The sequence below is a fragment of the Salinibacter altiplanensis genome (assembly GCF_002894645.1).
Taxonomy (GTDB): Bacteria; Bacteroidota; Rhodothermia; order Rhodothermales; family Salinibacteraceae; genus Salinibacter; species Salinibacter altiplanensis.
In genome coordinates, this window is record NZ_NCQY01000009.1 from 186,104 (window position 1) to 242,382 (window position 56,279).

51 protein-coding genes, 1 tRNA gene and 2 pseudogenes (2 of these 54 running past the window's edge) are annotated in these 56,279 nt (G+C 65.2%); 18 read left to right on the plus strand and 36 right to left on the minus strand.

Annotated elements, in window-relative coordinates; translation table 11 throughout:
• From B7R93_RS04075 to B7R93_RS04095, 3 genes are all read right to left on the minus strand, one after another.
• On the minus strand, window positions 1–305 hold the 5' portion of the coding sequence (locus tag B7R93_RS04075) for a hypothetical protein (RefSeq protein WP_103019552.1). Its footprint begins 691 nt before the window's first position; 305 of the gene's 996 nt are visible here — the first part of the coding sequence; its start codon is at window positions 303–305; its stop codon lies off the left edge, out of view.
• 1,128 nt (window positions 306–1,433) lie between these two features.
• A complete protein-coding gene (locus tag B7R93_RS04090) occupies window positions 1,434–1,796 on the minus strand; it encodes a DsrE family protein (protein WP_103019555.1) in 363 nt (120 codons plus the stop codon).
• A gap of 156 nt (window positions 1,797–1,952) precedes the next feature.
• Window positions 1,953–4,319: an ATP-dependent helicase gene (locus tag B7R93_RS04095; protein WP_103019556.1), complete on the minus strand. Its 2,367-nt coding sequence runs from the start codon at window positions 4,317–4,319 to the stop codon at window positions 1,953–1,955.
• A gap of 222 nt (window positions 4,320–4,541) precedes the next feature.
• Here B7R93_RS04095 and B7R93_RS04100 point away from each other — a divergent pair, with 222 nt between their 5' ends.
• Entirely contained in the window at window positions 4,542–6,560 is a 2,019-nt protein-coding gene (locus tag B7R93_RS04100; protein WP_103019557.1) for a M1 family metallopeptidase, read from the plus strand.
• A 208-nt stretch (window positions 6,561–6,768) separates the two neighbouring features.
• On the plus strand, window positions 6,769–8,079 hold the full coding sequence (locus B7R93_RS04105) for a NupC/NupG family nucleoside CNT transporter (RefSeq protein ID WP_103019558.1): 1,311 nt from the start codon (window positions 6,769–6,771) through the stop codon (window positions 8,077–8,079).
• A gap of 123 nt (window positions 8,080–8,202) precedes the next feature.
• On the opposite strand, the gene B7R93_RS04110 is transcribed toward B7R93_RS04105, so the two are convergent.
• From B7R93_RS04110 to B7R93_RS04130, 5 genes are all read right to left on the minus strand, one after another.
• Window positions 8,203–8,949, minus strand: a complete 747-nt coding sequence (locus B7R93_RS04110; protein WP_232797997.1) for an energy transducer TonB — start codon at window positions 8,947–8,949, stop codon at window positions 8,203–8,205.
• A 116-nt stretch (window positions 8,950–9,065) separates the two neighbouring features.
• On the minus strand, window positions 9,066–9,908 hold the full coding sequence (locus tag B7R93_RS04115) for a L,D-transpeptidase family protein (RefSeq protein ID WP_103019559.1): 843 nt from the start codon (window positions 9,906–9,908) through the stop codon (window positions 9,066–9,068).
• Between the two features lie 280 nt (window positions 9,909–10,188).
• Entirely contained in the window at window positions 10,189–10,923 is a 735-nt protein-coding gene (locus tag B7R93_RS04120; protein ID WP_198598577.1) for an HAD family hydrolase, read from the minus strand.
• 138 nt (window positions 10,924–11,061) lie between these two features.
• Window positions 11,062–11,895, minus strand: a complete 834-nt coding sequence (locus B7R93_RS04125) for an enoyl-ACP reductase FabI (RefSeq protein ID WP_103019561.1) — start codon at window positions 11,893–11,895, stop codon at window positions 11,062–11,064.
• A 133-nt stretch (window positions 11,896–12,028) separates the two neighbouring features.
• Window positions 12,029–12,862, minus strand: a complete 834-nt coding sequence (locus B7R93_RS04130) for an inositol monophosphatase family protein (protein WP_103019562.1) — start codon at window positions 12,860–12,862, stop codon at window positions 12,029–12,031.
• 295 nt (window positions 12,863–13,157) lie between these two features.
• On the opposite strand from B7R93_RS04130, the gene B7R93_RS04135 reads away from it, so the two are divergent.
• From B7R93_RS04135 to B7R93_RS04145, 3 genes are all read left to right on the plus strand, one after another.
• Complete coding sequence (locus B7R93_RS04135; protein WP_232797998.1) at window positions 13,158–13,841, plus strand: hypothetical protein; 684 nt, start codon at window positions 13,158–13,160, stop codon at window positions 13,839–13,841.
• Window positions 13,842–13,903: 62 nt separating this feature from the next.
• Window positions 13,904–14,701: a biotin--[acetyl-CoA-carboxylase] ligase gene (locus B7R93_RS04140; protein WP_103019564.1), complete on the plus strand. Its 798-nt coding sequence runs from the start codon at window positions 13,904–13,906 to the stop codon at window positions 14,699–14,701.
• A 52-nt stretch (window positions 14,702–14,753) separates the two neighbouring features.
• Window positions 14,754–15,527: a type III pantothenate kinase gene (locus tag B7R93_RS04145; protein WP_103019565.1), complete on the plus strand. Its 774-nt coding sequence runs from the start codon at window positions 14,754–14,756 to the stop codon at window positions 15,525–15,527.
• Window positions 15,528–15,557: 30 nt separating this feature from the next.
• Here B7R93_RS04145 and udk read toward each other — a convergent pair whose 3' ends face one another.
• The 3 genes from udk to B7R93_RS04160 all read right to left on the minus strand — a co-directional run bounded on the left by udk (window position 15,558) and on the right by B7R93_RS04160 (window position 17,481).
• Complete coding sequence (gene udk / locus B7R93_RS04150; RefSeq protein WP_232797999.1) at window positions 15,558–16,202, minus strand: uridine kinase; 645 nt, start codon at window positions 16,200–16,202, stop codon at window positions 15,558–15,560.
• Between the two features lie 84 nt (window positions 16,203–16,286).
• Window positions 16,287–17,111, minus strand: a complete 825-nt coding sequence (locus tag B7R93_RS04155; RefSeq protein ID WP_103019567.1) for a YaaA family protein — start codon at window positions 17,109–17,111, stop codon at window positions 16,287–16,289.
• A 64-nt stretch (window positions 17,112–17,175) separates the two neighbouring features.
• Window positions 17,176–17,481, minus strand: coding sequence for a YtxH domain-containing protein (locus tag B7R93_RS04160; RefSeq protein ID WP_232798000.1), 306 nt, complete (start codon window positions 17,479–17,481; stop codon window positions 17,176–17,178).
• A 507-nt stretch (window positions 17,482–17,988) separates the two neighbouring features.
• On the opposite strand from B7R93_RS04160, the gene B7R93_RS04165 reads away from it, so the two are divergent.
• From B7R93_RS04165 to B7R93_RS04185, 5 genes are all read left to right on the plus strand, one after another.
• Window positions 17,989–18,804: an alpha/beta fold hydrolase gene (locus tag B7R93_RS04165; RefSeq protein ID WP_103019569.1), complete on the plus strand. Its 816-nt coding sequence runs from the start codon at window positions 17,989–17,991 to the stop codon at window positions 18,802–18,804.
• A 566-nt stretch (window positions 18,805–19,370) separates the two neighbouring features.
• Window positions 19,371–19,874: a single-stranded DNA-binding protein gene (locus tag B7R93_RS04170; protein WP_103019570.1), complete on the plus strand. Its 504-nt coding sequence runs from the start codon at window positions 19,371–19,373 to the stop codon at window positions 19,872–19,874.
• Between the two features lie 319 nt (window positions 19,875–20,193).
• Complete coding sequence (locus tag B7R93_RS04175) at window positions 20,194–21,729, plus strand: acyl-CoA dehydrogenase family protein (RefSeq protein ID WP_103019571.1); 1,536 nt, start codon at window positions 20,194–20,196, stop codon at window positions 21,727–21,729.
• 173 nt (window positions 21,730–21,902) lie between these two features.
• On the plus strand, window positions 21,903–22,610 hold the full coding sequence (gene purQ / locus B7R93_RS04180) for a phosphoribosylformylglycinamidine synthase subunit PurQ (RefSeq protein ID WP_103019572.1): 708 nt from the start codon (window positions 21,903–21,905) through the stop codon (window positions 22,608–22,610).
• Window positions 22,611–22,707: 97 nt separating this feature from the next.
• The gene (locus B7R93_RS04185; protein ID WP_103019573.1) at window positions 22,708–23,340 is read left to right on the plus strand and encodes a rhomboid family intramembrane serine protease; all 633 of its coding nucleotides are present in this window, start codon (window positions 22,708–22,710) and stop codon (window positions 23,338–23,340) included.
• 3 nt (window positions 23,341–23,343) lie between these two features.
• Here the strand turns inward: B7R93_RS04185 and B7R93_RS04190 are convergent, their stop codons facing one another.
• The 6 genes from B7R93_RS04190 to B7R93_RS04215 form a co-directional block, all read right to left on the minus strand.
• Window positions 23,344–24,042, minus strand: a complete 699-nt coding sequence (locus B7R93_RS04190) for an HAD family hydrolase (protein WP_103019574.1) — start codon at window positions 24,040–24,042, stop codon at window positions 23,344–23,346.
• Between the two features lie 55 nt (window positions 24,043–24,097).
• Entirely contained in the window at window positions 24,098–25,267 is a 1,170-nt protein-coding gene (locus tag B7R93_RS04195; protein ID WP_103019575.1) for a hypothetical protein, read from the minus strand.
• A 113-nt stretch (window positions 25,268–25,380) separates the two neighbouring features.
• The gene (locus B7R93_RS04200) at window positions 25,381–26,709 is read right to left on the minus strand and encodes an aminotransferase class I/II-fold pyridoxal phosphate-dependent enzyme (RefSeq protein ID WP_103019576.1); all 1,329 of its coding nucleotides are present in this window, start codon (window positions 26,707–26,709) and stop codon (window positions 25,381–25,383) included.
• Window positions 26,710–27,036: 327 nt separating this feature from the next.
• Window positions 27,037–27,708 (minus strand): DUF5683 domain-containing protein, encoded by a 672-nt coding sequence (locus B7R93_RS04205; protein ID WP_232798001.1) that lies wholly within the window; start codon window positions 27,706–27,708, stop codon window positions 27,037–27,039.
• Between the two features lie 142 nt (window positions 27,709–27,850).
• On the minus strand, window positions 27,851–28,831 hold the full coding sequence (locus tag B7R93_RS04210; RefSeq protein WP_103019577.1) for a ParB/RepB/Spo0J family partition protein: 981 nt from the start codon (window positions 28,829–28,831) through the stop codon (window positions 27,851–27,853).
• 66 nt (window positions 28,832–28,897) lie between these two features.
• Window positions 28,898–29,818, minus strand: a complete 921-nt coding sequence (locus B7R93_RS04215) for a ParA family protein (protein ID WP_103019578.1) — start codon at window positions 29,816–29,818, stop codon at window positions 28,898–28,900.
• Window positions 29,819–30,123: 305 nt separating this feature from the next.
• On the opposite strand from B7R93_RS04215, the gene B7R93_RS04220 reads away from it, so the two are divergent.
• From B7R93_RS04220 to rpiA, 3 genes are all read left to right on the plus strand, one after another.
• Window positions 30,124–32,262, plus strand: a complete 2,139-nt coding sequence (locus B7R93_RS04220) for an ATP-dependent helicase (protein ID WP_103019579.1) — start codon at window positions 30,124–30,126, stop codon at window positions 32,260–32,262.
• 268 nt (window positions 32,263–32,530) lie between these two features.
• Window positions 32,531–32,977, plus strand: coding sequence for a GNAT family N-acetyltransferase (locus B7R93_RS04225; RefSeq protein WP_103019580.1), 447 nt, complete (start codon window positions 32,531–32,533; stop codon window positions 32,975–32,977).
• A gap of 100 nt (window positions 32,978–33,077) precedes the next feature.
• Window positions 33,078–33,773, plus strand: coding sequence for a ribose-5-phosphate isomerase RpiA (gene rpiA, locus B7R93_RS04230; protein ID WP_103019581.1), 696 nt, complete (start codon window positions 33,078–33,080; stop codon window positions 33,771–33,773).
• Between the two features lie 114 nt (window positions 33,774–33,887).
• On the opposite strand, the gene B7R93_RS04235 is transcribed toward rpiA, so the two are convergent.
• From B7R93_RS04235 to B7R93_RS04255, 5 genes are all read right to left on the minus strand, one after another.
• A complete protein-coding gene (locus tag B7R93_RS04235) occupies window positions 33,888–34,547 on the minus strand; it encodes an energy transducer TonB (RefSeq protein ID WP_103019582.1) in 660 nt (219 codons plus the stop codon).
• Between the two features lie 188 nt (window positions 34,548–34,735).
• A complete protein-coding gene (locus B7R93_RS04240) occupies window positions 34,736–35,149 on the minus strand; it encodes a VanZ family protein (protein WP_103019583.1) in 414 nt (137 codons plus the stop codon).
• Between the two features lie 51 nt (window positions 35,150–35,200).
• A complete protein-coding gene (locus B7R93_RS04245; protein ID WP_103019584.1) occupies window positions 35,201–36,829 on the minus strand; it encodes an NAD(P)H-hydrate dehydratase in 1,629 nt (542 codons plus the stop codon).
• Window positions 36,830–36,876: 47 nt separating this feature from the next.
• Window positions 36,877–38,763: an Ig-like domain-containing domain gene (locus B7R93_RS04250; protein ID WP_232798002.1), complete on the minus strand. Its 1,887-nt coding sequence runs from the start codon at window positions 38,761–38,763 to the stop codon at window positions 36,877–36,879.
• A gap of 176 nt (window positions 38,764–38,939) precedes the next feature.
• Complete coding sequence (locus tag B7R93_RS04255; RefSeq protein ID WP_103019585.1) at window positions 38,940–40,244, minus strand: Glu/Leu/Phe/Val family dehydrogenase; 1,305 nt, start codon at window positions 40,242–40,244, stop codon at window positions 38,940–38,942.
• A 225-nt stretch (window positions 40,245–40,469) separates the two neighbouring features.
• Here B7R93_RS04255 and B7R93_RS04260 point away from each other — a divergent pair, with 225 nt between their 5' ends.
• Both B7R93_RS04260 and B7R93_RS15690 read left to right on the plus strand, forming a co-directional pair.
• Window positions 40,470–41,258: a TrmH family RNA methyltransferase gene (locus B7R93_RS04260; RefSeq protein WP_103019586.1), complete on the plus strand. Its 789-nt coding sequence runs from the start codon at window positions 40,470–40,472 to the stop codon at window positions 41,256–41,258.
• A gap of 305 nt (window positions 41,259–41,563) precedes the next feature.
• Entirely contained in the window at window positions 41,564–41,818 is a 255-nt protein-coding gene (locus B7R93_RS15690; protein WP_232798003.1) for a hypothetical protein, read from the plus strand.
• A 349-nt stretch (window positions 41,819–42,167) separates the two neighbouring features.
• On the opposite strand, the gene B7R93_RS04270 is transcribed toward B7R93_RS15690, so the two are convergent.
• The 13 genes and pseudogenes from B7R93_RS04270 to aroQ all read right to left on the minus strand — a co-directional run bounded on the left by B7R93_RS04270 (window position 42,168) and on the right by aroQ (window position 52,550).
• Entirely contained in the window at window positions 42,168–42,728 is a 561-nt protein-coding gene (locus B7R93_RS04270) for a DUF3177 family protein (protein WP_103019588.1), read from the minus strand.
• Window positions 42,729–43,115: 387 nt separating this feature from the next.
• Window positions 43,116–43,500, minus strand: a pseudogene (locus B7R93_RS04275) (DEAD/DEAH box helicase family protein); the annotation flags it as partial.
• A gap of 48 nt (window positions 43,501–43,548) precedes the next feature.
• Window positions 43,549–43,626 (minus strand): annotated as a pseudogene (locus B7R93_RS16300) (hypothetical protein); the annotation flags it as partial.
• Window positions 43,627–43,822: 196 nt separating this feature from the next.
• Window positions 43,823–44,515 carry a transposase gene (locus B7R93_RS04280; RefSeq protein WP_103019589.1) on the minus strand — a complete coding sequence of 231 codons (693 nt, stop codon included), beginning with the start codon at window positions 44,513–44,515 and terminating at the stop codon, window positions 43,823–43,825.
• Window positions 44,516–45,270: 755 nt separating this feature from the next.
• Window positions 45,271–45,344, minus strand: a tRNA-Val gene (locus B7R93_RS04285).
• Between the two features lie 79 nt (window positions 45,345–45,423).
• The gene (locus B7R93_RS04290) at window positions 45,424–46,065 is read right to left on the minus strand and encodes an anti-sigma factor family protein (RefSeq protein ID WP_232798004.1); all 642 of its coding nucleotides are present in this window, start codon (window positions 46,063–46,065) and stop codon (window positions 45,424–45,426) included.
• Between the two features lie 269 nt (window positions 46,066–46,334).
• On the minus strand, window positions 46,335–47,378 hold the full coding sequence (holA, locus tag B7R93_RS04295) for a DNA polymerase III subunit delta (protein WP_103019590.1): 1,044 nt from the start codon (window positions 47,376–47,378) through the stop codon (window positions 46,335–46,337).
• Window positions 47,379–47,459: 81 nt separating this feature from the next.
• Complete coding sequence (locus B7R93_RS04300; protein ID WP_103019591.1) at window positions 47,460–48,011, minus strand: DinB family protein; 552 nt, start codon at window positions 48,009–48,011, stop codon at window positions 47,460–47,462.
• Window positions 48,012–48,129: 118 nt separating this feature from the next.
• Complete coding sequence (locus B7R93_RS04305; RefSeq protein WP_103019592.1) at window positions 48,130–48,849, minus strand: NuoI/complex I 23 kDa subunit family protein; 720 nt, start codon at window positions 48,847–48,849, stop codon at window positions 48,130–48,132.
• 151 nt (window positions 48,850–49,000) lie between these two features.
• Window positions 49,001–49,567: a YqgE/AlgH family protein gene (locus B7R93_RS04310; RefSeq protein WP_103019593.1), complete on the minus strand. Its 567-nt coding sequence runs from the start codon at window positions 49,565–49,567 to the stop codon at window positions 49,001–49,003.
• Between the two features lie 138 nt (window positions 49,568–49,705).
• Complete coding sequence (murJ, locus tag B7R93_RS04315) at window positions 49,706–51,412, minus strand: murein biosynthesis integral membrane protein MurJ (RefSeq protein WP_103019594.1); 1,707 nt, start codon at window positions 51,410–51,412, stop codon at window positions 49,706–49,708.
• Between the two features lie 74 nt (window positions 51,413–51,486).
• On the minus strand, window positions 51,487–51,963 hold the full coding sequence (locus B7R93_RS04320; protein ID WP_103019595.1) for a metal-dependent hydrolase: 477 nt from the start codon (window positions 51,961–51,963) through the stop codon (window positions 51,487–51,489).
• A gap of 164 nt (window positions 51,964–52,127) precedes the next feature.
• Window positions 52,128–52,550: a type II 3-dehydroquinate dehydratase gene (gene aroQ, locus B7R93_RS04325; protein WP_103019858.1), complete on the minus strand. Its 423-nt coding sequence runs from the start codon at window positions 52,548–52,550 to the stop codon at window positions 52,128–52,130.
• Window positions 52,551–53,056: 506 nt separating this feature from the next.
• Here aroQ and B7R93_RS04330 point away from each other — a divergent pair.
• From B7R93_RS04330 to B7R93_RS04340, 3 genes are all read left to right on the plus strand, one after another.
• On the plus strand, window positions 53,057–53,692 hold the full coding sequence (locus B7R93_RS04330) for a porin family protein (protein WP_157942190.1): 636 nt from the start codon (window positions 53,057–53,059) through the stop codon (window positions 53,690–53,692).
• A 91-nt stretch (window positions 53,693–53,783) separates the two neighbouring features.
• The gene (locus tag B7R93_RS04335; RefSeq protein ID WP_157942191.1) at window positions 53,784–54,863 is read left to right on the plus strand and encodes a TolB family protein; all 1,080 of its coding nucleotides are present in this window, start codon (window positions 53,784–53,786) and stop codon (window positions 54,861–54,863) included.
• Between the two features lie 61 nt (window positions 54,864–54,924).
• The gene (locus B7R93_RS04340; protein ID WP_157942192.1) at window positions 54,925–55,638 is read left to right on the plus strand and encodes a T9SS type A sorting domain-containing protein; all 714 of its coding nucleotides are present in this window, start codon (window positions 54,925–54,927) and stop codon (window positions 55,636–55,638) included.
• A gap of 68 nt (window positions 55,639–55,706) precedes the next feature.
• On the opposite strand, the gene B7R93_RS04345 is transcribed toward B7R93_RS04340, so the two are convergent.
• Window positions 55,707–56,279: the 3' portion of an MBL fold metallo-hydrolase gene (locus B7R93_RS04345; protein ID WP_103019599.1), read on the minus strand. The gene runs 273 nt beyond the window's last position; 573 of the gene's 846 nt are visible here — the last part of the coding sequence; the start codon falls outside the window, past its right edge; its stop codon occupies window positions 55,707–55,709.

A 56,279-nucleotide genomic window follows, 5' to 3' on the forward strand; every position in this document is an offset into this window, starting at 1 on the left:
GGGGCCGTCGTCCACGTTTCGTAGACCGGCATCGACCAGTCTGCCCCGCGCCCGACGAAGAGCTTGTACTCGTAGGCGACGCGTCCGTCGTCGTGCTCGGTCCGGTTGAAATCCAGCGCAAGCATGCGGGGCGTGCCCGACGCGTCGCGCGTCCCAAAGACGAGGTAGTGGGACACGTAGGCGGGTTGGGCCGTCGCGGCGTGGTCCGCGGCAGGCCCAGGCGCGGGGGCGAGCCCACCGACTGCAAGGGCGGTGCCGCCGAGAAGCACAAGGAGGAGGCCTGTCCACAGGCTGACGCGGTTCATGTCGGTCTGGGATCTTGGTGGGGAGCCGTTCCAGCGTCGCGGGTGAGGTCTCCCCGCAGCCTTCACGGTGCGGTGTACCTGCAAATGGCTTTTGTTTGTCGCGAGCGTTGCCCGACAGTTACGGCCCGGGATCGTCGTGCATCCGCGATTCTAATTCGCCTCCCGATGGAACGGAGCACAATGGGCCCGACGGAGACCGCGGCCGGGACCTATAGGAAGCACCGGGCGGCGGAGCCGCCTCGTCGATTTGCTCCTCCTCGTTGACGCAGCCCACGCCGATACGGATGCTGCCGTGAGCGCCACCGATCCGGGAAAAGCTCGCCTTGCAAAGCTCGGTTCCAGGAGAGTCTCGAAACCGCGATTCGGCCTGCTGTATTGCGCTCTGAAGAAGAGCTCGCTTGTGTACCGCTATCCCAGAGATGTAATACCCAAGTCTACGCATCATTTCTATTCCCCCCTGTGTGCACGACTCCTGATTCCCCTCTTCCTGGACGACAAGGACCTGCTTTCCGCTCCGACCTTGTACGCCAGTGCGCATCTGGAACAAACGCGAGAGGGGTACTACGAGCGTCTGTCCAGGATCTCCGAAGACGGCGACCGGGATGGATCCGCGATTTTCTCACGGCCGTGAAGGAGCAAGCGGACACCAGTAGCAAGAAGATCAGCAGGATCGTGGATCGCTACGGGACCACAAAGGACCAGGTTGTCGAACTCATCGGCTCGAAATGTACCATCCAGGCAATCGACACCCTCGTCGAAAGGCCGATTGTCACGAGCCCCCGCTTTCGGAAACATTCTGACATTGCGAAGCAGACGGCGTGCCGGATTCTGCGGGAATTAGAGGGCGACGTGACAATCTGTATGCGAGAATCCAGCGGCCGAAAACCTGCGCTCTACGTGTTTGAGCCCCTCATGGACATCGTTGGAACGCACAAGTAAAGCGCAGCTCAGAAGCTCCCCGTCCATCATGTAAACCCAAAGGCAACTTGTTCACTGCGTTCACAGCGCAAACACCCGACGCTGCTTGTCGGCACCGGCCCACCTGTGGACCCCGTTTGGGGGATCTCGCCTCTCTCAACGTGTCGTCAGCCTCCTCCGAGGGGCAGGCGCGGTGCACCGCGCGCCTCGCTAAAACGTCATCGTCGTGTCGTGCGCGGCGGCCTGGCGCGCCAGGTCGTCGGCCCCGCCGAACGTGGCCCAGGGCGCGAGGTCGGCCTCTGTGATGCCGCGCACCTCCGCGCACGGGGCGCAGACCACAAACTCGTCGAGCGCGTCGTGGGCCTGAAGGGCATCGAGCACCGCCTGCACGGGAGGCAGGCCCGGCGCCTTGAGCTCGGACAGGTCGGCCTGGCCGGGGGCGCCGAGGTAGGTGGCCTCCTGCATCGCAAACATTGCCACCGTCTCGTCGCGGGTCATGGCCCCCTTGCCAGCGATAAAGGGAAGGACGGCCTTCGTGGCGTTGTCGGGGCCGATGGTCGTGAGAATATGCATAACGTTGTTTCTTGATTGGATGATATCTGCTTGAGCCGCGGCCAATCCGCAAGAGCCCAGTGTCACATACCGTTCAACGCTGAACGTTCCAACGTTAAACGGGGCGCAGGCAGACACGCGGGAAAAGCGGCTCTTCTCGAACTCATTGCCCGCCGGCTATCCGATGACGCGCAGGTTCGCGTATTTGAGCTTCAGCTTCTTGTTGCCCACGTCGGCGCCGAAGAAGACGACTGCGGCCGCCTTTTCGGCCTCCCCCTCTACGGACTGCACCTTGCCCTGCCCAAACGTTTGGTGCTCCACCCGGGCCCCCGGCACGATCTCGCCGTGCCCCTCGTCGTAGACCACACGCCGCCCACCGCCCCCGTCGGTCGACTCGATGCGACGGAGGCCCTCCGAGGATGAACCCTTTCCCCCGTCGCCGCTGAGGTCTTGGCGGTAGTAGTGCGGGTCCATCTCGTCGTACTCCTGGCCGCTGCTGACCCCACTTTCCGCGGAGAAGCGGTCCGTCTGCTGCTCCAGCTCGCCGCCCGCCTCCGTGCGCACGACGTCGGAGTCGACCTCCTCCAGGAAGCGGCTCCGCGTGTTGGAGGTCTGCTCGCCGTAGCGGTAGCGGCTGCGTGCCCAGCTGAGGTAGAGCCGCGCCTCCGCCCGCGTCACGCCAACGTAGAAGAGGCGCCGCTCCTCCTCCAGCTCGGCCTTCTCTTGGGTGGCCTGCTCCAGCGGAAAGAGGCCCTCCTCCAGCCCCGCGACGAAGACGACCGGATACTCGGTCCCCTTCGCAGCGTGGAGCGTCATGAGAGTCACCTTGTCGTCCTCGTCCCCCGCCTCGTCCTGGTCCGTCATGAGGGCCACCTCCTGCAGGAACGTGCTGATGGTGGCGTCCTCGGCGGACTCCACGTACTCGGCCAGCGCGCTGATCAGCTCCTGCACATTTTCCCAGCGCTGCAGGTTTTCGCGGGTGTGCTCCTTGCGCAGCTCGCTGAGGAGGCCCGCGTCCTGAATCAGGTCCCGTGCGAGCTCGTCGGGCGGCACGCTGCCGGTGCCCGCCTTCGAGGCGTAGCGGGCGATCAGGCGCCGAAACGTGCCCACGGCCCGCTCGGCGCGGGTGCCCAGCGTCTCGATCTCCTCCACCCGCTCCACCGCCTGCCACAGCGAGAGGCCCTGCTGCTGGGCGTAGCGCTGAAGGCGCTCCTGGGTCTTGTCCCCAATGCCCCGCGTGGGATAGTTGATGATGCGCTGCAGGCTGGCCGTGTCGTTCGGGTTCACCAGCAGCTTCAGGTAGGCGAGCACGTCCTTGATCTCCTTCCGCTCGTAGAAGGAGGTGCCCCCGATCACGCGGTACGGCACGTTCTCTGCGCGGAGCGCCTCCTCGATGGCACGGCTCTGCGCGTTGGTGCGGTAGAGGACCGCAAAGTCGCCGTACTCCATCCCCTCCCGCAGCTGAAGATCGCGGACCCGGCGCTCAATCTTCTGCGCCTCGTCCTTCTCGCTGAGCGCCTCCATGAGCGCCACGTACTCTCCCTCCGCGTTGTCCGTCCACAGGCTCTTCTCAATCTGGTCGTCATTCTCCTCGATGATCGAATCGGCCAGGCGGATGATGTTCTCGGTGGAGCGGTAGTTGCGCTCCAGCCGGATCGTCGTGGCGTCCGGGTAGTCGTTGTCGAAGTTGAGAATGTTGGTAATGTCGGCCCCGCGGAAGGCATAGATGCTCTGCGCGTCGTCCCCCACCACGCAGAGGTTGTTGTGCCGGTCGGCGAGCCTGCGGGCGAGGACGTACTGCGCCTGGTTCGTGTCCTGGTACTCGTCGATGTGGACGTACTGCCAGCGCGTCTGGTATTTTTCCAAAACCTCCTCGTGCTGCTCGAACAGCTCGATCGGCTTGAGGAGCAGGTCGTCAAAATCGAGCGCATTGGCCTGCTTGAGGGCCCGCTCGTAGGCCGGGTAGACCTCCGCGACCATCTCCTGCTGGTCCCCCCGCGCCACGTCCGCGTACTCCTGCGGGCCAATCATCTCGTTTTTGGCACTGGAGATCATGCGCTGGACCGACCGCGGCTTCACCACGTCGGTGTCGAGGGAGCGCCCCTTCATCTGCTGTCGGATGAGGCGCTTCGAGTCGGACGTGTCGTAGATCGAGAAGTCTTTCGAGTAGCCGATCTTGTCCCCTTCCCGCCGCAGCAGGCGGGCAAAGGCGGAGTGGAAGGTGCTCACCCACATCCCCTTTGCGTCGTCGCCCACGAGGGCCTCCACCCGCTCCTGCATCTCGCCCGCCGCCTTGTTGGTAAACGTGAGCGCCAGGATGTCGCGGGGCTGCGCCCGGCCGGTGGCCAGCAGGTACGCGATGCGATGGGTCAGCGCACGCGTCTTGCCGGAGCCCGGCCCGGCAATAATCATGACGGGCCCCTCGGTGGTCGTCACGGCCTCGCGCTGCTTCTCGTTGAGGCCGTCGAGGATGCGCTCCTCGGCCTCGGGATCGGGGTCGACCTGGGTCTGGGGCGTGGAGCGACGGATCGGAATGCGACGCATGCGGCGAAGCGGGGGTTGGTGCAGGGCATTGACGCGAGGCAACTGCAGTGACGCGGTTCTGTACGCTCCAGGCGCGGTCGCGTTCGCCCCTTGCCTTCCGGCCAGGGGCCGATCAGCGCTTCCGCCCTAATTGGGCTTTAACGTACTCGCCCTTCAAATTTGCCCGCGAGGGGACTATGTTGTGTCTGATTTGTCCTTCCGCCATCCCCTCCTTCCCCCGCCATGCCTCTTCGCTTCCGCCTCCTCGCCGGCGTTCTGGTCGCGGCGCTCGCTCCTATGCTCGGCGGCTCGGCCCTTGCCCAGCAGAGTCCCGAGGACGTTCCGCCCCACAACCTCACGTCGTTCGCGCCGGTCGACTTCCCCACCCCGAATCGGTACCGGGACGCCGACGGAAGTCCCGGACGTGCCTACTGGCAGAACGAGGCCGACTACCGGATCGACGTCGCGCTCGACACGGCCACCAACCGGGTCACCGGCACCGAGACGATCACCTACACGAACAATGCCCCGGAGGCCCTGGAGCGGCTCTGGGTACAGCTGGAGCAGAACTACTTCAAGACGGGCAGCCGCGGCAACGCCGCCGTGTCCGCCGACGCCCGCTTCGGGGGCTTCTTTGAGGAGGCCGGATACGACCTCTCCAACCTTCGCATCCAACGGGATGGGGAGACGGCGACCCCGGACACGCTCGTCGACGGCACCCGGATGCGCGTATCGCTCGACGCACCGCTCGCGTCCGGCGACAGCCTGCAGCTCTCGTTCGACTTCGAGTACACGCTGCCGAAGGACGGCGCCGACCGCCACGGCTGGATGGACATGGAGGACGGCACGGTCTACCAGTTCGCCCAGTGGTACCCCCGGATGTACGTCTACGACGATGTCCACGGCTGGAACCCGCTTCCCTACCTAGGGCAGGGCGAGTACTACCTGGAGTACGGCACCTTCAACGTCAACATCACAGTGCCGCGCGACATGATCGTGGGTGGCACCGGACGTCTCCAGAACCCCGATGAGGTCTTGACCGACACGCAGCGGGATCGCCTGGCCGACGCCCGGGAGAGCCGTGAGTCGGTCATGATTATCGACAGCACCGAGGTGGGACGCCCCGACACTCGTCCCGACGGGGAGGGCCCCCTCACCTGGCGGTACGAGGCCGATCGGGTGCGCGACTTTGCGTGGGCGGCCTCCCAGGCCTTCATCTGGGACGCCGCGCGGGCCGACGCGGGGGACCGCACGGTGCTGGCCCAGTCGCTGTACCCGAAGGAGGGCCTCGGCACCGACCAGGAGCCCGGCTGGGAGCGGTCGACCGCGTACACGCAGCACTCCATCGAGTTCTACTCCGACTTCGTGACGCCGTATCCCTACCCCAACGCGATCAACGTGGCCGGGCGGGCGCAGGGCATGGAGTACCCGCAGATCGTGTTCTGCGACGTCAACTCGCGGGGGCGCTCTCTCTTCCAGGTCACCGACCACGAGTTCGGCCACACCTGGTTTCCGATGGTCGTCGGGTCCGACGAGCGCCGCTGGGTCTGGATGGACGAGGGCCTGAACACGTTCATAAACCAGTACTCGGCACTCGACTTCTACGGCCAGGGCCGGGTGCCTCCGGCAAAGGTCATGGGCGGCCTCTCAAACTACGTGACGAAGCAGATGGACTCGCCCTTCGGGGACCAGCCCATCATGACGTACGCCGATCGCATTCGGGACGACGCCCTCGGGTTTCTCGCCTACCTGAAGCCGGGCTACGGCCTCATGGTGCTGCGCGAGCACGTGCTGGGGCCCGAGCGTTTCGACTCGGCCTTCAAGGAATACGTCGACCGGTGGGCCTACAAGCACCCGAAGCCCGCCGACTTTTTCCGCACCATGGAGGACGTAAGCGGGGAGGACCTGGACTGGTTCTGGCGCAGCTGGTTCTACGAGACAGACGCGCTGGACCCGGCGGTCGACTCGGTGGCGACCGGCGACACCACGATGGTAACGATCTCGCAGAACAAGGAGCTGATGCTGCCGGTGACCGTGCAGCTCACCCACGCGGACGGCTCGACCGAGCAGCGCCGCGTCCCCGCCGAGGCCTTCTACACCCAGGACACCAACACGCTCCGCGTAACGGATGGCCCGCTGCGGAAGGTGACCATCGACCCCAACCAGATTCTACCGGACATGAACCGGGGCAACAACACCTGGACGCCGTCGGACGCCGTGGAGTCCTCTTCCACGGGATCCTCCTCTAGCTCGGACCGCTAGAAGGGGACGAGCCCCGCTTTGCTGCTTCTCCTCGAGGGCACCGGGCCTCCGCCGGGTGCCCTCGTCGTGTTTGCAGGGGGGCGAGACGCGCGACAGGCACTCGCGGTGCGGCCAACTTGTGTTCGCGTCCCTGGTGGTTATTTTACGCTCGGCTCGGGGGGAAGGGCTCCACTGCACTATCCTCTCGTCTACCCCCTTGCGCGTCTCCATGTCGCTTCCCGTCGCCCTGCTCCGTGGCCTCATCGGCGTGGCTGTCTTCATCGGCATTGCCGTGCTGTTCTCCACCAACCGCAAGGCCATCAACTGGCGGCTCGTGGGCATGGGGATCGGGCTGCAGCTCCTCTTCGCGCTCCTCGTCCTGAAGACCGGGCCGGGCGAGATGCTGTTCGACACCCTCGCCACGTTTTTTGACACGCTGCTGTCGTTTACGTACGAGGGGTCGGAGTTCATCTTCGGCGACCTGGGCAATCCGGACGAGGGCAACAACTTTGCCTTCCAGGTGCTGCCGACGATCGTCTTTTTCGCCTCGCTGATGGGGGTGCTCTACCACCTGCGCATCGTGCAGCCACTCGTGAACGGAATGGGGTGGGTGATGCAGAAGACGCTGCGCATCTCGGGGGCCGAGTCGCTGGCCGCCGCGGCGAACGTGTTCATCGGGCAGACGGAGGCCCCCCTGGCCGTGAAGCCGTACGTGGAAGACATGACGCGCAGCGAGATCATGACGCTCATGACGGGGGGCATGGCGACGATCGCCGGCGGGGTCCTGGCCGCCTACATCGGGTTTTTGGGCGGGGACTCGCCCGAGTCGCGACAGCTCTTCGCGAAGCATCTCCTGTCGGCCTCGGTGATGAGCGCCCCCGCAGCCATCGTGATGGCGAAAATTCTGGTGCCGGAGACCGAAACGCCCGACACCCAAGGGGGCGCTGAAGTTCAGGACACCGAGGGGGCGGACAACGTCATCGAGGCCGCCGCCAACGGCGCCTCCGACGGGCTGCACCTCGCCCTGAACGTGGGGGCCATGCTGCTGGCGTTTTTGGCCCTCATCGGCACCATCAACGCCGGCTTTGAGTGGGTGGGCGCGCCGGTGGTCTACGGCGTCGAGCTCTACGACGTGAACCAGCTCGTGGCCCAGACGTCCGGCGGCCGCTTTGAGGCGCTCTCGCTGGAGGCGATCTTCGGATTCCTCTTCGCCCCGCTGGCCTGGGCGATGGGCGTGGGGGCGGCCGACATTCTGCAGTTCGGCACGCTGCTCGGCGAGAAGGTGGCCGTGAACGAGTTCGTGGCCTACGCCTCGCTGCGCGACCTCCAGGGGGCAATCAGCGAACGGTCCATGATCATCGGCACGTACGCCCTGTGTGGATTCGCCAACTTCTCATCCATCGCGATCCAGATTGGCGGCATTGGCGGCATCGCGCCGTCGCGCAAGAGCGAGATCGCGGCGCTCGGCCTGCGGGCTGTGCTCGGGGGTGCCCTTGCGTCCTGGCTCACGGCCACGGTTGCCGGCGTCCTCGTGGCCTAGCGGCCCCTCACGGTGGCTGCCCCGGCCGCCTCACCGCTCATTCCCAAACACGTTCGGCCCCTCCGCACGGGGCAGAGGGGCCGAAGGGAACGACGCCGGACGGACCGCCCGGTCCGGTAGAGGCTACCGCGTCTGAAAGGGAATGTTGAACTGGACCCAGCTCTCGGTCGGGCTCCAGCTGCCGTCCTTCAGGACGTAGGCGGGCTGCCACGTGGCCTGAGTGGCGGCCTTCAGGGCAATTCGGTTGAGCGTCGGGTGCGGCCCGGAGAGCACCTCGACCGCGTTGGCCCGGGCGACGGCCTCTTCCCCTTCTCCTTCGGGGGCGAGGTGCGCCTGGAGCTTCACGACGCCGGAGTACTCCTCCGACCGCAGACTGTCGGGCCAGACGATGTTGTCGGGCGACTGCTCCCGCTGCGGCTCACGGAAATACTCGGTAATCGCCTCGTAGGCCATCTTCTGGTTCTTGTTCAGCAGGTCCGACTTCAGCTCGCCGTTGCTCTGCAGCACATCCCCGCTCAGATCCACCTCTTCCAACTGCGGGGCAGCATACTCGCCGAAGAGCGAGTCAACGACCATCGGATTGTTGCGGTAGAGCGGCAGGAGGCTGCGCTTGATTGCGGCCTGGAATTGCTCCGGGGTGACATCGCCGTTCGCCGCCAGTTGCACCTCTGCGGTCCCGACGCCCATTCCAGAGAGACTATCAAGGTTGGTGAACACCGCCGAGGTGTCGGCCCCCTCTTCCCACCAGTGCAAGTCCGAGGTCTGCCAATCGTCCGGCGGCGCCGTGGGGCTGTTGCCCCCGCCACACCCAACAACAAAGAGGAAGAAGATTCCTATGAACGCTGTCCCAACATTACGAGTTGAAAACATGACACAATCCTGTAATCCGTGAGATGGGTGAAATTGTGATACGATGGTAGGAGCCCGGCCCGGAGGCGTTCCTAACTCGGGCCCATGCCCACGGCGGCCGCACCGGCGGGGCATCATCATTCGATGAGGACCGGCGTCCCGACACGGACCTGCTCCCAGATCACGTCCATGGCTGTGTTGCGGATGGCCACGCACCCCTGTGTCCAGGCGGTCGCGTCGCCGGTGCCATCGCCGTGAATCTCGATCCAGCCGCCCAGGTCCGTGCCCATGGGCGGCATCCGGTGCTCTTCCTGGGCCTGTTGGATCGCCTCGTACTGGGCACGGGAGATGAGCCCGGCGTCCAGCCCTCGGCGCGCGTCTTCCACCTTCGGGTAGTTCAGCACGAGGGCCCGATGAAACTCGCTCTGCGGGTTTTTATGAACCACGTAGAACGCGCCCTCTGGCGTGCGCCAGTGGTCGGGGCGGTCCTCGGCTCCGTTCCGCTTCTTGTCGGCGAAGGAGTTGTAGGCCATGTCCGCCTCAAAGGCGTGGGCAAGCTCCGTCCCGCGGTACACGTAGACGCGCCGTTTCGCCTTTGAGACACGCACCCAGACGTTCGAGAGGGCCGTGTCGGCGACGTACCCGGTCGTTCCCCCCTCGGTGTGCACCCGGCACCAGTCCGCCTCACACGCCAGGCGCCGGACGGGTGTGCGCATCGGCAGCTGGGTCACGGGGGCGTTCAAGCCCGAGTGGTTGTGAAGGGTCGCCGCTTCCTCGGCCACGTAAAACAGCGGCGTCGTCCGAAACACCCCGCCTCGGCGGTCAAGCCTTTCCGGCGCCGCTTCCGCCGTGGTCGGGGCGCCCACGCGGGTCGTGTCGGTCGGGGCGCTGGGCTGGGCGACCGCCGCACACAGACCGCTCATCAGTCCCCCGAGAAAAAGCACCCACCCTGTGGTGCGCATGGCACGTCGGTTACCCATGTGGGAGAAATTTCGTGAACTGTTTCCGCCGATCGTCCCGAGGGCGGTCGACCGCCTTTGTATGTGGGCGTACAGGACGCGGGAACGAGGGGACACAGGGACGCGCTCTGCGGGATACGTTCTCCACGGCTCTCCATCTCCGCGTCCCCCTGCTACATCGAGGACATCGGAAATTTTCCCGGGGAGCCGGCTCCGTTTGGATACTTTCTCGCACGTCGGTAATGACCTTGTGGCGTAAGTGTCTACTCCCGTCCGGTGCCGGGCTCAGCACTGTGGGAGCTCACGCTGCGTTCTGGGCTCGGCAGTATCGGTAGGCCTCCAGGGTGCCGTCAAGAACCGTCCCGTCCGTCACGTGGTCCACCCGAGCCCGCACCGCCGGGTCGGCATTGGCCGGGGCAAACGACGTGCCGACCGCGTCGAGGGCCTCCAGGTCGGTCTCGGCGTCGCCGATGTACGCCATCTCGTCAAGCGCCAGATCGAGGCGGTTGGCCAGCCATTCCACCCCATCCCGCTTCGTGATGCCGGGCGGGACGACGTCTACCGAGATGTCAGTCGCAAAGACGTGGAGCCCAGGGGTCTCCTCGGCCACGAACTGCTCGGTGCGGGGCCGGAGGGCCCGAATCTCTTCTGCCTCCGGCGAGACGACACCCGTCTGTGTGCGCTTGGCGTGATCGAGGGAAATCTGAGTGCCCGGCACGCACTCGGTCATGAACCAGTCCTCCACGACGCGGAGCTTGGCCTCCACCGCATCGGTCAGGTGCGGGCTCCAGGCGGTCTGGGCCGCCACCGGATCGAACTGCCCGCCGCCGGCCTCGAACAGCACCGGGGTCGTAAGATTGAGTGCCTGCGTCATGGCCTCCACGTACGGGTAGGACCGCCCCGAACAGAGGGTGAGGGCCGGGGCCGTGTCCGCCTCCTGCGGCAGCCGCCGGAGCGCGTTGAGCCCCGCCAAGTCGTACGCCTCATAGGGCGCGGCTAGGCAGCCATCGATGTCGGCAATAAACAGTTTGGTCACGGCGTTGACCTGATGGTGCGGCGGGCAAAGCGAAACGGGACGCGTGCAGAGTGGGCCGTAGAGGGGCAATCACGATGCACGCATCCCGTAGCACGGCTCCTTGACCGGAGGTCTCTGGTACCGGGCCGGCGCTGGCCCCTACGACTCCTCCTCCTCCGCGAAGGAGTCCTCCATCGCCTCCACAATTTCATCGGAGATGCCCATGCTGGCAAAGCCACCGTCGTGGTAGAGGGTCTGCATGGTGACCATGCGCGTGAGGTCACTGAGGAGCGTTACCGCGTAGTCGGCGCAGCTGTCGGCGCTGGCGTTGCCGAGGGGCGCAACGCGCTCGGCGAACTCGTACATTGCGTCGAAGCCTTCGATCCCGGAGCCGGCGGTCGTCTTGGTCGGACTCTGAGAGATGGCGTTGATGCGGATGTCGCGCTCGCCCAGCCGGTAGCCGAAGGAGCGCACGATGCTTTCCAGCAGCGCCTTGGCGTCGCCCATCTCCGAGTACTTCGAGAAGATGCGCTCGGCCCCGATGTAGCTCATCGCCAGGATCGACCCGCCGTCGTTGATCGCCTCGGTGTCGAGGGCATGGTTGACGATGCGGTGCAGGCTCACGGCCGAGACGTCGAGCGTCTGCTCGTACCAGTTGTAGTTGAGGTCCTCGTAGGGCACGTCCTTGCGCACGTTGACGCCCATCCCAATGGAGTGGACGATGAAGTCGATCGAGCCGTATTCGTCTTTTACCTCCTCAAAGAGCTCGGCAAGCTCCTCGTCGTCGGTGGCGTCGGCCCAGATGATGGGGCTGTCCGTCTCGTCCGCCAGCTCATCGAGCGAGCCGAGGCGGCGGGCCACCGGGGCATTGGAGAGGACAAAGTCTGCCCCTTCGCGGTGACAGGCCTGAGCGAGTGACCAGGCGATGCTGTCCTCATTGAGGGCTCCAAAGATGACGCCCGTCTTTCCGTCGAGCAGGTCGTAACCGTCCATGGCGTATTGAGTTCAGTTTGAGAAGCAGTATCGAGGAGGATCGTTCTTCTGTGGTTCGTGATGCGTGACGCACGATGCGTGACGTGTGCGATTGAATCCGAGGAGGCCGTGGGCACGTTTCGCGCCCCACGCGTCACAGCCGCACGTCGTCCATCGGGGCCAGGCGACTCAGCAGGTCGGCATGCACCGGCCCATTGGTGGCACACACCTGTTGGTCGAACACGGGCGTGAGCCCACCGTCGTCGTGGTAGTTCGTGACTCGTCCGCCGCCTTCACGCACGAGCAGGGCGCCCGCCGCCACGTCCCAGGGGTTGAGTCCCGTCTCGAAAAAGCCGTCAAACCGGCCGCACGCCGTCCAGGCCAGGTCGATGGCCGCGGCCCCGTGCCGGCGCACCCCCTGGGCACTGCGCAGGATGCCGGCCAGGACCTCCAGGTACCGATCCGTGTGCTCGAAGCGGCGATACGGAAATCCCGTCGCCAGGAAGGCCGCGTCGAACGACTCCGTCGCGCTCACGCCCACGGCCTCCCCGTCGACCTGAAGCCCGTGCCCGGCCACCGCAGTGAAAAGCTCATCGCGCGGCACGTCGAGCACCACACCGACCACAATCTCGTCCTCGTCCTGCAGTGCAATGCTGACGGCGTAGGGCGGCACCTGGTGCATGAAGTTCGTCGTGCCGTCGATCGGGTCCACGATCCAGCGCCGCCCCGATGCGACCGACGCGCTCTCCGGGGCCGCCTCTCCCTCTTCGGCGAGAATGACATCCCGGGGAAACGTCTCGCGAAGGAACTCCGTGATGACTGCTTGGGCCCGCTCGTCGGCGTCGGTCACGAAGTCGTTGCGGCCTTTGTCGCGCACGTCGCTGGGCGTGCCGGCCTCCTCCCGAATGACGGCGGCCGCCCGCCAGGCCGCCCGCACGGCCGTGTCGAGAAGCAGATCGTACGGCGAATCGTGTGTGGGAGTGTCCATCTGTGGACGGTCGATTGCGAGCGTCGGTGGCCGAACGCCCCGAAGACTTTACGAAGCCCGCTGCGCGAGCCGAAACTTTTGGCCAGGTTTGCGCTAGCGGTACCGGAATGCGTCCCAACATATAAACCGACGATGAGTGATGCAGCCCGCCCCTTCCGAACGCGCCCGTTTTTTACATATCATTGTGGGCGGGTGGCTCCTGCTGCTTGGGGGCCCTCTGGGCTGCACCCAACCTCTTGAGCACGAAGGAGAGTATGCTTCGTTCGGTCCCCTCGATACGATTGAGGCCACAGATGTGCCTCGGGACTCGGTGCTCGCCGTTCTCACACGGCTCAACCGGACGGCGTTCGACTCGGCCTTCGCCCGCCTCGACGCGTACGCCGTCACCCGACACGTGCGCACCGAACAACTGGACACGACCGGGACGATCACCGCCCGCCGCACACGGACCCTCCGGTATCCGCCCGGCCCAGACCCCGGGACGGTCCAGCGAGCCGACTCGGCGGGCCAGTTTCGGGCCGGCGGACTGCTGGCAGGCCTCTCCCCTACGCCGTCCCGCCGCACCCGCCCCAACAACCTGGCGGAACAGGCCCTCTCCGATCAGCCCGCCTATCTCGCCCCCCGAACCCAGGAGGCCTACCGGTATGCCCTCCGCCGCGACTCGCTGCTGGACGGCACGCCGACCCACGTGGTGGAGGCGAAGGCACGCTCGGGCGAGCGGGGCGCCGACCGGAGCATCCGGTACGCCCGCCTCACGATTGATCGCGCGTCCCACGAATTGGTCGGCCTTAGCACCACCCGGGCCAGCCAGATCCTGCTGTTCCGCGAACAGAGCCAGATCACGCTGCGTCTCCGGCGGGCGCCCGACGAGGCCTGGGTTCCACACCTGGCCCGCACCCGGGCCGTCGTAGATGTCCCCCTGCGCGCCCCGCGACAGTTCCGCACGACCTCAGCGTACTCCGGGTACGTTCCCCGCTAACAGGGAGCGCTCGCGCACTGCCCCGCACGGGCTCCGCCCCACGCACCAATCCTTCTGGTCCCATGGCCCTCTCTCTCGTCAAGAACGCGCAGGATCGGCTCTCCACCGACCACTTTGGGCGGCCGATGCGCGGGGTTGAAGAGGTCGGTTCGACGAACGAGCGGGCGGCCCAGTGGGCCGCGAAGGGCGCACCGGAGGGCGCCACGGTGCTCACCGAATACCAGACGACTGGGCGGGGCCGACATGGGCGCGAGTGGACGGCCGAGAAGGGCCGAAACTTGCTCTTTTCGGTCGTGCTGCGTCCCGGGCTGTCCCCCGATCGGTTCGGGCTCCTCACCGTGGCCGCGGGCGTGGCCGTCGCCGAGGCGGTGGAAACGGTCGTGTCGCCCCACTCGGCCCTCCTCAAGTGGCCCAACGACGTCCTCCTAGAGGACCGCAAGACCTGTGGCATCCTGCTGGAGTCCTCTCTTGCCCCGCCCGATGCGGACGCCGTGGTCGTGCTGGGGGTCGGCCTCAACGTGAACCAGTCCGACTTTCCTGCCTCCCTCGCCGACACGGCCACGTCGCTCCGCCTCGCGGCCGGCCGCCCTGTGCCGCGCCCTCCGCTCTTGGCCCAACTTCTCCAGTCCCTCGAACGCCGGTACGAGGCCGTGCGCACCGGCGACGCCGCGTCCGTTCGCGCCGCGTTCCGCACACGCCTCGCCTCCCTCGGGGCCACTCGGACCCTCCAGGCCCCCGGCACCGACGAGGCCCTTACGGGCACGGTGCAGGGCATCACGGAGACCGGGGCGCTGCGGCTCCGCACGGCGGACGGCACGGTGACCGAGGTGCACGCCGGGGACGTGACAAGTCAGAATTGAGGACCGATCCGTGTGTCCCGAATGCGTCCCCGAGACAGCCGCTTCCCCCAGCATGCTTCTCACGATCGACGTCGGAAACAGCGCCGTGAAGGCGGGGCTCTTTTCGGACGAGGGCCTCGACCGCGTTTTCTCCGTCGACGCTCCGGACGAGGCCTCCGACACGGCTGCCCACTGGCGGGCCCTCCTCGCCTCCCTCCTCCCCGATGAGCCCGTTGGGCACATCGGACTCGTGTCGGTCGTCCCCCCCCACACCGACGCCGTGGCCCGCGCCCTTCAGGCCCTCATGGACGACGCCCCCACGACAATCATTGGGCCCGAGGGGCCGCTTCCGTTCGTCCTCGACTACGAGACCCCCGACACGCTGGGCACCGACCGGCTGGCCGCAGCCGCCGCTGCGTGGGAGCAGTACGGACGCGGTCCGTCCCGCAGTGTCATCGTGGTGGACGCCGGAACCGCGGTCAACTACGAGGTGATACACCGGAGCGGCACCTACCAGGGCGGCGCGATCGGGCCAGGGGCGGCCCTCATGCGAAACGCCCTTCAAGCCGGCACCGCGCAGTTGCCGGAGGTCTCACTGCGGCTCCCGGAGACCCCGCTGGGGACCTCCACCCAGACGGCCCTGCAGAGCGGCATCCTGTGGGGCCTCGTCGACAGCATGCAGGGCATGACAACCCGCCTCGCCGACCGGCTCCCGGACACGCCCCGGTTCGTCCTTACGGGCGGTTGGAGCGACCGTCTCACCCACCACCTCGGCGTTGAGGCCGTGCACGCCCCCCATCTCGTGCTGCGAGGCGCACGGCTACTGACAGAGATGCGCCGGGCGTAGCCCACCGCGTCATGCCCCCGCCCGACGAGGCTACGCCTGCAGCGTCCCCTGCTCCACGAGCCGGAGCAACTCTTGGATTCGCGACATGACCATCTGGATGGCGACCTCGTTGTGCCCCCCCCGCGGGATGATGATGTCGGCCTCTCGCTTTGAAGGCTCGACAAACTCGAGGTGCATCGGGCGCACGGTCCGCTCGTACTGGCGCAAAATGCCTTCGATGGACCGGTCCCGCTCCTGCATGTCCCGCCGGATGCGGCGCATGAGCCGAATGTCATCGGCCGCGTCGACATAAATTTTGATGTCCATCCGCTCCTCCAGGGCCGGCTCAGCCAGCACGAGGATGCCCTCGATGATGATGACGGGGCGGGGCTCCACCGTCTCGGTCTCTTCGCGACGCGTGTGCGTGGTGAAGTCGTACACGGGCTTCTCGATCGTCTCCCCCTCGACGAGGCGGTCGAGATGATCGCGCATGAGCGATGTTTCCAGCGCGTCGGGGTGGTCGAAGTTGAAGTGCGCCCGCTTCTCCGGAGAGAGGTGGGCAAGGTCCTGGTAGTAGGCGTCGTGGTCGAGAATCGCAATCGGGTCGGACCCAAACTCCTCGATAATGTGGTTCAGGACCGTCGTCTTTCCCGACCCGGACCCCCCGGCGATACCAATAACAACCGGAGGCGTCATGGGCATCGGGACACGAGGGATGGACATGCGCGAACAATTGGCGAGACAGAGCAGGATCTCGGTGGGACCCGCGGGCAGTGCGGGCTACTCTTGTACCATGACGATCCTCCAGGTTTTCGTATCCTCGTCGTAGGAGGAGGCCTCCTCATCGAACGTGAGCTCGTCGGACTCTTCCTCCGACCATTCCCGAAGGTCCTCCATTTCCTCGGCCGTCTCCTGCACAACGAAGTTCACGAACTGGCCGCGCTGCACCTCCAGATCTTCTCCGGTAATGGGAACGCGCTCCCCATCTTCGACGCGCTCGAACTGCACCTCCACGCGGGCCGTGTACCGATGCTCGTCGGTCCACGCCTTCCGGTGCACCTCCGGGAGCAGGTCCCACACCCACCGGTCCTCAAGGCTGTCGTTCAGCATGGGGCTGATGATGGGCCGCCAGTAGTCGGCCACCGATCCGATGTCCGGCAGGGAGGCCTCCATGCCCAGCTGGTAGTTCGGAATCAGGTCGTCGGGACGCAGAAGCCCGAACAGGCCGGACAGGATGACCCCGTTTTCGAGAAGGCGACGCTGGGCCCCGGTCGGAAGGTTCGCAAAGTCCATGGCAGCGTACATCACGCCCGGGCTGAACCGGTCGAGTGCCGACATGAGTGGGGCATCGTAAATTTCTTCGTTCACGCGGGTGGCCTCTTGGAGCTCGTAGCCCTCCACCCCGAACACCTCCCCGAGTGCCTCATCGTCTTTGTCGTCGACCACCGTCTGCAGGGTGTCGATCAATTGGCGCCGGTCGGGGTTTAGGGCGTCGAAGTAGTTGAATGTCCCCGACGTGCGATAGTCGAACATGTCCGGGGCAAACGGATTCCCACCGGGCTGCTTTTGGTCGGCGGGGGAGAGCAGGACGGTCAAATCTGGCATGTAGGGGTCGGTCGGTCAGTCGGTGGCGACGGAAAGGGAGCGGGGCTTCGACGCGAGACGGCATTCAGTCCATGTCGTCGGCCTGTGACGCCTGGCGGAGCTCTTCCATCAGCGCGTCAATGTCGTCGCGGATGTGGTCGGCTCGGGTTTCTGCGTCCTCCACGACAGCGTCGCTGTTGCGACGCCCCTCGCTCTCTCCCCCGGATCGGAGGAGTCGACGGAACAGCATTCCCGTCTGGACCGACAACCGTTCGAGCTGGTACGCGACACGGCGGCGCGCATCGGGGCCGCGCTGCGGGGCGAACAACATTCCCAGGGCAAACCCGACGGCTCCCCCAGCCAGTGCACTGCACACCCCAATTCGAGTCATGCGTTTCCGTGACGTCTCTTTCATGAACAATCGGTGTGCTGGACGAGAAATGGTGTAGGGGAGGTTGTTCGGATGGTACCGCACAGCGAGGATTCAGTTTCTGTCAGGCAGGGCCCGATCGGGGCTGTGTAGCTGCCGTGGATCCGCTGGCCCAAACGCGCCTCTTCCCCAAATCTTCGTCGCGCTCACTGTTTCGACCCGGGGGCAGACCGGGGAGCGGAACGAACCCCTTTGGGTTCAGGACTTTGAATGTTACTGGCCTCGTGCGTTTCTTGCAACACGTGATTGGGAATCTACACGGCCTTTGCCTGCGCGCGTCTGCCGATCTTGCCGTTCCCCACCGACCGGGCTGGGCCCTCCCCGTCCGCCTCTGTGATGGGTTTCCGCAGGTCGTACGCGTCGCCCCTCGCTGGGGCTGAAGCATCGTTCCGGGCGTTCTGCCGCCGGGAACGATGCTCGACGCGGCCCCGAACTGCCCCGTCCTCATTGACGACGAGTCTACGACGTATGCACGAAACCCCCTTCCCCATCTACGAAACGGGTTCTTTTCGGTACAACGCGGAGGGCCCCTCCGACTCTCCCCTCCCGCCAGTCGTTCTCCTTCACGGCATGCTAGGGGATCTGAGCAACTGGGTCGACACCGTGGAGGCCCTCTCGGACAACGGCCACCGGGTGTTCGCCCCCGTCCTTCCGGTGTACGACTTTCCCCTGTCGGAAACGGGCGTGCCGCGCCTCACGACACACGTCCAGGACTTCGTGGACACCCTCGATCTCGACAGTGTCATCCTCGTGGGCAACTCTCTCGGGGGACACGTCGCGCTCCTCTACGCGCTGAAGCACGTGGAGAAGGTCCACGCCATGGTGCTCTCCGGATCCTCCGGCATCTACGAGACCACGATGGGCTCATCGTTCTTCCGGCGTCAGGACCGCGAATTTATCAAGGAGCGCACGGAGATGACGTTCTACGACCCGGCCCACGCGACCGAGGACCTGGTCGACGAAATGCTCGAAATCGTAAACGACCGGCCGCGGGCCCTTCGGCTGCTCAAAATCGCCCGCTCGGCCGATGAGGAAACCGTCACGGAGCAGCTCCCGCAGCTCGACATGCCGTCTCTGTTGGTGTGGGGCCACGACGACATCGTTACCCCGCCCGAAGTGGGCGAGGAGTTTCGGAACCGGATGCCAGATGCCCGCCTTGAGTTCATCGACGAGTGTGGGCACGCCCCAATGATTGAGCACCCGGACACGTTCAACACGCTCACCCTTGGGTTCTTGGGAGAGCTTGCCGAGGAGACTCAGGTCACGTCCCCGTCCGGGCAGTAACAGCCCGCGTCCCCTGTCCAATCGGACGGACAGTTGTGTCAAGGAGCGTACGCTGCCGCCCTGCGCATGCGGCGCTCACCCGCAGGATGGCCAGCCAGTCCCTGTCTGGCACACACATTGCGCGTCATCTGTCATGCAACGTCGGTCGCGTGCGCGGTCACGTTGTGCCTGGGACCTCACAGTCCCCAGGAGGCCTCCATCCTTGCCGGGCAGATGCGTCTTTGGGTGAGCGCATCTGCCCGGCTTTTTTGGTGCGAGAATTTTGTTTCGGGAATGCGCGGGGGACTGCCCAGGCCCTCCCTTCGCGTTTCCTCTCGCCCCCCTGCCTCAACCTGCCAAACCTCCTGCCCAAACCGTTTGGATCCTTTGGCTCAGAAGTTATGCTCCGGGCTGCTCGTGTGTCTACGGAACGAACTGAGGCCCGCGCTCTTTCTTTGCCGCTCGCCTGCGTCACAACGGCACTCCGGGACACTTGTCGCGGCTCGTCGTATAGGGGCCACAGAACAGCACCGCAAGGCAGGCTTGGGCGCTCATCGATCTTCGAACAACACGGCTAGGTGGTCATCATGGCACGCGGAGTCAACAAAGCTACTCTCATTGGCAACCTCGGGGACGACCCCGAACTTCGGTACACCGGCAGCGGGACGGCGGTCTGCAACATGTCGCTTGCGACGAACGAAACCTACACCGACAGCGACGGCAATGAGGTACAGAACACCGAGTGGCACGACGTAGTGGCGTGGGGACGGCTTGGAGAAATCTGCAACGAGTACCTCAGCAAGGGGTCGCAGGTCTACTTCGAAGGGAAGCTCCAGACCCGCTCCTGGGAAGACCGCGACAACAACACGCGCTACTCGACAGAGGTGAAGGCCCAGGAAATGATGTTCCTCGACAGCAACCGACAAGGCGGGGCGGACATGGACGGCTTTGACCAGACCCGAGAGGACGAGGCGCTGGACCAGACTCGTCAGGAACAACCCGCCAGCCCCTCCGGTCCACAGCCGGATCAACAGGCGTCTTCGGGAGAGGACGACGACACGTTCGAGCCGGACGACGATCTCCCGTTCTGAACCATTCGCCTCTGTCTGTACAGCTCCATCTGATCTCCCCGAGAGGAGGGAGGCCGGAAGCACCTCGGCCTTCCTCCTTTTCGCATTTCTACCGGGCTCCGTTCTCTTCCTTGGGGTGCCGTGGCGGCATGCCCGCGGCGCTTCGCTCGCTCTCCTCAGTCTCGTTTTTGACGATTTGTTGCAGCTTCGTTTGCAGATCCCTCCTGCGCAGTCGATCTTTGATGCTGTGTGCTCGTTGTGGTAACGTGGTAATCCACCGATATCATTCCGTTACAGCCCCGACTTGGGCTCACTGTCTCCTTGAGACCCCCAGCACAAAATGAGCATCGCCTCTTACCTGTCCAAAGACCTCGGGACCTCCGTCGAATTTGAGACCTTCCGGGACGCCTTTCAGAAGAAGCTCCACAAGGTTTTCCGGGTACGCGGTGACTTCGACGCAGTCAGCACGCAGCGGGGCCTTCCTCCGTTCATGATGCGGGAGGTCCAGTCGATGACCCCACTCTCGGTCTTCATTCCCGAAGAGTACGGGGGACGGGGCGGCCACGTCCACGAGTGCCAGTCCATTCTCGCGACGGCCTCGTACGAGTCGCTTGCCCTTTCCCTCACACTGGGCATCAACGGCGCCCTGTTTCTTCAGCCCCTCACCAAGTACGGCGCCGAATCCATCAAGCCTCCGATCTTTGAGCGCTTCATCGAGGAGAAGAATTTGGGGGGGCTCATGATCACGGAGCCCGACTACGGGACCGATGCCCTCAGCATGGAGACCTCCTACACGGAGACCGAGGACGGGGACTATCGCCTGCGGGGCACGAAGCACTGGGCCGGCCTCACGGGCTGGGCCGACTTCTGGCTCGTGACCGCCCGGCACCAGGGGGCCGACGGCGACCTGGGGCGCGACATCGACTTCTTCGTTGCCGACATGAATCAGCCCGAGCAGATGATTGAGGTCGAGGAGCTCTACGAGAACCTCGGGCTCTACATGATTCCATACGGGCGCAATCACGTGGACATTCAGGTGCCCGCACAGCATCGTCTGCAGCCCGAGAGCACAGGCATCAAGATGATGCTCGACACCCTGCACCGGAGCCGGATTGAGTTTCCCGGAATGGGCATGGGATTCCTCCAACGCATCCTCGACGAGGCCCTGGGGCACTGCAAGGAGCGCGTCGTGGGCGGCAAGCCACTGCTCGAGTACAACCAGGTGCAGCGCCGTGTTGCAGACATCCAGGCCGCCTACACGGCATGCTCGGCCATGTGCCTCCACACCAGCGAACACGCTCACACCGACAACAACCTTGCCGGCGACGCCCTCTCGGCCAACGCCACCAAGACGGTGGTGACGGACCTCATGCAGAACGCTGCGCAGTCGCTCCTGCAACTGACCGGGGGCAAGGGCTACCGGCTCGACCATGTGGCCGGCCGCTCGGTGGTCGACAGCCGCCCATTCCAGATCTTCGAGGGCTCGAACGATGTCCTCTACCAACAGATTTCGGAGGCGATTCTCAAGTCCATGCGCCAGGCAAAGGAGCGCAACCTCTGCTCGTTCTTGGAGGATCACGACCTGACGGCCCGTGCCACCGACTACGTCTCCGACGCGCTCGACTTTGAGGTCGATCAGTCGCTCTCCCAGCGCAAGCTCGTAGACCTGGGGCGCGTTCTCGGGCGCGTCATAACGATGGAGATGGTCATCGAGCTCGGCGACCGGGGCTTTCGAAGCGACCTGATCTCCAACTGCCTACAGTCGTTCCAGGAGAAGGTCGAGCGCCTGCTCGCCTCGTACGGGCGCACGAATACGCCGTCCGTGATCGACGACTACGTGGACGGAAGCGCGTGGCTCGACTACGTAGAAGCGTAGGGGGGATCTTGACAACGATCGCTCATCCCCGTGCACTGTTGCCTCCTGCCGCTCAGAATTGCACGCTGCGCACTGCGTGTGCGCGAACGAATGATGGACTGCGCGAAACGCGCGGCACGAAAGGCGTCCCGCAAAGTCCTCCCGCTATTCTGTCTCCCCCTTCTCCGCTTTCCATGCCTGCCCGCTTCGGTGTTGTCGTTTTTCCGGGGTCGAACTGCGACCACGACGCGTACCACGCTGCCCATCACGTCTTCGACCAGGAGACTCGGTTCATCTGGCACGAAGAAGAGTCGATCGGAGACGTGGACGTGGTGATCGTGCCGGGCGGGTTCTCGTACGGGGACTATCTGCGGTCCGGGGCCGTTGCTCGCTTCTCCCCCGTCATGCAGGACGTGGTGCGGTTCGCCGAGGAGGGTGGGCTTGTGTTTGGCATCTGCAACGGCTTCCAGGTTCTCTGCGAGGCGGGCCTGCTCCCAGGCACCCTCATGCGCAACGAGTCGCTCCGCTTCGTCTGCAAGGACACCCCGCTCCGGGTCGAAAACGCCGACACGCCCTTTACGAACGGCCTGACGGAGGACCAGGTCGTGACGATTCCCATCTCTCACGGCGAAGGCCGGTACTACGCCGACGAAGACGTGCTCGCCCGCATCGAGGCCCACGACCAGGTGCTCTTTCGCTATTCCACGGCGGACGGAGAGGTGACCGACGACGCCAATCCAAACGGCTCGGCCCGCGGCATCGCCGGCCTCGTGAACGAGGCGGGCAACGTGTGTGGCCTGATGCCCCACCCGGAGCGCTGTGTGGAATCGCTCCTCGGGGGCGACGATGGCCGGCTCATCTTCGAGTCGCTCCTCGCCCACGTCTCCACCGTCGCGGCGTAAGAATGGGCCGTAAGCACGCGAGTCTTCTCTTCGGGGGAGAGCAGCACGTCGTCCCGGCCCTCCATCTCTCGCTTCCCCGTCCCCGCCCCGCATTCGAATGGAGCGTCTTCTCGGAGCCCCCATCACGCTCGCGCTGCTCGTGTCCAACCTCGGCGTGAGCCTCTACGCCTTTACCGATCCGTCCCTCCTTCGTGAGCTGTCGTTCCGGCCCCACCGCATCCGGGCGCACCGTGAGTTCTACCGGTTTCTCACGGCCGGATTTGTGCATGCCAGCGGGACGCACCTGGCCTTCAACATGATCACGTTCTACTTCTTTGGGCCGCTGCTGGAGGGGATTCTGGGGGTTGGGGCGTTTCTGCTGCTCTACCTCGGGTCCGAGCTGGCCGCCCATGCCCTCACGTTCGCCGCCCACCGCGGGGACCCCCAGTATTCGGCGGTCGGGGCATCGGGCGCAATCAGTGGGGTCGTGTTTGCGTTCTGCGTGTTCTTTCCGCTTCGCAACCTGTACTTGTTTTTCGCACTGCCCATTCCGGCCATTCTCTTCGCCTTCGGGTACGTGTTCGGGTCGGTCTACGCGATGGGCCGTGACGGTCCACAGGGCGGCGTGGGGGACTGGATCGCCCACGAGGCACACGTGGGCGGGGCCCTCGCCGGGGTCGTGCTCACGGTCCTGCTCGAACCACGCTCGGTGCAGGTCTTCCTGGAGTCGTTTCGGCAGCTTCTCGGGTAGCCCTCAGCACAACCGGTCGTGCAGCTCGGCCCAGTCCGAGAAGGCGAAGCTTCGCTCGTTCGTCGACCGTCCGTTGGTGCCGTTCCGGGCGTACCAGGCCACGCGCCATCCCACCGGCTGAGCGCCCTCCACGTCGGACCGGTACGAGTCGCCCACGTAGAGCACGTCCTCGTGGGGGACGCCTGCCCTCTCGGTGGCATGGTCGAAAATCTCCGGGTCGGGCTTCAGGACCCCAACGTCCTCACAAATCACGAGGGCCTCGGTCCGCTCGCGGAGCTGGGGAAACTGGTCGAACTTCTTCTCCTGCACCTCCGCGAAGCCGTTGGTGATCACGCCCACCGGATAGCGATCGGCGACGGCCAAGAAGGCCTCCTGTGCCCCCGGAATGAAGGCCCAGTGCTCGGCGTAGCGCTGTATGTAGTACCGGGCGACGAGGGTTGCGTCGGCGTGGGGGGCATCCACGGCCTCCAGCAGTCCCTCGAACCGCTGCTGCTGCACCGCCTGCTTGCCGATCGTTCCGTCGGCGTAGCGGCGCCAAAGCGGCGTATTGATGGCGTGGTAGGTCTCCTGCAGCTCGTCCACCGAGAGGGCCCCGAAGAGGGCCGAGTAGCGGGTCCGCGTGTCAGCCAGGGCCTCCCGCTCGGCCTTTTGGTGGTCGAGCAGGGTGTCGTCGAGATCGAAGTAGACGAATTCGGGGTCCATCGCGAGGGAGGGATGTGAGGGGGCGGGCGTCGGCGGGGGGCGACCGGTCGTGTCCTCAGCCGGTTTCGGAAAGGGCCGCCTCGAACATTGCGTATTCCTTATCGACGACGCCCCCCAGCGACTCGACATGATTTTTGAGGCGATCGTTCGTGTCGAGCACCCAGCTCATCTCACAGGCCGGGTAGCCATTCGCCGGTCCGTTTTCGATGGTGGCGAGGACGAGCATGCTGTCCAGTCCCTTCCCCTGATAGTCCTTCCGGACGCCCATGAGGGGCATGCGACACTTGTGGACGCCGTACTGCATGTGGAGAAACAGCGTCGTGAGGCCGGACGGTACGCCGTACGGAAAGAGGCGGCCGTCCGGGACGTGCTGCAGCGCCTGATTCACGTCCGGGAGCGCCACTGAGAAGCCCACGGGGGTGCCCTCATGCTCCACGAAGAACACGATCTCGGGGTCGACGATCTGCTTCAGCTCGTCGGCGAGCTGCTGAAGCTCCCCCTCTGTCATGGGCACGAAGCCCCAGTTGTCGGACCACGCGTCGTTGTAGATGTCGCGGACGGTGCGGACCTCCTCCTCGAGACGGTCCATGTCGAGCGTGCGTAGGGAGAGGCCCGGCGTGCGTCGTTTGACAAGCTCCACGCCGCGCTGCAGCCGTTCGTACTCCGCGTACTTCTTGTGGAGGTAGTACGCCCACATTGTCATTGCGCGCGTGAGGCCGTAGCGCTCCAGAAAGGCCTCGTGGTACGGGGGATTGTAGGGCATGAGGACCGACGGCCGCCGGTCAAACCCATCCACCAGCAGCCCGGCCGTATCGTTGAGCGACGGGTTGGCCGGCCCGCGCATGCGACGAAGGCCCTGCCCGCGGAGCCAGTCGGCAGCGGCGTCGAGGAGCGCCTCGGCCACGGCGTAGTCCTCTACGCACTCGAAGAAGCCGAAGAAGCCAGTCGCGTCTTCGTGCTTGTCGAGGTGCATGCCGTTGACGATGCCCGCAATGCGCCCGACGACGGTGCCGGAGGCGTCCTCAGCCAGGAACAGCTGCATGTCGCCGTGTTCGAAGAAGGCATTGGCGGACGGGTCGAGCGTGTCTTTCACGTCGCGGCGCAGCGGCGGCACCCACTGCGGGTAGCGCCCCGGATAGAAGTCGTAGGGGACATCGATGAACCGTGTTCGGGCGCGCCGCCCCTCGACGGGGCGGACGGTCACGGCGGAGGTGGAAGCCGGCATGCAAAGCGAGCGGGGTGCTGTGGAAAGCCACGCGGAAACGCCGCCCCTCTCCGGCGAAGGTCGGACAACGACGGCGTCGGTACGAACCGAATGGGGACGCTGTTCGGGAACGACTACGCGCTCACCGACACGTCGTGCCCGTTCGTTCCGATCACCCCCATCTTTGTGCCTACCCTGTAGAAGGCGTCGAGAATTTCGTCCAGTTCCTCGTCGGAGTGCGTGGCCATGTAGGAAGTGCGCATGAGCGCCTGTCCCTTCGGCACGGCGGGCGGCACCACGGCGTTGACGAAGACCCCCTCGTCGATCAGCTCTCGCCAGAAGCGGAAGCACAGCTCCATGTCGCCAATGACGACGGGAATGATTGGCGTCTCACTCTCCCACACGTCGAAGCCCAGGTTGCGAAATCCGTCGCGCATGTAGTCCGAGATCTCGTGCAGCCGGTCGAGCCGCTCCGGCTCGTTCTGGAGAATCTCCAGGGACTTCAGGACGGTGGCCACGGTAGACGGCGGCATCGACGCGCTGAAGACGTGGGTGGACGCCTCGTGACGGATGTACTCGATCACGTCACGGTCCCCCACGCAGAATCCTCCAATGGAGGCAAAGCTCTTCGAAAAGGTGCCCGTGATGAGGTGCACGTCGTCCTTGCGGCCAAACGTGGAGGCCGACCCGCGCCCGCCCTCGCCCACAACCCCGATCGCGTGGGCGTCATCGAGCATAAGGGCCGCGTCGAACTCGTCTGCGAGGTCGAGCAGGGCGGGCACCCGTGCAATTTTGCCACTCATGGAGAAGACGCCGTCGGTGGCAATGAGCTTGCCCGCGTCCGGGCGCTCCTCATGGGTCCGCTCGAGCATTTTCCGGAGGTGATCAAAGTCGTTGTGGCGGTACCGCTTGGTCTCCGCAAGGCTTTTCTGCGCCCCGGCATTGATACAGGCGTGGTTGTCCTTGTCGGAGAAGATAATGTCTCCGCGCCCGGCCACGGCCTCCAACACGCCTTCGTTTGTCATGTAGCCGGTGGAGAACAGCACAGCCTTCTCTTTCCCCATGAAGTTGGCCAGCCGCTCCTCCAGCTCCAGGTGCAGGTCGAGCGTGCCGTTCAGGAAGCGACTGCCCGTACAGCCAGTGCCGTACGTGGCCGTCGCCTCTTGCGCCGCCTCCTTCACACGAGGGTCCGCGGTGAGCCCGAGGTAGTTGTTCGACCCTGCCATCACGAGTTCATCTCCGTTCATGACGGCCCGGGAGCCTTCGCTCTCCTCAATGGGCCGGAAGTACGGGTACAGGTCCGCCTGCTTCAACTTGGCGTAGTCGCCCGAGGGGTCGAAGAAGCGATGACACTTCTCAAACAGGGAGGGCTCTTCCTCGGAAGACCCTTCTTGGGAGGACACCTCCTGTTCGGACTCGTCGGACCGGGTAGACTGGCGGGGGGGGCGATCGGGGGTCGTCATAAAGGCGGGAACGCAGTGCGTAGTTCAGGACGCGAAGGACGAAAGTATGCCGCGCGTTCGTGGGTGCCCGCGACTAAGCACGATCTTTTTGCATCCAAGGGTTGCCGCGCCGTTCTGAACAAAAGTAACACGCGGCCCTGGATCCTTCCCCCGTTTCTGGTGTGCCACGACTCTCAAATTCGGATGTTGGCTAAATGCGCCCCACCAGTACGGTTTTTGACGCAGGGGTTTCACCAATTTCCGGCATCGAAGGGCTTCCACCCCATCCTCCAGGCAATATTTTGGGGCAGTTTTACATCTTGCCCAGTGCAGGCGTCGTCTCCATTGTCATCGAAACCGCATGTGGAGACGGATCCCGATGCCGTTAAAATTCCAGGAAGACGTTTCGCCAAGTGCACGATCGAAGCTCTTGTGCCGTCCGGCCAGCACCGGCTCCCCCCCACTCGGACGCACCTCAAGCGCAACGCCTCCCACGTCAAAGCTCAGCAGGTGCGCACTGACGTACGCGTCCAGGATGGTGAGCGCGTAGAACAGACCCGTTCCCAGAATGGAGAGGTCGCGCCAGCGCCGATACTGGTCGCGCTCGTCTCGGAGTTGACGCCCTCCAACATTGCTGGTCTCCGGGTTCCCCCCCAGCCGCACGACGGCCTCGTCGTACTCCGACTTCAACTGCTCGTATGGATTTCTCCCGCCATTTTCTTCGGCCCGGTTTCGCCCGATTACGTAAAGATTGGCGTCCCGGAACAGACGATAGCGCTGGGTCAGGGTGTAGATGGCGTAGCCGCCGCCCGCCAGGCCCGCGTACGCGAACGGCAGTTTGTAATACTGACGATTGTAGAATTGTCCCCATCCGGGCACGGCAGCCGCTCGCCAGAGGGCCCCGCGAGGGGAGTGGTCCGGGGGAAATCCCTGCTCCTCCAGAATCGAGGCACGCACGCTGTCCGGCTGCGCAGAGGCCGTGTCCATGCTCAGGCCGCCGCCCCAAAGCAGGGCACACACCCCCAAGCAAACCCCGATACGGCGCAGTTGGATCACGGGTACCTGGGCGACGATCAACCGGAAATGATGAGGTCTTTCGTGGAGGGACGCGTCCTCCCGCCCCCAACGCCCCGGCGCCCTCAGTCCCGTTGCGTAGGGCGGGTTATGCGTCCGCCAGCAGCTCCACGAGACGATTCAGGTCTTCCTCCGAGTAGTAGGAAATTTCGATCTTTCCCTCCCCGTCTTTTCTGTGTTGAATCTGCACCTGCGTGCTAAATTGGGAGCGAAGCCGGTTGCAGAGCTCCTCAAACTGGAGGTCATCGCGGCCGGGCGTCGTCTCGGAAATCGGGGCCTCTTCGGAGGGCGCCGTCTCCACCGACTCGTCCTCGTCGGTGTCCGCGTGCCATTGGCGGGCCCGGCGCTCCACCTCGCGCACCGACAGGTCGTCCGCGATGGTTTCTTCGAGCAGTGCCACCTGCGCCTCGTCGTCGTCCATCGCGATGAGGGCGCGGGCATGGCCCATGCTCACCTGTTTGTCTCGCAGGGCGGCCTGGATGCGGGGCGGAAGGCGAAGCAAACGAAGGAAGTTGGAGACCGTTGCTCGGCTCTTGCTCACCCGCTCGGCCACCTCCTCCTGGGTCAGGTCGCACTCCTCAACGAGGCGCTGGTAGCCAAGGGCGATCTCGATGGGATTCAACTCCTCGCGCTGGACATTCTCAACGAGGGCCATCTCGAGCATTTCTTCCGAGTCGGCCTCCCGGATGAAGGCCGGCAGGTGCTCCATGCCCGTCCGCCGGGCGGCCCGCAGGCGCCGTTCGCCAGAGATAATTTCGAACTCGCCGTCCCCCAGCGCCCGCACCGTAATGGGCTGGATAATGCCGATCTGCTCGATGGACGCCGCCAATTCATCGAGCGCCTCCTCCGCAAACTCCTGCCGCGGCTGGTACGGGTTGGGCCGGATGCGCTCCACCGCCACCTCCGCGACACGCCCGAGCAGGCGGGTCCCGTCCTCAAACTGGTACAGCTGATTTTGCTCCTCCGGCGCCTCATCGGTGTCGTGTCCGCCGTCCTCCGACGCCTGCTCATCCTGCTCTTCGGGCAGGAGCGCGCTGAGGCCTTTGCCGAGTGCTGATTTCTTGCCCATGCGGAACCGGGGATCGACGAAAAAGGGAAACGAAGCAGGCGGGGACGGCGATTGCAGCGTACAGGACTACATGGAAAACTCGTCGGCCGGGGTTGCGGCATCCTCCTCCGCGTCGGACGACGCCCCGATCGCGTCCGACAAGGTTTCCTGATCGTCGGCAGGCGGCGTCTCGATGGGTTCCGCCTCGCCCCGCCCGCCTGTGCCCTGTGCGGAGCCAAGGTGTTCCTCGTTGTTGGCCAGAATCTCACGGGCAAGGGCCATGTAGTTCTGCGCCCCCGTGCTGGAGGCCTCGTACAACAGGGCCGGCTTCCCAAAGCTGGGGGCCTCCGAGAGGCGCACGTTGCGTTTCACAATGGTCTCGAAGACCCGCTCGCCGAAGTACCGGCGCACCTCGTCGGCCACCTGGTTCGACAGACGGAGGCGCGTGTCAAACATGGTCATGAGCACGCCCTCAATGTCCAGGTCCGGGTTTAGGTGCTGGCGAACAATTTTGATCGTGTTCAGCAACTGCCCCAGCCCTTCCAGCGCAAAGTACTCGGCCTGCACCGGAATGAGAACCGAATCCGAGGCGGTGAGCGAGTTGAGCGTAAGCAGCCCCAGTGAGGGCGGGCAGTCGATGACGATGAAGTCGTACTTGCGCCGGATGCGGGGCAGGGCGGCACTCAGCAGCTTCTCGCGCTGGGTCTCATCAATGATTTCGACCTCGGCCCCCACAAGGTTGATGTGACTCGGCATCATGTCGAGGAAGGGCATCGCCGTACTCATCACCGCGTCGGACGCATCGACCTCGCCGATGAGCACCTCGTAGATGGAGCTGTCTACCTCGTCGGACGCGATGCCGATGCCGGAGGTGCAATTGGCCTGCGGGTCGATGTCCAACAGGAGGGTGGGATGCTCCGTCGCCGCCAGGGAAGCGGCAAGATTGATTGCGGTGGTCGTCTTGCCCACCCCGCCCTTCTGGTTCGCGATCGCGACAACTTTTCCCATAATAGACTACCGAAGACGGTCTCGCTCGCAAAGGAAATTCGTGCGGACAGGGGCTTGGCCAGGGTCTCCACCGGGCGGTAGGCACCAACAATCTACGGACCACGCCGCCCCAATGTCCACCCCTCGCAACCGGATCACTCGTCCCGCCCCAGAGGTTTACTGACTGGCCTGCTTTTCCCCAGTGTTGAGGGTACTAGTTTTTGTCTCAACCAGCGTCTGGCAGTTAGTGTTCTGCCCCCCTGGGGCCCGGTCGGCCCCGGGCCTCCGTTCCATCGTTGCCTCGCACAAGTGCCTCGCTTCTCATCATGGCGCGCCGCATCGTACTGTCGTCGGACCGGGACGAGCCGTCGGGGTCGACCGAAGACCTCACGATCGACTACGCGGAGGCCCTCAACGAGCAGCAGTACGCAGCCGCCACGGCGGGCGAGGGGCCGCTCCTCATCGTGGCCGGGGCCGGCACCGGCAAGACGCGCACCCTCATCTACCGCCTCGCCTACCTGGTGGAGACGGGCACGCGGCCCCAGCAGATTGTCCTCCTCACGTTTACGCGCCGGGCGGCCAACGACATGACGGCCCGCGCGTCCAACCTGCTCGACGGCCGCTGCGAAAAGGTGCGCGGCGGCACGTTTCACGCCTTTTGCCTGGAGGTGCTGCGACAGCACGCCGAGGCCCTCGGCTTCCCCCGCAACTTCACAGTCCTCGACGCGGCCGACGCCGCCGACGTGCTCAGCGTCATCCGGGCCCGCGGCGATTACGCCGACGGGGAGGAGCGCTTTCCGAAGAAGAACACGCTCTACTCGATGTTCTCCTCGGCCACGAACCGCAACGAAACGCTCGGCGAGACCCTGACGAAGCGCTACCCCCAGTTCACGAACCGCCACGCGGCGCTCGACGCCCTCCGCAACGAGTACCGGCAGTACAAAAAGGCGCACGGGCTCATGGACTTCGACGACCTGCTGGAGCGCACGCTGGAGCTTCTCGAGACGAACGACGACGTGCGCCACCAGGTGGCCAGCCGCTGCCGCCACGCGCTGGTCGACGAATATCAGGACACCAATGCCCTGCAGGCCGCGTTGGTGAAGAAGTTCTCGTCGGTTCATGGCAACGTGACCGTGGTGGGGGACGACGCGCAGAGCATCTATAAATTTCGGGGCGCCGACTTTCGCAACATCTTCCGCTTCCCCGACGAGTTCGACGACCCGGAGGTCCTGAAGCTGGAGCGCAACTACCGCTCCACCCAGCCGATCCTGAACCTCGCCAATCGCGTCATTGAGCAGGCCGACCGCTCGTACGACAAGACCCTCTTCACCGAGACGACGGAGGGGGACCTCCCGGCCCTCGTCCCGGCCGCCGACGGCGACATGGAGGCCCGCTTCGTGGCCCAGATGGTGCTTCGCCTGCGTGAGGAGGGCGTGCCCCTCAGTGACGTGGCAGTGCTCTTCCGCAGCAGCCACAACGCATATGACCTGGAGGTGGAGCTGAATCAGCGCAACCTTCCGTTCGTGAAGTACGGCGGGATGAAGCTCAACGAGGCCGCCCACATCAAAGACGTGCTCGCCCACCTGAAGGTGGTGGAAAACCCGCAGGACGCCGCCTCCTGGAACCGGGCGCTCCAGCTGATTCACGGGATCGGCCCCAAGACGGCGCAGTCTCTGATCGAGTGGGCGACGGGCGCGGCCGAGGACCCGCTCACCCTTGGGGAAGACGCCCCGTTCTCCGACCGCTACGCGGCCCGGCTGAAGCAGCTCTTCTCCACGCTCCGGCACGTCCGGTCCGAAGACACAGCGGTCCCCGAGCAGGTGGAGGCAGTCCTCAGCTACTACCAGCCCCTTTTCGAGAACAAGTACGCCGACGATCACCCGAAGCGCGAGCCGGACCTAGAGCACCTGGCCGGCCTCGCCGCCAACTACGAGTCGCGACAGCGCTTCTTGTCGTCCCTCACGCTCGACCCCATCGAGCTGACCGCCCTCGACCAGGAGGCCGACGAGACCGACGAGCCGCCCCTCGTGCTCTCCACCATTCACTCGGCAAAGGGCCTCGAATTCCACACCGTGTTCCTCATCCGGGCGCTCGACGGCACCCTTCCCTCCCGCCATGCCCTTCGCGAGCCGGACGGGGTCGACGAGGAGCGGCGCCTCTTTTACGTGGCCGTGACCCGGGCGGAGGAGGACCTGTTCATCTCCTACCCGATGACACAGTACCGACGCGGGCAGGGCGAGTACATGACGACCCCGAGCCGCTTCGTCGACGACGTGCCCGAAGACGTTCTCGAACCGGTCCGGCTCGTGGAAGAAGACGCCACGGCGGGGAACGAAGCGGCCCCGTCCGGGGTGAACGACGAAGCGTCTTCTGCCCGGAACGGAGAGGCCTCGGCGTCCACCGAACCGTCCCAAGACACTCCCCCGTCCGACGATCCCCCCGATGCCGACGGACTTCCGTTTTAGAACCAATGTTAATCCTGAATCGGACGGGGAGAGCATCTGGATGGGAGGGAGCATCGAGGCGCCGAACATCGGCCCCGGGCCCGCCCTCGCCAAGGGATGTGGTGGAACGACCGCCCGAGCCCCGAGCCGACTTGCGGGTCTCCGCCGCCGGTCGGCACCCCAAGACAAGAATTGAACCAGGGTTCCAGTCGACACGCTTCTGATCGGCCCCGCCTCCTTTATCATGAGGCCCTTACCTCCCCCTTCCACATTCCCCAGTGCGCCCGAGATGGCCGAGGTTCCCCTCGACATTGTGGAGGTGGGCATGGACCGGCTTGATGCCATCCGTCGCCTCAACGTCACCATTTTCGACGATGCCCACATCATCGAGACGTTCGAGCGGGACGACCTGCTTATGCTGCTCGCCCGGTCGGGGGGGACCAACGTCGGCTTCAAGCTGGGCTACCGCCTCGACGAGGCCACGTTCTACAGCGCCAAGGGCGGGGTCCATCCCGGCCATCGCCGCAACGGCATCGCCCGGGCCCTTCTCCACGCCATGCTCGACCTCGTGGCCCGCCGTGGCTACGAGCGCTTCGTGTACGACACGTTTCCGAACAAGCACCCCGGCATGACGGTCCTCGGCCTCGACGAAGGATTTGAGGTCATTCGGGCCGGCTACAGTGCCAAGTACCAAGACTACCGGCTCCGCTTTGCATGGGCCTTCGACGAGGCATAATATGCGGCAGGGGCCGCGTCCGCCCTCATTAAAACGGGGGCGGACCTGCGCTCCACTTCCCTTCCCCTCTCTCAACTTCATTTTCCCTCCTCCCCCTTCTATGGATCGCGATTCCGCTAAGCAGGCCGCCGCGGAGGCGGCCGTTCAGCTCGTGTCGGACGGCATGTGCGTCGGCCTCGGCTCCGGCTCCACGACGGCCTATGCCCTCGAATTTCTTGGCCGCCGCATTCAGGACGAGGCCCTCAACGTGCGTGGCGTCCCCACCTCGTTTGCCACGGAGCGGCGGGCCCGTGCCCACGGCATTCCGCTGGCCTCGCTCGACGACGACCCAGCGCTCGACCTCGCGCTCGATGGGGCCGACGAGGTCGACAGTGACTTCCGCCTCATCAAAGGAGGCGGCGGGGCTCACGCTCGCGAGAAGGTCGTGGCCCACCAGGCCGATCGGTTCGTGGTGCTCGTCGACCCGACGAAAGAGGTGCACCGCCTCGGCACAGGGTTCCCAGTGCCGGTGGAGGTCCTCCCCATGGCCGCGACGCCGGTGATGAACACGCTGGAGGCGGCCGGGGCGACGCCGACCCTCCGCACGGCCGAGGCCAAGGATGGACCGGTGGTGACCGATCAGGGCCTGTGGATCATCGACGCCCAGTTTCCCGACGGCATCGACGCCCCGGCCGAGCTCAGTCGCCGACTTTGCAGCCGTCCCGGCGTGCTCGACCACGGCCTGTTTCTGGAAATGGCCACCGATGTCCTCGTGGGGCATCCCGACGGATCGGTTGATCACCACTCGGCTTCCTAGTCCACCGTCGCGGCGACCTGCATCGACCGCCCGATGACTCGCACAAAAAAAAACGCGCACCGCGGAGGTCCTCGCGGTGCGCGCTCAAATGGACCGAACGGCGGTAGGCGCCCGCTACCGCAGCCGGAACGTTACGGGAAGTGACATCTGCACCTTCACGGCCTCACCGCGCTGCTTGCCCGGCTTGAAGCTCTGCTCCCGGACGGCGCGGACAGCTTCCTCGTTGAGAAGCTTGTGGACCCCGCGTGTGACCTTCGGCTCTTGGATATTGCCCTGCTCGTCCACGACGAACTGCACAATCACGCGGCCTTCAATGCCGGCTTTCTTCGCAAACTCGGGGTACTCGACCGACTGCTGAAGCGCCTTCATGCCGCCGACCAGTTCCGGCTGGTTCTCCACAACCATGAAGATTTCCTGCTCTTCTTCCTCCTCTTCTTCGCCGTCGTCGGGCGGACCCTGGCTGGTGTCCAGCCGCTCGTCCATGTCAAGCGAGGCGTCGAAGTCGGTCTCGTTCTCGATGACCTCATTGTTCGGGACCTCTTGCGGAACCGGGGGCTTCGGCGGGGGCGGGGGCTCTTTCTCCTGCTGGGTCTGCTGAATCTGCTTCATGTCCACGGTCTCCTGCTCCTCCATCTGAACCTGAAACGAGCTTTGGTTCGAGAAATCGGCCCGGAAGGCCACAATGAGAAGCGTGAGCGAGAGAACCAGGCCGATCTCTACATACAGCGGGTACTGGCTGCGTAGATCCGCCCCTTCTTTCTTGCGCAGGGCCATGGTGGGTCACCTTGTTGTGAGACAGTGCGGGTACCGCCGCGCGAGCACACGGCTATTTCGCGAATTTGACAGGAGCAATTACACCAGTACTTCCTCGATGTTTCATCTTTGGGACGCTGCCGTTGCGGCACTCGGTCCCCTCAGGAAGTCCTGAGCAGGGCGTCTGCCGCCCAGCGCATCGCTGCGGCCTAGGCTGACGCCCGGCTAATTGGGCGCACATGGTAGACGTAGTAGCCCACAAATGCAACGACGAACCCGAGAAGGTCCGCCGTGACGTCGTAGGGATCCGCCACGCGACAAAGGGGAATCAGGGACTGGTACACCTCCGTCCCCACCGCGAAGAGGAGTCCCCCGACGAAAAACAGTCCCCCACGCCGACGAAAGCACCGCGGAAGCCCCTCAGCGTCCGGCGGGCATAGGCCTCGCAGCCAGAGGACCCCGAATCCAGCGAAGAGGCCCGCGTGCACGACTTTGTCGAGGCCAGTCGTCTGGGGGCCCGGCACACTGCCGGTGGGGAGGGTTAGCGCGACGAGAATGCCAATCGTCCAAAGCACCGCCAGCAGGCGGTAGTGAGCAGTCTGGAGAGGCAACGGAAGGCGCATTGGGCGTGGCGGGTGTAGAAGGGAGAAGGATGTGTCGGACCGGGGACCGATTCAGTCTCGCCGGCGCCCTCCCCCGAACCGGTCGGCGGCCACACGGGGAATCGTGTCGAGCAGATCGGTCGCCACCATCGACCGGGGATCGTGCGTGGCCCCGTATCGTTGCGCGGCGGCCCCGCCTATGTGCAGGGCCGCGGCGGCGGCTTCGAGCGGCGGCACCCCCTGGGCCAGAAGCCCCACACATTGACCGGCGAGCACATCGCCCGTGCCGGCCGTCGCCAGGGCCGGCGTGGCAGTGCTTCCGAGAAACACCTGCCCGTCCGGCCCCGCAACGACGCTCGGCATGCCTTTGAGCAGACACACGGCGCCCCACCGCTCCGCGTGGGCCTGCGCGACCCGGACCCGATCCGTAAGGACCACGTCGTCCCCCACGAGCCGACGAAATTCGCCGGCGTGCGGCGTCAACACCCACGGCGCCCGCCGTTGATCTGCCAGCTCATCGATGTGCCCGGCCAGTGCGTTGAGGCCGTCGGCGTCGAGCACGAGGGGCACGTCGACCGTCCGCACGAGTCGGCGCACAAACTGTGCCGTTCCCGCGGCCTGGCCGAGGCCCGGTCCCACGAGCAGCGCGTCCGCCGTGTCTGTTGCGTCGGCCAGGGCCTCGGGGGCCGCGTCGGGATCGATGCCGTCGCCGTCCGTAGTGGGGAGGGGGAGCGTCGGGATCGTCGTGAGGGCGCCCGAGAGCGTCGCGTGTATGCGGTCTGGCCCAGCACAGCGCACATACCCGGCCCCGCTACGCCCCGCCGCCTGGGCCGCCATGACCGGCGCCCCCGAAAACGGAGGCGCGCCCCCGACGACCAGGGCCGTGCCCACGCTGTACTTGTACGCGCCGGACGCCCGGGCCGGCCACCACGCTCGCACCGCCGCGTCGGTCGTCGGCCGCGCACAGCCGGGCCGCTCCGCAACCCGGTCGAGCACGAACGGGGGAATGCCAATGTCGACGACGTCGACCGCACCGGCCCGGGTGGGCCCCTCCCCAACCCGCAGCCCGACCTTCGGCGCGGCCATCGTGGCCGTGCGGTCGGCCCGGACGGCCACGCCAAGGACCGCTCCGGTGTCGCTGTGCAGGCCGGTGGGCAGGTCGAGCGCCACCGTCGGGGCGTCGCGCTCGTTGACCCACGTGACGAGGCTACGGATCGGCTCGCGCACGTCGCTCGTGAGGCCCGTGCCCAGCAGGGCGTCGACGTAGAGGCGGGGCCGGAGCGGGGCCACCGTATGTGTCAACGTCTCCAGGCCGTCCAGCGGACCGATCGTCAGTCGCGCCCCGGCCGCTCCGTCCGTCCCGAGCTGTCGCAGCAGCGACAGGTTGCGGGCCGCATCATCACTTAGCTCGTCGGGGGCACCCGCCAACACGACGTGGACCCGGGCGCCCTCATTCACGAGGCACCGCGCCACGACGAGCCCATCTCCGCCGTTGTTGCCCTTCCCGCAGAGCACCACTACCGCCTCGCCCTCCAAGGGCCCATGGGCATCCAGGATGCGCTCGGCACAGCCCCGACCGGCCGTCTCCATGAGTGTGAAGCCGGGCAGGCCGTACTCCTCGATCGTGTACTGGTCCGCCGCCCGCATGGCCTCGGCGGTGAGGGCGGGGGGACACAAGGATCCAGTGGTAGAAGGGGCCATCGTGCAGGGCAGGGCGGCTTGGTGAAATCGAGCGTGCGGAGTGTTCCTCAGCGGTCTTGTCCGGCGGTCCCGGAGGTGTCGGGCAGTGTCGTGTCTCGTGGAACAGGGGCGGGCATCAGAACCGGAATTCGCAGGGGAGCCGGCAGCTCCGTCGTCCACCGGGGGCGCACCTCCAGGGGCTCCCGCAGCCATGTCACCGGCTCGGCGGGCACGTACGGCTGAACCCGGCCGCCGTCCCACCGTCCGTTTTCGTTTCGGTCAAGGTACGCCCGAAACCGGTACCGGCCGTCCGGCAACTCTACAAACTCGAACAGACTGTCGGGCGACGTGATCAGTTGCCGGGGGAGCCCCGGAGTGGAAGGCTCGACCGCCGTCAGCTCCACCGCGATGGGGCCGTCGCGCAGCAGTGAATCCCGGCGGGGACGTTCCCTTCGCTCCCTCAGGGAATCTCTCGTGGGAGTGAGGGAGTCGGTCCGCACCGAGTCGGCGAAGGTGGGGGATGAGGGGACCGCCGGGGTGTCCCTCCCCCTTCTTCGGCCCTCTCCGTCTGCGCGTGTCGTGTCGACGATGCGGGCACGGCCCGCCAGGGCCCCAAGAACCCGGTCCGTGACGCGTCGAAAGCGGCGGCGAAACGTCGTGTCGGGCCGGGCAAATGCGCTCCCGGCTATCGTCACGTCGACGATCTGTCCGGGCGAGAGAGATGGGGCGGGCTGAAGCCGGTACGACGTGCCGTTGTCGGTCGCCAACGAGACTGATCGGGGCGTGCCGGTGGTGTCCTGAACGCTGACGCCCATCCGCAGGGCCGCACTGTCGGGAACCTGGGTGAAGCGAACCCTCGGCTGTACGTCCGGCAACAGAAGATGCGCCCCCGTCGAGTCTTCTCCGAGGCCGGTCGACGCGAAGCCCCGGAACCGCGTGCGCACAGTGTCGGCCCGCGTGGCCGCCTGAAAGCGGACCGTGTCCGGCCTGAGCGGCTGGCCCAGGGTGTCGACCACCGCCCCCCGCCGCAGTGGGAGGACGTAACGCGCATCGGGCATCGCGTCCGTGCGCACCACGACCGCGTTCGGGCGCTCGGGGGCGCTGTACACCCCCCGTACGGGAACCGACGTACCGGTGGCCGAGTCGCGCGGGGCCCACGCCGTCGGGGCTCGCGTCTCGACCCGTACCGGCTCGTCGAAGCGCAGGCGCAGGCGTCGCTGGCTGACCGGCCGCACCTGCTGGAGCTGGGGACCGGTCGTATCCCGCTGGGCCAGGAGCCAGGCCACCGGCACCGCCGCGGCGGCTCCACTGTCGGCCAGAAGCGACCGCCGGGGCGGCACGGCCACCGGCTCCTGGGGATCGGGCTGGCGATTGCGGTTGTCGTCGCGCAGGGCAAGGACATAGTAGGGCCCCTCCCGCATGTACTCGAACGAGAAGCGCCCTTCCTCCCCCGTTTGCGTGCGGTAGCCGGGGGCATCCGGCAGCGGCCGAACGGTGTCCGCCCCAGGCGGCAGGGCGTACGCGAACACGTCCACGCCCTGCCGTGCGGTGCCCCGCCGCCCGTCTACGACGCGTCCCTCAATCTGGCCCCGGTTGATGCGCTTCCCCGTCGAAAATGCCACCGTGGCCGGGTCCTCACGCGAGACGCCACGGGCATCGCTCAGGTTCGTATCGAACGTGAAGATGTAGGTCGTGCTGTCACGCAGGGCCGACGGGAACTGAATCTCAACGGCCTGTCCGTCCCAGCTAAACTGGAGACGCTGCTCGAAGGTGGGAGTCACGGAGAGCGACTGCGAGAGGGTGCTCCGCTCGATGTACTCCGAGAACTCGACGCGCAGCGCCTCCGTGTCCGTGGACACGTTGACGGTGTCCTGCGCGGGACGCGTCCGCACGACTGAGGGGGGCGTGCTGTCCCTCGGGCCGCCGCTCGGGGCCTGCGGATTGGCACAGGACACGAGAATCCCGACCAGTAGTCCCAACACAGGTCCGACGGCAATCGGATCCCGCCCCTCAGTGCCCCCGCTCCAGCAACAGTGCCCCCTTCGCCCCGAGGCCGACGTTCGGTCCATCGTCATTGTGTCCATCAGTCGAGGCCAGAGCGCTGCACGGTCGTGGCTTGCCCTTCCGGGTCCTACGCGTAAATTCCACGCATTCGGAGCGCCTCCGCCACCCGGCGAATGCCGACCACATACGCCGCAATCCGGAGCGACACGTCGTACTCGTCCGCCGCCGCGTAGACCTTGTCGAAGGCCTCCGTCATCATCCGGTCGAGGCGGCGGTTTACCTCCTCCTCGGTCCAGAAGAAGCCCTGTCGGTTCTGCACCCATTCGAAGTAGGACGCCGTCACGCCCCCCGCGTTCGCCAGGATGTCTGGAACGACGAGCACCTCCTTGTCCGCCAAAATCTCATCGGCCTCCGGCCGGGTAGGCCCGTTTGCGCCTTCTGCTACGATGCGGGCACTGAGGCCTTCGGCAATCTCTCGATCGATCTGATCCTCCTTGGCCGCCGGCACGAGCACGTCTACGTCGAGCATCAGCAGCTCTTCGTTGGTGATGTGCTGTGCCTCTTCGTAGCCCGCCAGCGTGCCTCCGTTTTGCTGGGTGTAGGCCTGCATCGCCTTCAGGTCGAGGCCATTTTCGTCGTAGTATCCGCCCGTGATGTCGCTGACAGCCACCACGGTGCATCCCTGCTCGCCCAGCAGGTCGGCGGCCGTGGCCCCGACGTTGCCAAAGCCCTGCACGGCCACGGTGCAGTCGCCCGGCGCGAGCCCGATCTGCTCCATCGCAGCAAGCGTCACGGTCATCACGCCCCGCCCGGTGGCCTGCCGGCGTCCCTTCGAGCCCCCCAGCCCGACCGGCTTGCCCGTTACGACGGCGTTTTCGGTCTGGCGGGCATGCATCGAGTACGTGTCCAGCACCCACGCCATGATCTGCTCGTTCGTGTTCATGTCGGGGGCCGGAATGTCCTTGTCCGGGCCAAACACGTCGAACAAATCGGCGGTGTACCGACGCGTGAGCCGTTCCAGCTCCCCCGGACTCATCTCCTCCGGGTTGCACGTCACGCCCCCCTTTGCGCCCCCGAAGGGCAGATCTACCAACGAGCACTTCCACGTCATCCAACCGGCGAGCGCCTTCACCTCGTTCAGCGTCACGTCCGGGGCAAAGCGGATGCCGCCCTTGCTGGGCCCCAGGACGTTGTTGTGGATGACCCGGTACCCCTCGAACACCTTTACACGGCCCGAATCCATCTCCACGGGAACCGACGTCACGTGCATTCGGGCCGGGCGGCACAGGTACTCGTAGAAGCCGGGACTGAGCTCAAGAATTTCGGCGGCCACGTCAAACCGCTCCATCATGGACTGGAACGGGCTGTCGTGGTCGATCGGGGCCGGCTCGCGGTACGCCGATCGTTCGTAGACATCAAACTTGAACGGCATGGGGCGACGGAACACGGTGCGACGATAGTGAGAAGAGAACGTCTTCGTTCTCTTGAGGCAAGGGGACCGGAATGAGAAAGGGAACCGGAGCAGGCAAGGTCCGGATTCTCCGTCAAAATGTCGAATGCCCGGCCTCCGTCTTTCAAAACGAGTGAACGATTTGCGGCGCCTCCAGTTGCCCGCCGCGCGTTCTGCCGTCTTCTTTCCCCTCTGTTGGTCACTTTCATGCCGACGCCCCTGTCCAACCGCCGCCGCAAGGCCATCGCCGCCCTTACCCGCCGCCGGGGCCGCCGGCGCCACGACCGCACCCTCGTGGAAGGTCCTCGCGCCCTCCAGGCCGCCCTCGACGCGGAGGCCCCTCTCGTGGAGGTCGTCGTTACCCCGGCGGGCCTCAACGACCCGACCGTCCGGGGCCTTCTGGAGCAACTGTCGGTGTCTGTGTACGAGACGTCCCCCGATACGATGGCCGCCCTTGCCGACGTGGAGACGCCCCAGGGCATCGTGGCCGTGGCGGAGCGCCGCCTCCACGATCCCGCCACGGTGCCCGCACAGCTCGGCGATGTCGGCACCGTCCTTCTGCTGGATGGGGTGCAGGACCCGGGCAATGTGGGCACGCTGCTCCGCACGGCCGCGTGGTTCGGGGCACAGGCCGTTGTGGCCGGGCCCGGCACCGCAGGCCTGTACGGCCCCAAAGTGATGCGTGCGGGGGCCGGGGGTCACTGGGCCCTGCACCTCGCCCGCACAGACGCCCCCGGCCCGCTCCTCGACCGCCTGCGCCGCCACGACGCGGCCCTCTACGGCGCCGACCTCCAGGGCACCCGCGCCGACGCGTGGCGTCCCGCCCGCCCTTCTGCGCTCGTGCTGGGCAGTGAGGCCCACGGACTTAGCGCTGCCGTGCTCGACCGCCTCGACCTGACCGTTTCTCTCCCCGGCACCCCCAACCGTCCCGCCGCCGAGTCGCTCAACGTGGCCGTCGCCGGCGGCATCCTCTTGTACGAATGGCTCGGTCTATGACCGCGTGTCCGCCCCCCGACACGCACCAAAACATTAAGAAACGAGAAACGACGTTAGATCACAGGACGTCCGCGTGTCTACCGAGTGCATTTCATTTGGGGCGCATTTCTCCCAAAGCCCGGTCTCTTGGTGGGGGTCCGGGCTTTTTTCTTTGCCGGAACGGGATTTTTGCCCTCCTTTCCCGAACGATTCGTCTCACGTGGCCGCCCGATCAGTCGGTTCTCGGAAACGGCGACGATGCACGCGCATTGGGAACCGACGGTTGTCCACTTCACGTCTGTGTCCTTCATTCTTCTTTTGCCTCTATGCCCACCTATACAATCATTGGCTTCGAGAAGGACGGCTTTGATTCATTCTCGAGCGTCGCGACCGCCGACACCCCCACCGAGGCCGCCCAGAAAGCCATCCAGGATACGTTCATTAAGACCCAGGGCCGGCGCCCCCCCAACACCGAGGCCCTCGCCCAACTCGAAGACGAAACGGGACTCTTCGTGGTCGGCATCGTAGAGGGCGAGCACGACAACCTCAACGAGATCGTCGATCACTACGAGCAGTGGTAGGCTACGTTACGTCCCGTGCCGCGTGGATGGCGCCCCACCCCAGCCAAGCCCTTCCCCCTGCCGTTCCCGTTGCGAGTGCGGCGCGGCGTCGGTGGACGCACGGCGTGCCATCCCGCGCACGCTACCCAGGGCCCGGCTAATTTCTTCGGCGCCCCCCGACAGTCGGCCAGCGACCCGCCGTGGGGATTAAGAACGGCCGGGGGAACCAGCGCGCCGGGGGCGACGCCGTAGGTCTGTCGAAGCATGCCTGCGGGCGCACAACGCCCGTTCCGCGTTCGGGGCCGCCCCATCTGCCCGAAGCCGCCCCTCCTGTACGTTCAGCCGACACGCCCCGGGCCTCCGCGAGGGCCTACGACCACCAGGCCCACCGGCCGATGCGGACTGCGGAGGCCACGACGTACGCCCCGTAGACCAGCAGTCCGATGGCGGCAGCGTCGCCGAGGGTTGCGGGGTCCACTGACGGATGGAGCGCCCGGTGCAGCTCTCGTGGGGGCTCCAGCCAGGCCGCACAGACGGGGCTCTCCGCCCCCTCCCAGACGCACCGAAGCGCGGGCACGCTGAGCAGCAGGCTCGCGCCGCAGAGGACCGTGGCCCCGATCCGCCAGCGCCGGAACCAGGTTGCCACTGCACTCGCGCCCAGGGGCGCCCGCCCCGCCACGAAGAGCCCATCGCCGACGTGGAGCGCAAGGGGAATCAGCACAAGGGCGACGGGGCCCGCCACGAAGGCCCCCGGGCGGCCGTCGATCAGCAGGTAGACCGTCCCCATGAGCAGCGACGAGGCCCGCCAGTAGGCCAGAAGGCGCCCCCGCACCGCGGGCCGCCGCACGGCCGCAGCGAGGAGCCCCAGCGGCGCGACGACCAGCAGCGCCGTGGCGAGAACAAAATCGAGACGGATGAGGACGGGGAGCACAGTATAGCGTGCCGTGTCGAACGATTAGCCACGAATCCTAGGGGACACAGAGGCGAGCCCCTTCAGAAAATGCAGAGAGGACGACATGATAAGCCCATTTCTGTCCACTACCATCGTGCCTCAAGACGTGTCTGTACTTTTTTATGGACTCAGGGTGCGTTTCCGAAATATCTCCTTGCACCTCAGGCCGTCGTCTCATAGAAATTGTCGTCAGGGCCATAGTACTTGTCATAAACGTGCTCGTAGATAGCGTTGCCCTTTTTCTTATAAACCTTGGTCTCGTACGAGTGGGGAAGGTATTCGTCGAGGACTTTCTCGATCGCCATCCGGACTGCAGAACGCGCCTGTTGCTTTTCGCGCCAGTCGACGACGAGCTTTTCGTTCTTGGGGGAGGGCCGCCCGCATGTTGCCCGCAAACACGTCGTACTGCGAGCGGTGCGCTTCGTCGGTCCTCACGATGACGTCGGACCGGTCGGACAGCTGTGGGTATTCCTCGCCGCCCTCGGTCCGAAACTTCTGAATGAGCGTGAGCAGCACGCGGAGGTCCTGGCCGCTCTGGGCGCGCACCTGCTCCTCGGGTTCGGTGAGCACGCCGGCCCGGGCAAAGGTCTTGTAGATCTGGTCGTCGAGATTGATGCGGTCGGTAACAACCAGGAACGTCCAGTTGCCTTCAAGAGTGCGCTGCACCTTCTGTGAGCTGTGAGAAAAACACCATCGAGATGCTCTTGCCGCTCCCCTGCGTGTGCCAGAAGACGCCGAGGCGGAAGTCGTTCTCAAACGGGTAGCGCCAATCGATCATGTCCGCCCGCCGCTCGACCTCCTGTCCCGTTTCGTCGCGCACGGTGACGGGAATCCCGTCTTTCAGCAGATGGTAGACCTGCCGGTTGGCGCGGGCCAGGGAGAGGGAGCTTCGCCCCTGCGTGAGCTTGGCGACGGCCTGGTTGAACGCGTCCGCCGGATCCTAAACAAGCGTCTCTTCGCGGAACGGATTGGACATGCAACTTTCCTACTCTGTGTGCGCAGAGATCGGCGATGTGCGCACAGAAACGGTGGGGGAAGGTTTCCGTCTCGGCAAGCGGCCGACCGCGATTCGATCAGGCGTCGGAAAAATGCCGGTCGTCGGTCCAGGTTGTCGGGTTCCGGTAGATGTACCGGCGCACCGCCGTCCATTCGCGGCGGTTGCGGACGATCCGGTCGTAATACCGGGATTGCCACCCAAAATCGGGGAAGGACGACGCCCGGATGCGTTTGGTGCATACCGATTTGTATTGGCCGATGATAGCCCCCAACGAATGGGCGCGCAACCGAAATTCGTCGTTCGGTTTATCCGTGTTTTTCTGCGTAGATGCGTCTCGCGGAGACGCATCTACGGGAACGGATTTTGGCGAATTGGACTGGGCGTGGCGGGACGCATCTACACCGTCGGAATTGCCAACATCACCCGCGGTGTTTGATCCGTCGCATTCGGATGCATCCGTGCCGGTGGCGTCGTCGTGACCGGGCGATGCGGTGGTAATTCCAATCAATCCATGCACGTGATTTGGCATGACGATCCACGCCCCCAACCGCACGTACGGGCGGACTTCCGGCGTGCGCCGCCCTTCCTGCGCCGCGATGCATCCAGCGGGCGACAATCCGACGAGGCCGTTCCGGACCGCACCGAAATACGGGATTCGATTGTGGGTGCAGATCGTCACGAAATACCACGCCGAACGGCGGTAGTCCCAACCGTCGAGCCGAATCGTATCCGAGCGGTAGCCGCGGTACCGGCGGTCGGGGGTGGACATGAGGCCGAGAATAAGTCTGAAGAGACAGGCCTCGTATAGACACACGGTCGCTGCCGCGCATAACCTCGCACCGGGGACGGCAGGACGGTTCAGTTCGCGTGCCGCTCCATAAATCCGGCAAGCCGATCCTGATTCCCCTTTAGATTCGAGAAGAGCGTGCCCGCGATGTCCATAAATTTCGTCAACTGGTTGTCGCTAATCTCCCGGACATCCTCGAAGACGCCGGCGGAATCATACTCTAATCCCCACTGCTCGTATTTAAGAAGATGGTGGCGTCCCCCACTCGTGTATTCGTGTTGAGGGCAAAGAGGAAGAGGGGACGATGATTCGGGACCGAAATGCCTTCAGGAAGTCCATCCACTCGTCTCAGCGCTTCCTCGAAAAGGGCACGCGGGACCTCTTCCAAGTCCATTCTGACACTCCTACTGATAGCCCTCAGACCACAAGCAAATTGTAAAGGGCCCGACTCAAATCTTTACGTTCCCGGTTCTTTCGGTAGAGCCAGACGACCAGCCCCAGTAGAAGAGCAAACGAGGTACCGAGTGCTGTGGGTATCGATTCGGCAAGTACGGTGCCCCAGTTCATCTACCTGCAATGCGGGAGTTGGAGAGCGCCTTCGAACCAACTGCCAGTCGCGGCACCGGAAAGACGTGCAGGTTAACAGAAGTCCCGACCCACAGTCGAAATTGTTATACCAGTGTTGTCCCCACAAACACGTACACCCCTGCAGTGCAGGGGCTTGTGAATAAAACCAGTGGGCCCTCCTGGATTTGAACCAGGGACCTCTCGCGTGTGAGGCGAGCGCTCTAAACCGCTGAGCTAAGAGCCCGTTCTGTATGTTGGAAGTACTCAACGGAGGCGAACAGACGGTGTTCGGCCAAGATGACGCAAAGTCGCCCGCGTCCGTCTCAGCGCTCCCCGGCCGTCATGAACGTGGACGCCGCACGGCTCGTGTCCATGCGCGGCCCCGACGCGCCCGCCGGGAACGTGAAGGAACTGCCCCCTGGCGAGACCGACGAGAGGGGCGATGCGCGCCCCGGATCGGCGGCATTCGGACGCGGCGGCGCTTCCCCCCGCTCACCCTCCGACGGCGTGTCGGTTCGCTCGACCGCGGTGGCCAGCCCGGACGACAGGGTGGCCGGCTCCACCAGCACCGACCCGGCGAGGAACCCCACGACGAGGGCGACGGCGATGGACGAGGCGAGCCCCACGGCCACAGCCGACCGGCTGGTCCCTTCCGCCGAGACCAACTCCGGGGCAGCCCCTCGAAGCACGTCGTCCTCGACATCCCGTGTGGACTCCATCGCGGACGGTTCCGACGTCGCTCCTTCGTTGTCGCCCCCCCCACAAAGCAACTCACGCGTCTGACGGAGGCGCTCCACATGGGCCTTCAAATCAGGATTGGCCTCCACGTACTGCTCGAACACGGCCTCAACCGAGGGGTCCATCGTCCCGTCCACGTACTCGCAGAGCCACTCGTGGAGCCACTCGTAGGAGGGGGCCCCGTCGCCGGACGCCTCTCCGTCAAAGGGTCGTTCAGGGAACCGCATAGAGCAATGATTCGCCGGGTGTGCGTCTTGCGTTGGCGACGCCGATGCGAGGCGCTCCGTCGCACGAGATCGCCTTCTCAGCCCTCCGCGGAGTGGGCCGGACGGTTTCCCCTGTACGGTGCGCTCGCACAGCACAATTTCGAAGGAAAGAGCGTCGCCGGTACGTATTCGACTGTCCACGCCTTGTTTCCGTGAATTCCGGGCCTGACCGGCGCAAACGGCCCTGGTCGGCACCATGGGGACGAGACTGTCTTCCGGAAACCGCCCCTCTACGCCGCCGCTGGACGGGCATCCGGAGGAAGCAGCCGCCGCAACAGAAGCGTCATGACGAGCGAGGCCTCGCGGGACGCCCCGCCTTTGAGCTCGTAGTCCGCCGCCACGAGGGCCGAGTAGGCATCGGCGATGGCCGAGCGGTCGTAGCGCTGGGCGGCGTGCTTGTACTCCTCCACGAAATAGGGGCTGACCCCGATGTAGCCGGCAAGGTCATACTTGTTTTCGCGCAGCGCCCCGGGCTTCTGCAGCTTCCAGAGCTTGTCGACGTAGCCATTCAGCACCGCCACCATCATGATGGCCTCGCTGCGGGGGTTGGAGGCCTGCTGCAGGATGCGGTCGACGATGCGCTGGGCGTCGGCGGGACGCCCCTCCCCAAGCGCGCTCTGCAACTCAAAGACGTTAAAGTCACGCGTCTGGCCACTGGCGGCGAGCACGTCGTCGGCCGTGAGCCGTGTGGCATCGCCGGCAAACGTGATGAGCTTCTCAATCTCGCTGGCGGCCCGCTGCAGGTCGGTCCCCACGTAGTCGGCCAGCATCTGGACGGCCTTCGGCTTGATCTCATAGCCCTGGCCCTGCACGTAGTCCTGAATCCAGCCCGGCATCTCGTTGTCGTACGGCGACTCGAACTCGGACCACGTGGCGTGCTCCTTCAGCGCGCGGTACGGGTGGGCACTCAGGTTCGGCTTACCGGTGCAGACAAGCAGGACGATGGCCTTCGGGTTGGGCTGGGAGGCGTAGTCCTTGAACTGGCGGTTGTTCGCAAGCTTCTCGAACTCGCGCACGACAACAACGCGCCGGGGGGCGCCGGCCGGAAAGCCCTGACACAGCCCAATCACCTCCGAGGCCTCGGTCTCCGACCCGTACACGACGTCGAGGTTGAAGTCATGCTGGCTCGGGTCGAGCGCCTCTTCGATGAGCAGCTCCTGAAGCTCGTCGGCAAGGAACGTTTCGTCCCCAAAGAAGAAGTAGAGGGGCTGAAAGTTGTGGTGCCGGAAGGCCGTGGCCAGATCGTCGTAGGACGGGCCTGTGTCTTTTGCCATTGCCGGGGATCAGGGTGTCAAGTGACGAACGCGAACACGCCTTCCTCTCTTTCTTCCCCCACGATTCGACCGCCCCGATTGCTAGGTGGGCAGGGGCTCGTCCTCGTCGGAAAGATGGGCCCCGTGGAGGCGATAGCCAAGGTCGCGGAGCCGCTGGAAGTCGCTCTTCGTCATGCGGTGAACCAGCCCAAAGAGAGTGAGCGTCTCGCCCCCCAGCGTGGCGGCACGGTGCCAGGCCTTGAGGGGCAGCCCCTCAAGACGTTCGGCAAGGGCACGCCGGGCGGCCTTCACCTCCCGAAGAATATCGTCGATGGCGCGCTCGTTCCAGCCCGCATCGTACACCTCCGCGTCAACGTCGACCGGCGACAGAACCGGCTCGTCGTGGCTTACGACCCGGTCGACCCGGGGCCGCCGCACCTCCGCGTCCAGCATGGCGATGGCCCCGTACAGCTCCTTCATCGTAAGGGCCTCGGGCTCCGGGCGCCCGCCGAGAATCTCGTCGGGAAGCCCGTCTACGACCGTCCGGAGGGCCGTCACCTCGTCGACGAGGTGGCCGAACTGATCCACGAGTGCCGTCCGCAGGGCCTCCGGATCATCGGCCCGCGCCTCGGCAATGTCGATTGTTTCTTCCATCTGCGTCTGGGCATGTCTGGAATGAACCGGATAGGGAGGCGCTGAGGCCAACGGAGGGGCCCTCCGTCCGACCAGCCGTGCCCCTCTCGGGTCAAGGGCTGTGGCCCGCCGCTCGGGCCTACTCCGCGGCGTGCTTGGTCTGGGGCGGGCCCTGTCGCTCGGTGCCCCACTCTTGGTTTCCCCCCGTGGCCATGCGATCCTCACGCTGGTGGGTGGTGTCCAGGTCGTCCATGCCCTCTTCGGCCAGCCAGTCCAGGAAGTGCTGGTCCTTCACGCTGTGGAGGTTGTTCTCCTTCTTGAACTCCCACTGCTGCCCGAACTGCTTATTCTTGTACTGCTCGAGGTATTCGAGCCGGTCCTGCATCTGCTCGCTGGGCCGCAGTAGGTCTTCGAGGTCAAAGACCGCCTCGTCGCGGCTCTGGAACGTGAGGTCGTGCTCCTTCGACATGACAATCGCCTCCTCCGGGCACACCTCCTCGCAGAAGCCGCAGTAGATGCAGCGGAGCATGTTGATCTCAAACCACTCCGGCTCTCGTTCCTTCACGTTGTCCACCTCCTTCGACTGCATGGAGATGGCAAGTGGGGGACAGGCCCGGGCACACAGGTTGCACGAGACGCACCGGGGCCGGTCGTCCTCCTCCACGAGCACCGGCCGCCCGCGGTAGCTGTCGGGCGGGTACCACTGCTCCTCCGGGTACTCGAACGTATAGGTCGGCTCGTTGGCCATTCGGTCAAACGAGTAGCCGAGCCCCTTAAACAGCTCCGGCAGGTAGAGGCTCTCCCAGAAGTTGAGGTCCCGCTCGTTCTCCGTCTTGGTGTTCTCGGGGGTACCAGGCATGGGCGTGTTGCGTCGTGAAGGAGTGCTACGTCAGGGCAGAGCGAGCGTCTGTCCACGTCACCAAGGGGTATACGCATGGCGGCCCGAAGGATTCCGGCCCGCAATCCCCGGCCCGTCAAGAGCCGATCCATTTCCCCACCTGGCCCCCTCGTCAGTTCATGCGGGGGTCGTCGGGGAAGTTGGCGAGGACGGCGTACTCCCCCCCCATGCGCCGCAGAATGGTACGCCAGAGCGAGTCGGGGCTGGTGTCGAAGACAAACTCGGCGGCGCCCGGGGCAGGGATCCAGGCCTCCTCGCCAATCTCATCGTCGAGCTGGCCCGGCCCCCAGCCCGCGTAGCCCAGGAAAAAGCGCAGGTCATCGGGCGCGGCGTCGCCCCCTTTGGCAAGCCGTTGTACCGTCTCAAAATCGCCCCCCCACGTCACGTCACCGGGCAGCACCACGCCCCCCGGGATGTCGTCGCGCATGTGGAGGTAGTGCAGCGTTTCGCGCTGGACCGGCCCGCCCATGTACAGCGACGGGTCGTAGGTGACGTACTCGTCGAGCACGTCCCCAAGCTGGACATCGAGCTCGCGGTTCAGGATGAGCCCGAAGGTGCCCTCCCGGTCGTTGTGCTCACAGATCAGCACCACGGCCCGGCGGAAGTTCGGGTCCTGCATCATCGGGGCCGAGATGAGGAGTGTGCCGGGACCAAGGTCGATCTCGTCAAAATCGGGCATTGGAGAGGACGGAGCGGGCTGGGCCGGGAGCATTGCGCCAATACGTTACTGAGCAGGATGCTACTGATGCCCCTGCCTCATGGTTCGCGCCGCCCCCCATCCGTGACAAAATCATTTTCCCCTGCCCCCTCCCCCCGTTCACCCAAACAACCGCCGCGTCCACACGTCAATCTCATCGAAGCCGAGCCCCCACGCCGCCCCGAGGTAGACGGCCGCGTACGCCGCCACCACGACCGGCGCTACGACGAGCACGGGCCCGTTCGGAAGGAGCCCCCACACGACCGCCCCCGGCCCAAGTGCGGCGAGCGCAAGCCCCCCCGTCCACCCGACCTGTCCCCACGGGAGGCCCGCGTCCGGGAGCGGCCCCCGGAGCCAGTACCGCAGCGCCGCCACCTCGACCCACGCCCCAACCGTCGCGCCCAGACTCAGCCCGAGCGCCCCGAGAAACAGCCCGTCGCCCGACAGCGGCCCGACAACGCGCTCAAGAGCCACGGTGTCGAGCCCAAACATGGCCGGCACCGCCACGACCGTCGAGACGGTGACACGCAGGACGGCGATCCAGGCCGGCGTGGTCGTGTCTCCGATCGCGTAGAAGGCGTTTTGGAAGAGCCGCGAGAAGGTCGTCGCCAGGATCCCGAGGCTGTACCCCCCCAGCACGATCGCCACGAGCCACGTGCTTGCCGCCTGAAACTGCCCGGTCCGGAAGAGCGCGCCCACCAGCAGGACGCCGAACGCAAGGTAGCCCACGACCGTGGGCACGGTGAGAAACGCAATCTGCCGCAACGAGCGGCGCAGGCGCGCCGAGAACGCCGCCACCTTCTCCTGCGTCAGGCGCGAGAGCTCCGGCAGCTCCGAGGCGGCCACCGACATGCCAAAGAGGCTGATGGGCAGCATGTAGAGGATCTGCGCGTAGCGGAGCGCGCTGAGGGCACCCACCGCCAGCCACGACGCCAGAAACAGATCCAGGTAGGCCGAGAGCTGGGCCACGCCCCGGCTCGCCACCACGGGGCCGAAGGCACTCAAGGCCTCGCGCACCCCCTCCACGCGCGTCGACACCGAAAACGAGAAGCCCTCCATGCGCCCCACCACGAACGGCAGCTGCACGCCAAACTGTAGCAGCCCGCCCCCGAAGGCGCCCACGCAGGCCATCAGGAGCAGGCGCGTCAGGCCGTCGCCCGCCAGGGCCTCCGGCGCCCCCGGCGTGCCGGCCAGCGCGTACCCGCCGCCGAACAGGGTGGCGATGATGGCCGCGTTCCACAGCGTGGGCGCCACGTAGGGGACGAAGAACTGCCGGTGGCTGTTGAGCACGCCTAACGCCCAGGCCGAGAGGACGAGCACCCCCGCCATGGGGAAGATGATGCGCACGGCCCGCACCGCCAGGTCGAACCGGTTGAGCGGCAGTGTGCCCGCCGCCACCCGTGCGGCATCGTCCAGGAAGCCCGGCGCCAGCACCGTCACGATCGGCTCCGCGAAGACGACCCCAAGCAGCGCCCCGCCGCCGGCCGCGGCCAGGAGCAGCCCAAAGATCGCCCCCGCAAAGCGCCCGGCCGCCTCGGGGCGCTCCTCCTCGATCAGGCGGCTGTAGATGGGAATGAAGGCGGCCGAGATCGTGCCCTCTCCCAACAGGTTCTGCAGCAGGTTGGGCGATTTGAAGGCCACCTGGAGCACGTCCGCGTGCGCCCCCACCCCGAAGAAGTAGGCCACTGCCCGCTCCCGCAACAGCCCGAAAATTCGGCTCAGGAAAATCCCACCCGCCACGGACCCCGCCGCACTTTCCCCTGCCGCACTCTCTCCCGCCGCGTCCGATTCCCCTTCCGCCGATACGGTCTCCGCTTCGTCACCCATCGCACACCTCAACAACCCAAGCACTAACGACCTCCCGTGCCCCCTTCTCTCTTTCCTCTTCCCCCACGCGCCCCCTACCATAGCCGATCCACGACGAGGTGACTCAGGTACCCGACGACCGCCGCGCCGTAGAACGGCAGTCCCACGAGCGGACGCCCCGGCACGTGCAGGTACGGCAGGATGAGCAGCGGGGACGGGACCAGCACCATCGCCCACCACGTGTGCGTCCAGCCGCGATGCGTGCTCAGGACCAGCAGCACCGCCACCAGGCCCAGGTAGGCCGCCGCCCGAAACTGCTCCGTCATCACCAGAAACAGGTCCACGGCGAAGAAGATCGAGTAGAAGACCTCTTGCCCCTTCGAGTCGGTGTCCACGTCGGGCCAGAGGCCAAACAGGAGCGCCAGCACCAGGAGCGACAGCGGGTAGCCCACCTGCTCCAGCGCCGTGAACTGCCGGTAGGCCGCGTCGATGGTAAACGCGTACCCCAGGGCCGCCAGGTACACGCCCCCAAACGCGGTTGCGCCCGCAATATGGCCCTTGTAGCCCGCCATCGAGGGTCCTGACAACTGTCGATTTGCAAATGTCGAGGGTCAAAGGGGGAGGCGAGAGGGGAATCCAACCTGGAATCGCCCCCACCTCCCGACCCGCCCTACGCAATACGAAACCCGCAAGACCTCTCCTCTCCCACGCATCACGCCTCACGCATCAACACGCCTCACGCATCAAAGAGAAACCGCGTCGCCAGCCGGTACCCCGCCGCCCCAAACCCGCTCATCTGCCCCACACAGGCCGGGGCGATCCGGGACGTGCGCCGGAAGTCCTCGCGGGCGTGGACGTTGGACAGGTGCACTTCCACCACCGGCGGATCGATGGCGGCCACCGCATCCCGCAGGGCGACGGACGTGTGGGTGTACCCGCCCGGATTGAAGACGACCCCATCGACCCCATCCTCGTGCGCGGCATGGAGGTGATCGATGAGCGCCCCCTCGCTGTTCTCTTGTTCGAAGCGGAAGGTCACTTCGGGAAGCTGCTCGTCGAGATCCGACTCGATGTCGGCGAGCGTGGTGGTGCCGTAGGTGTCCGGCTCGCGGACGCCAAGCAGGTTCAGGTTGGGGCCGTTGAGGACGAGGAGGGACACAGACCGGAGCGGGTGGTGAGGAAAAAACTCCCTCCAATCAATTGCCGACCGCCCGGAAAGGTTCACGGCCTGTTCGGTCAGGTTCCAGTCACGCCTCGGAACGGCGACCAGCCGCCGCCCTGTCATATTTTTTGACACCTCCTAACGTTTGCAATTTTATGAGGAACGGGACCATATTGTGAGTGTGTGAAGTGACGGGTTAAAACGGCCTCTCCTGCGCACTAGGGCTCCCTCTCGACACGACTTCTCAAATGCGCTCGCTCCGCTTGCTCGGTTTCGCCACGCGACGATTCACATCTTTTGGCCTGCAATTCGGGGGACTGATGCCTGATTCTACCTCTTTCTTATACCGCCGAATCGTTCTTCTGATAGGCCTCTGCCTGCAGCTTTTGCCCACCCCTGCAGCCGGACAAACGGACACCGGCCCTACAGCACAAGCCGTCCCTTCCGCCCCAGCTTCCGACAGCCGCTGGAACGCAAACGAACTTTCTCGGCGAACCGGAGCGATGACCGGTGCCCAGACGGACGCTGTAGACCTCCAGGCTGGAATTAGGGCTGGCCTCAACGTCGCCACCTTTAGGGGCGACGAGGCAAAAACGATTCAGACCCTCTTTCGGAGAATCCCGACCGTTTCGGGGACGAATGAAGGGTGGCGCACCGGCTTTATGGCGGCCGTGTTTGTCGTCGCCGACTTTGGCGGGCCCGTCGCTCTTCAGCCCGAGATGAGATACATCCAGAAGGGAAACCAGATTGAGTTCACCGTTCGGAATTCCGATGGGGAAATAGAATCGGGGAGCATTACGACAAAGGCCGATTACATTGAGGTTCCGATTCTGGCACGGGTCGAGCTTCCGGCGGCTGGTCCGGTCGCGCCTCACGTCCTGGCGGGGCCTACGCTTGGATTCAGCGTCAACACGGCAGCCGAAGCAACGCTTGGGGAGAGGTCGCAGGCGATACGCGTCGGCGAAGATTTCAGTGGAAATGCCATCGGCCTGGACTTTGGCGCCGGCGCGGACATCGAACTCGGAGCGGCCACGCTAACTGTGGATGGCCGATTCGGCCTCGGGTTGTCCGACGTGCCCGGTCTTCGGTTCTCCGCCCAAAACCGGGGAATTGCGGTAACGGTCGGAGTTGTCTTTTGAATTTGGTTCAACTGCAGGAGGACAGTTTTCGTAGTCCGAGCCAGTTTGCTCTCGTTTTCCTGCCTGTGTTTCCTTGCTGATCAGTTTTGCCATGCGACGCATTTTGCTTCCTGTTCTCATAACGACTGGCCTTGCGGCTTTACTGATGGCCGCGGCCTGCTCGACCGCTCCGCAGCCACTGGAGAAAAAGTCCGAACCGACTTTTGATGAGGGCGAGTACGGGGGCGAACCGCTACCGGGCACCGAGCAAGTTACCATCGTGGAACCAAGTCCAAGTGGGGATCGCTTCGCGCTGATTCGTAGGCGAACCCCTGGAGAGCCGTCTGATCCCCGATTTCAACTCTGGATCGTTGATGGCGACGGATCGAATCCACGGCTAATCAGCGTCAACACCCATGACGTGGCCTGGCATCCGAGCGGCGATCGCGCAGTTGTGACTGTGGCGACTGGCATTGACTTCTACGTCTACACGATCGACCTGGAGACGATGGAAACGACGCAGTGGACCGGCAAGGAGAGTCAGCGGCTTTCTTTCCCCGTGGTAAGTATGGCCGGATGGTTTCGCGACGGCCACCGCCTTCTCGTTTTTGCAAACCAAGAAGCATATCAGCAACCGTTCCCAAGGGGGCTGTATGTCATTGATACTCGCGATTCGACGACAACAGGTCCTCTAGTCAAACTGTTTTCCACTACCCGCCTCGGGAATCAAGACCGATATACTGTTGGGAAGAAATACGTTCGGAGTGACGATCCTAGCAGTGGAAACTTCGCACGATACGACTTTGACGACGAGTCCTGGCGTTGGATCACAGACTTTCCCAAAGACTCTCTCCGGTTTGTTCAAAAGCCCGTACCGAGCCCGACCAGTGATCTTATTATACAGGCACAAGAGACAGGCAATGCAAAGCAGCTTTTCCTAATGAACCATCGCGGCAAGGACGTACGGCAGATTACTGAGTTCGGCGGAGACATTCCAGTCTGGAGTTCAGATGGCTCATACGTCACGTTCCGCCGGGACGTGCACCGGGGCGAGGGGGCCCGGTATGTGCCCTTTAAGTTCAACTTGAAGACAAGGGAGGCCGAGCCCCTCTGGCCAGTCTCGCCCGACTCGGTGCCGGACTTTCCCGACCTCTCGACGCAAACCCTCGACAAACTGAAACCACGGAGATGATTGCTTTCTTCTGACCCGCAGAAAAAAGTCCCTGACGTGCTGTCGGCACGCCAGGGACTTGATGCGCAATCCGGACGTGCCGAAACGATTCACGGAGGTTCTTTCCGGCGAGCCCGGTGGCGTATCCACCCTTTCGGGCACAGATGCCTCCGCCGTCCAGTCGACCAACCCGGCAGGGAAGACCTATAATCTTCAGGCTAGTCGTATCGAGGAGGAGGTCATCCTGACCTGGAGCGGCGGAAAACATTCAGCACAAACCACATTTGCCGTTCAGCACCGCACGGACCCAGCAGAGCAGTGGTCGAAGATCGGGACCGTCGCGACCTCCGACTCGGTGCAAACCGATGAAGTGAAAGGGCCAGCTTATCGCTTCGAGGCAGGTGGCTTGGCCGTTGGGACACACCAGTTCCGTCTTGCGCACGCTGGTCCTCAGAGGGTTGAAAGTCGGCGGTCTGGAGGAAAGACAAAAGCCTCTCGGGTCGTATCTGCAACGCTTGAACTGGACGGCGCCTACCGACTGTCGACGTATCCGAACCCAGTGCGGGAACGGGCGACCGTCGGGCTCGCGGTGAAGGAACAACAAGACGTGCAGGTACGTCTCTACGACGTGCTCGGGCGGCAGATAGCGACACTACATGACGGACTGCTACCCGCACAAGAGGTGCAGCGGCTACAGCTGGACGTGTCGACGACCGGCCTCACGAGCGGGACCTACTTCCTGCGGGTGACCGGCGAGGACTTTGCCACCACCGAGCAGATTACCGTCGTGCGGTAAAATTCTTCTACATCAGTCCATCACTGCCCCTCGTCCAGCACACCGCTGGTCGGGGGTTTTTGTTTTCTCTATTTGGCGGCATCGTACGCCGGCACCTCCAGGGTGAGTCCGTCGTGGGCAAGGTGGACGTCGTCGGGGAGGGCCGCCTCCGCCTCGGCATGGCGCACGTCGTGGGTCATGTGGACGAGGTACGTCTCCCGTGCCCCGATGCGGCGGGCGGCGGCCACCGCTTCCTCGAACGAGAAGTGGGTGGGGTGCGATCGAGGGCGAAGGCCGTCCAGAACGAGCGTGTCGATGCCCTGCAGCTGCTCAAAGCTCGCCTCGGGGATGGTGCTCGCGTCCGTCAGGTACGCGAAGCGGCCGAGGCGATAGCCGTAGACCGACACGGTACCATGCATCAGTGGAATCGGATCGACGGGCACCGAGGTCTCCTCATCGGTCCGGCTTGGCACGCGGAACGGGGCGTCCACAACCTTCATCTCCAGGTTCGCGGCGCCCGGGTACGGGTCCACGCCGAAGACGTAGTCGTAGTTGCGCCGGAGCACCGCGGCGGTGTCGGCGTGCGCGTAGCACGGCATCACGCGCCGGTTGTCCCGAAAATAGGGCCGCAGGTCGTCGAGGCCCACGACGTGGTCGAAGTG

Coding starts and splice junctions, on each gene's coding strand:
- B7R93_RS04185 (WP_103019573.1), top strand. CDS start 22,708: ATGGAGCGTCTTCTCGGAGCCCCCATCACGCTCGCGCTGCTCGTGTCC.
- purQ (WP_103019572.1), top strand. CDS start 21,903: ATGCCTGCCCGCTTCGGTGTTGTCGTTTTTCCGGGGTCGAACTGCGAC.
- B7R93_RS04220 (WP_103019579.1), top strand. CDS start 30,124: ATGGCGCGCCGCATCGTACTGTCGTCGGACCGGGACGAGCCGTCGGGG.
- udk (WP_232797999.1), bottom strand. CDS start 16,202: ATGACGCCTCCGGTTGTTATTGGTATCGCCGGGGGGTCCGGGTCGGGA.
- B7R93_RS04105 (WP_103019558.1), top strand. CDS start 6,769: ATGTCGCTTCCCGTCGCCCTGCTCCGTGGCCTCATCGGCGTGGCTGTC.
- B7R93_RS04210 (WP_103019577.1), bottom strand. CDS start 28,831: ATGGGCAAGAAATCAGCACTCGGCAAAGGCCTCAGCGCGCTCCTGCCC.
- B7R93_RS04095 (WP_103019556.1), bottom strand. CDS start 4,319: ATGCGTCGCATTCCGATCCGTCGCTCCACGCCCCAGACCCAGGTCGAC.
- B7R93_RS04110 (WP_232797997.1), bottom strand. CDS start 8,949: ATGTTTTCAACTCGTAATGTTGGGACAGCGTTCATAGGAATCTTCTTC.
- B7R93_RS04115 (WP_103019559.1), bottom strand. CDS start 9,908: ATGGGTAACCGACGTGCCATGCGCACCACAGGGTGGGTGCTTTTTCTC.
- B7R93_RS04125 (WP_103019561.1), bottom strand. CDS start 11,895: ATGGACGGTTACGACCTGCTCGACGGAAAGACGGGCGTCATCTTTGGA.
- B7R93_RS04225 (WP_103019580.1), top strand. CDS start 32,531: ATGGCCGAGGTTCCCCTCGACATTGTGGAGGTGGGCATGGACCGGCTT.
- B7R93_RS04240 (WP_103019583.1), bottom strand. CDS start 35,149: ATGCGCCTTCCGTTGCCTCTCCAGACTGCTCACTACCGCCTGCTGGCG.
- B7R93_RS04305 (WP_103019592.1), bottom strand. CDS start 48,849: ATGCCTGGTACCCCCGAGAACACCAAGACGGAGAACGAGCGGGACCTC.
- B7R93_RS04195 (WP_103019575.1), bottom strand. CDS start 25,267: ATGCCGGCTTCCACCTCCGCCGTGACCGTCCGCCCCGTCGAGGGGCGG.
- B7R93_RS04155 (WP_103019567.1), bottom strand. CDS start 17,111: ATGCCAGATTTGACCGTCCTGCTCTCCCCCGCCGACCAAAAGCAGCCC.
- murJ (WP_103019594.1), bottom strand. CDS start 51,412: ATGGGTGACGAAGCGGAGACCGTATCGGCGGAAGGGGAATCGGACGCG.
- B7R93_RS04090 (WP_103019555.1), bottom strand. CDS start 1,796: ATGCATATTCTCACGACCATCGGCCCCGACAACGCCACGAAGGCCGTC.
- B7R93_RS04165 (WP_103019569.1), top strand. CDS start 17,989: ATGCACGAAACCCCCTTCCCCATCTACGAAACGGGTTCTTTTCGGTAC.
- B7R93_RS04320 (WP_103019595.1), bottom strand. CDS start 51,963: ATGGCGGGCTACAAGGGCCATATTGCGGGCGCAACCGCGTTTGGGGGC.
- B7R93_RS04100 (WP_103019557.1), top strand. CDS start 4,542: ATGCCTCTTCGCTTCCGCCTCCTCGCCGGCGTTCTGGTCGCGGCGCTC.
- B7R93_RS04175 (WP_103019571.1), top strand. CDS start 20,194: ATGAGCATCGCCTCTTACCTGTCCAAAGACCTCGGGACCTCCGTCGAA.
- B7R93_RS04290 (WP_232798004.1), bottom strand. CDS start 46,065: ATGCGGTTCCCTGAACGACCCTTTGACGGAGAGGCGTCCGGCGACGGG.
- B7R93_RS04200 (WP_103019576.1), bottom strand. CDS start 26,709: ATGACGACCCCCGATCGCCCCCCCCGCCAGTCTACCCGGTCCGACGAG.
- B7R93_RS04145 (WP_103019565.1), top strand. CDS start 14,754: ATGCTTCTCACGATCGACGTCGGAAACAGCGCCGTGAAGGCGGGGCTC.
- B7R93_RS04140 (WP_103019564.1), top strand. CDS start 13,904: ATGGCCCTCTCTCTCGTCAAGAACGCGCAGGATCGGCTCTCCACCGAC.
- B7R93_RS04260 (WP_103019586.1), top strand. CDS start 40,470: ATGCCGACGCCCCTGTCCAACCGCCGCCGCAAGGCCATCGCCGCCCTT.
- B7R93_RS15690 (WP_232798003.1), top strand. CDS start 41,564: ATGCCCACCTATACAATCATTGGCTTCGAGAAGGACGGCTTTGATTCA.
- B7R93_RS04300 (WP_103019591.1), bottom strand. CDS start 48,011: ATGGAAGAAACAATCGACATTGCCGAGGCGCGGGCCGATGATCCGGAG.
- B7R93_RS04280 (WP_103019589.1), bottom strand. CDS start 44,515: ATGTCCACCCCCGACCGCCGGTACCGCGGCTACCGCTCGGATACGATT.
- B7R93_RS04310 (WP_103019593.1), bottom strand. CDS start 49,567: ATGCCCGATTTTGACGAGATCGACCTTGGTCCCGGCACACTCCTCATC.
- rpiA (WP_103019581.1), top strand. CDS start 33,078: ATGGATCGCGATTCCGCTAAGCAGGCCGCCGCGGAGGCGGCCGTTCAG.
- B7R93_RS04340 (WP_157942192.1), top strand. CDS start 54,925: ATGCGCAATCCGGACGTGCCGAAACGATTCACGGAGGTTCTTTCCGGC.
- B7R93_RS04235 (WP_103019582.1), bottom strand. CDS start 34,547: ATGGCCCTGCGCAAGAAAGAAGGGGCGGATCTACGCAGCCAGTACCCG.
- B7R93_RS04190 (WP_103019574.1), bottom strand. CDS start 24,042: ATGGACCCCGAATTCGTCTACTTCGATCTCGACGACACCCTGCTCGAC.
- B7R93_RS04130 (WP_103019562.1), bottom strand. CDS start 12,862: ATGGACACTCCCACACACGATTCGCCGTACGATCTGCTTCTCGACACG.
- B7R93_RS04215 (WP_103019578.1), bottom strand. CDS start 29,818: ATGGGAAAAGTTGTCGCGATCGCGAACCAGAAGGGCGGGGTGGGCAAG.
- B7R93_RS04160 (WP_232798000.1), bottom strand. CDS start 17,481: ATGACTCGAATTGGGGTGTGCAGTGCACTGGCTGGGGGAGCCGTCGGG.
- B7R93_RS04335 (WP_157942191.1), top strand. CDS start 53,784: ATGCGACGCATTTTGCTTCCTGTTCTCATAACGACTGGCCTTGCGGCT.
- B7R93_RS04170 (WP_103019570.1), top strand. CDS start 19,371: ATGGCACGCGGAGTCAACAAAGCTACTCTCATTGGCAACCTCGGGGAC.
- B7R93_RS04255 (WP_103019585.1), bottom strand. CDS start 40,244: ATGCCGTTCAAGTTTGATGTCTACGAACGATCGGCGTACCGCGAGCCG.
- holA (WP_103019590.1), bottom strand. CDS start 47,378: ATGGCAAAAGACACAGGCCCGTCCTACGACGATCTGGCCACGGCCTTC.
- B7R93_RS04330 (WP_157942190.1), top strand. CDS start 53,057: ATGACCGGTGCCCAGACGGACGCTGTAGACCTCCAGGCTGGAATTAGG.
- B7R93_RS04245 (WP_103019584.1), bottom strand. CDS start 36,829: ATGGCCCCTTCTACCACTGGATCCTTGTGTCCCCCCGCCCTCACCGCC.